At 39.6% G+C, this 57,671-nt stretch carries 64 protein-coding genes and 2 pseudogenes (2 of these 66 cut by a window edge); 59 read left to right on the forward strand and 7 right to left on the reverse strand.

Annotated features, from left to right (window positions below):
• From HXT56_RS01180 to HXT56_RS01200, 5 genes are all read left to right on the forward strand, one after another.
• Positions 1-370: the final stretch of a hypothetical protein gene (locus HXT56_RS01180; protein WP_415693787.1), read on the forward strand. It extends 383 nt beyond the left edge of the window; the window shows 370 of its 753 coding nt (coding positions 384-753); the start codon falls outside the window, past its left edge; it ends in the stop codon at positions 368-370.
• 632 nt (positions 371-1,002) lie between these two features.
• The gene (locus HXT56_RS01185) at positions 1,003-1,266 is read left to right on the forward strand and encodes a type II toxin-antitoxin system RelE/ParE family toxin (RefSeq protein WP_103014080.1); all 264 of its coding nucleotides are present in this window, start codon (positions 1,003-1,005) and stop codon (positions 1,264-1,266) included.
• The gene (locus tag HXT56_RS01190; RefSeq protein ID WP_004109873.1) at positions 1,260-1,547 is read left to right on the forward strand and encodes an addiction module antidote protein; all 288 of its coding nucleotides are present in this window, start codon (positions 1,260-1,262) and stop codon (positions 1,545-1,547) included. The genes HXT56_RS01185 and HXT56_RS01190 overlap by 7 nt, the downstream gene beginning before the upstream one ends.
• Before the next feature lie 382 nt (positions 1,548-1,929).
• Complete coding sequence (locus HXT56_RS01195; RefSeq protein ID WP_103014079.1) at positions 1,930-2,958, forward strand: amidase domain-containing protein; 1,029 nt, start codon at positions 1,930-1,932, stop codon at positions 2,956-2,958.
• Positions 2,959-3,302: 344 nt separating this feature from the next.
• On the forward strand, positions 3,303-3,938 hold the full coding sequence (locus HXT56_RS01200) for a hypothetical protein (RefSeq protein ID WP_146024633.1): 636 nt from the start codon (positions 3,303-3,305) through the stop codon (positions 3,936-3,938).
• Positions 3,939-3,981: 43 nt separating this feature from the next.
• On the opposite strand, the gene HXT56_RS01205 is transcribed toward HXT56_RS01200, so the two are convergent.
• The 4 genes from HXT56_RS01205 to HXT56_RS01220 form a co-directional block, all read right to left on the reverse strand.
• Complete coding sequence (locus tag HXT56_RS01205; RefSeq protein ID WP_103014077.1) at positions 3,982-4,554, reverse strand: FMN-binding protein; 573 nt, start codon at positions 4,552-4,554, stop codon at positions 3,982-3,984.
• A gap of 227 nt (positions 4,555-4,781) precedes the next feature.
• Positions 4,782-6,383: an ATP-binding cassette domain-containing protein gene (locus tag HXT56_RS01210; RefSeq protein ID WP_103014076.1), complete on the reverse strand. Its 1,602-nt coding sequence runs from the start codon at positions 6,381-6,383 to the stop codon at positions 4,782-4,784.
• Positions 6,384-6,416: 33 nt separating this feature from the next.
• Positions 6,417-6,755 (reverse strand): methyltransferase, encoded by a 339-nt coding sequence (locus HXT56_RS01215; protein ID WP_103014075.1) that lies wholly within the window; start codon positions 6,753-6,755, stop codon positions 6,417-6,419.
• Positions 6,756-6,810: 55 nt separating this feature from the next.
• Positions 6,811-7,401: a hypothetical protein gene (locus HXT56_RS01220; RefSeq protein WP_103014074.1), complete on the reverse strand. Its 591-nt coding sequence runs from the start codon at positions 7,399-7,401 to the stop codon at positions 6,811-6,813.
• Between the two features lie 602 nt (positions 7,402-8,003).
• Here HXT56_RS01220 and HXT56_RS01225 point away from each other — a divergent pair.
• From HXT56_RS01225 to HXT56_RS01240, 4 genes and pseudogenes are all read left to right on the forward strand, one after another.
• Positions 8,004-8,150 (forward strand): annotated as a pseudogene (locus tag HXT56_RS01225) (MFS transporter); the annotation flags it as partial.
• Positions 8,151-8,447: 297 nt separating this feature from the next.
• Positions 8,448-9,011 carry a hypothetical protein gene (locus HXT56_RS01230; RefSeq protein ID WP_103014073.1) on the forward strand — a complete coding sequence of 188 codons (564 nt, stop codon included), beginning with the start codon at positions 8,448-8,450 and terminating at the stop codon, positions 9,009-9,011.
• Positions 9,012-9,024: 13 nt separating this feature from the next.
• Positions 9,025-9,270 (forward strand): hypothetical protein, encoded by a 246-nt coding sequence (locus tag HXT56_RS01235; RefSeq protein ID WP_421775745.1) that lies wholly within the window; start codon positions 9,025-9,027, stop codon positions 9,268-9,270.
• 553 nt (positions 9,271-9,823) lie between these two features.
• Positions 9,824-10,834 (forward strand): amidase domain-containing protein, encoded by a 1,011-nt coding sequence (locus HXT56_RS01240; RefSeq protein ID WP_048730094.1) that lies wholly within the window; start codon positions 9,824-9,826, stop codon positions 10,832-10,834.
• 606 nt (positions 10,835-11,440) lie between these two features.
• On the opposite strand, the gene HXT56_RS01245 is transcribed toward HXT56_RS01240, so the two are convergent.
• Together HXT56_RS01245 and HXT56_RS01250 are read right to left on the reverse strand one after the other, a co-directional pair.
• A complete protein-coding gene (locus HXT56_RS01245; RefSeq protein WP_103084940.1) occupies positions 11,441-11,602 on the reverse strand; it encodes an IS3 family transposase in 162 nt (53 codons plus the stop codon).
• A gap of 33 nt (positions 11,603-11,635) precedes the next feature.
• Positions 11,636-12,217 (reverse strand): IS3 family transposase, encoded by a 582-nt coding sequence (locus tag HXT56_RS01250; protein WP_421778230.1) that lies wholly within the window; start codon positions 12,215-12,217, stop codon positions 11,636-11,638.
• Positions 12,218-12,872: 655 nt separating this feature from the next.
• Between HXT56_RS01250 and HXT56_RS01255 the strand changes: the two genes are divergently transcribed.
• The 14 genes from HXT56_RS01255 to HXT56_RS01320 all read left to right on the forward strand — a co-directional run bounded on the left by HXT56_RS01255 (position 12,873) and on the right by HXT56_RS01320 (position 26,914).
• Entirely contained in the window at positions 12,873-13,505 is a 633-nt protein-coding gene (locus HXT56_RS01255) for a sigma-70 family RNA polymerase sigma factor (protein WP_421778231.1), read from the forward strand.
• 99 nt (positions 13,506-13,604) lie between these two features.
• Positions 13,605-13,784: a hypothetical protein gene (locus HXT56_RS01260; RefSeq protein ID WP_004114712.1), complete on the forward strand. Its 180-nt coding sequence runs from the start codon at positions 13,605-13,607 to the stop codon at positions 13,782-13,784.
• Between the two features lie 11 nt (positions 13,785-13,795).
• Positions 13,796-14,104, forward strand: coding sequence for a hypothetical protein (locus tag HXT56_RS01265; protein ID WP_421778232.1), 309 nt, complete (start codon positions 13,796-13,798; stop codon positions 14,102-14,104).
• Complete coding sequence (locus tag HXT56_RS01270) at positions 14,097-15,227, forward strand: DUF2800 domain-containing protein (protein ID WP_421778233.1); 1,131 nt, start codon at positions 14,097-14,099, stop codon at positions 15,225-15,227. Before HXT56_RS01265 ends, HXT56_RS01270 begins: the two co-directional genes overlap by 8 nt.
• A gap of 4 nt (positions 15,228-15,231) precedes the next feature.
• Entirely contained in the window at positions 15,232-15,780 is a 549-nt protein-coding gene (locus tag HXT56_RS01275) for a DUF2815 family protein (RefSeq protein ID WP_004105030.1), read from the forward strand.
• Between the two features lie 226 nt (positions 15,781-16,006).
• Positions 16,007-18,910, forward strand: a complete 2,904-nt coding sequence (locus HXT56_RS01280) for a DNA polymerase (protein ID WP_421778234.1) — start codon at positions 16,007-16,009, stop codon at positions 18,908-18,910.
• Between the two features lie 153 nt (positions 18,911-19,063).
• Positions 19,064-19,432: a DUF4406 domain-containing protein gene (locus tag HXT56_RS01285; protein WP_018645381.1), complete on the forward strand. Its 369-nt coding sequence runs from the start codon at positions 19,064-19,066 to the stop codon at positions 19,430-19,432.
• Positions 19,433-19,728: 296 nt separating this feature from the next.
• A complete protein-coding gene (locus tag HXT56_RS01290) occupies positions 19,729-21,645 on the forward strand; it encodes a phage/plasmid primase, P4 family (RefSeq protein WP_421778235.1) in 1,917 nt (638 codons plus the stop codon).
• Positions 21,646-22,043: 398 nt separating this feature from the next.
• Positions 22,044-22,379 carry a hypothetical protein gene (locus tag HXT56_RS01295; RefSeq protein WP_421778236.1) on the forward strand — a complete coding sequence of 112 codons (336 nt, stop codon included), beginning with the start codon at positions 22,044-22,046 and terminating at the stop codon, positions 22,377-22,379.
• Positions 22,351-22,641: a VRR-NUC domain-containing protein gene (locus HXT56_RS01300; RefSeq protein WP_004105020.1), complete on the forward strand. Its 291-nt coding sequence runs from the start codon at positions 22,351-22,353 to the stop codon at positions 22,639-22,641. The genes HXT56_RS01295 and HXT56_RS01300 overlap by 29 nt, the downstream gene beginning before the upstream one ends.
• Positions 22,622-24,061, forward strand: coding sequence for an SNF2-related protein (locus HXT56_RS01305; protein WP_018645370.1), 1,440 nt, complete (start codon positions 22,622-22,624; stop codon positions 24,059-24,061). Before HXT56_RS01300 ends, HXT56_RS01305 begins: the two co-directional genes overlap by 20 nt.
• Positions 24,021-24,449, forward strand: a complete 429-nt coding sequence (locus tag HXT56_RS01310) for a sigma factor-like helix-turn-helix DNA-binding protein (RefSeq protein WP_004105016.1) — start codon at positions 24,021-24,023, stop codon at positions 24,447-24,449. The genes HXT56_RS01305 and HXT56_RS01310 overlap by 41 nt, the downstream gene beginning before the upstream one ends.
• Positions 24,450-24,592: 143 nt before the next feature.
• Positions 24,593-26,704, forward strand: a complete 2,112-nt coding sequence (locus tag HXT56_RS01315; protein WP_421778237.1) for a glycoside hydrolase domain-containing protein — start codon at positions 24,593-24,595, stop codon at positions 26,702-26,704.
• A 9-nt stretch (positions 26,705-26,713) separates the two neighbouring features.
• On the forward strand, positions 26,714-26,914 hold the full coding sequence (locus tag HXT56_RS01320) for a hypothetical protein (RefSeq protein ID WP_421778238.1): 201 nt from the start codon (positions 26,714-26,716) through the stop codon (positions 26,912-26,914).
• A gap of 72 nt (positions 26,915-26,986) precedes the next feature.
• Here the strand turns inward: HXT56_RS01320 and HXT56_RS01325 are convergent, their stop codons facing one another.
• A complete protein-coding gene (locus HXT56_RS01325) occupies positions 26,987-27,385 on the reverse strand; it encodes a hypothetical protein (RefSeq protein WP_032842297.1) in 399 nt (132 codons plus the stop codon).
• Positions 27,386-27,458: 73 nt separating this feature from the next.
• On the opposite strand from HXT56_RS01325, the gene HXT56_RS01330 reads away from it, so the two are divergent.
• The 36 genes and pseudogenes from HXT56_RS01330 to tet(M) form a co-directional block, all read left to right on the forward strand.
• Complete coding sequence (locus HXT56_RS01330) at positions 27,459-27,818, forward strand: HNH endonuclease (protein ID WP_032842295.1); 360 nt, start codon at positions 27,459-27,461, stop codon at positions 27,816-27,818.
• 159 nt (positions 27,819-27,977) lie between these two features.
• A complete protein-coding gene (locus HXT56_RS01335) occupies positions 27,978-28,529 on the forward strand; it encodes a P27 family phage terminase small subunit (RefSeq protein WP_415696794.1) in 552 nt (183 codons plus the stop codon).
• Positions 28,530-28,539: 10 nt separating this feature from the next.
• The gene (locus HXT56_RS01340; protein WP_421778239.1) at positions 28,540-29,325 is read left to right on the forward strand and encodes an S-adenosylmethionine synthetase N-terminal domain-containing protein; all 786 of its coding nucleotides are present in this window, start codon (positions 28,540-28,542) and stop codon (positions 29,323-29,325) included.
• A gap of 14 nt (positions 29,326-29,339) precedes the next feature.
• Entirely contained in the window at positions 29,340-30,575 is a 1,236-nt protein-coding gene (locus tag HXT56_RS01345; RefSeq protein WP_421778240.1) for a site-specific DNA-methyltransferase, read from the forward strand.
• A 98-nt stretch (positions 30,576-30,673) separates the two neighbouring features.
• Positions 30,674-31,324 carry a virulence protein gene (locus tag HXT56_RS01350; RefSeq protein ID WP_421778241.1) on the forward strand — a complete coding sequence of 217 codons (651 nt, stop codon included), beginning with the start codon at positions 30,674-30,676 and terminating at the stop codon, positions 31,322-31,324.
• Complete coding sequence (locus tag HXT56_RS01355) at positions 31,308-31,472, forward strand: hypothetical protein (protein ID WP_421778242.1); 165 nt, start codon at positions 31,308-31,310, stop codon at positions 31,470-31,472. The genes HXT56_RS01350 and HXT56_RS01355 overlap by 17 nt, the downstream gene beginning before the upstream one ends.
• Positions 31,473-31,635: 163 nt before the next feature.
• The gene (locus HXT56_RS01360) at positions 31,636-31,920 is read left to right on the forward strand and encodes a hypothetical protein (RefSeq protein ID WP_014554465.1); all 285 of its coding nucleotides are present in this window, start codon (positions 31,636-31,638) and stop codon (positions 31,918-31,920) included.
• A 152-nt stretch (positions 31,921-32,072) separates the two neighbouring features.
• Positions 32,073-32,297: a DUF7678 domain-containing protein gene (locus tag HXT56_RS01365; RefSeq protein ID WP_421778243.1), complete on the forward strand. Its 225-nt coding sequence runs from the start codon at positions 32,073-32,075 to the stop codon at positions 32,295-32,297.
• Between the two features lie 127 nt (positions 32,298-32,424).
• Complete coding sequence (locus tag HXT56_RS01370; RefSeq protein ID WP_421778244.1) at positions 32,425-34,017, forward strand: terminase large subunit; 1,593 nt, start codon at positions 32,425-32,427, stop codon at positions 34,015-34,017.
• A gap of 11 nt (positions 34,018-34,028) precedes the next feature.
• Positions 34,029-35,279: a phage portal protein gene (locus tag HXT56_RS01375; protein WP_421778245.1), complete on the forward strand. Its 1,251-nt coding sequence runs from the start codon at positions 34,029-34,031 to the stop codon at positions 35,277-35,279.
• Between the two features lie 248 nt (positions 35,280-35,527).
• A complete protein-coding gene (locus HXT56_RS01380) occupies positions 35,528-36,295 on the forward strand; it encodes a hypothetical protein (protein WP_004110901.1) in 768 nt (255 codons plus the stop codon).
• Positions 36,296-36,410: 115 nt separating this feature from the next.
• The gene (locus tag HXT56_RS01385) at positions 36,411-37,145 is read left to right on the forward strand and encodes a head maturation protease, ClpP-related (protein ID WP_421778246.1); all 735 of its coding nucleotides are present in this window, start codon (positions 36,411-36,413) and stop codon (positions 37,143-37,145) included.
• A gap of 2 nt (positions 37,146-37,147) precedes the next feature.
• The gene (locus HXT56_RS01390; protein WP_421778247.1) at positions 37,148-38,332 is read left to right on the forward strand and encodes a phage major capsid protein; all 1,185 of its coding nucleotides are present in this window, start codon (positions 37,148-37,150) and stop codon (positions 38,330-38,332) included.
• Between the two features lie 30 nt (positions 38,333-38,362).
• Positions 38,363-38,641, forward strand: coding sequence for a head-tail connector protein (locus HXT56_RS01395; protein ID WP_119522970.1), 279 nt, complete (start codon positions 38,363-38,365; stop codon positions 38,639-38,641).
• The gene (locus tag HXT56_RS01400; protein ID WP_421778248.1) at positions 38,642-38,974 is read left to right on the forward strand and encodes a phage head closure protein; all 333 of its coding nucleotides are present in this window, start codon (positions 38,642-38,644) and stop codon (positions 38,972-38,974) included. It begins immediately after the preceding gene.
• The gene (locus HXT56_RS01405; RefSeq protein WP_421778249.1) at positions 38,971-39,351 is read left to right on the forward strand and encodes an HK97 gp10 family phage protein; all 381 of its coding nucleotides are present in this window, start codon (positions 38,971-38,973) and stop codon (positions 39,349-39,351) included. The genes HXT56_RS01400 and HXT56_RS01405 overlap by 4 nt, the downstream gene beginning before the upstream one ends.
• Positions 39,344-39,682, forward strand: a complete 339-nt coding sequence (locus HXT56_RS01410) for a hypothetical protein (protein ID WP_421778250.1) — start codon at positions 39,344-39,346, stop codon at positions 39,680-39,682. The genes HXT56_RS01405 and HXT56_RS01410 overlap by 8 nt, the downstream gene beginning before the upstream one ends.
• A complete protein-coding gene (locus HXT56_RS01415; protein ID WP_016815974.1) occupies positions 39,666-40,238 on the forward strand; it encodes a major tail protein in 573 nt (190 codons plus the stop codon). Before HXT56_RS01410 ends, HXT56_RS01415 begins: the two co-directional genes overlap by 17 nt.
• Positions 40,239-40,255: 17 nt before the next feature.
• A complete protein-coding gene (locus tag HXT56_RS01420) occupies positions 40,256-40,621 on the forward strand; it encodes a hypothetical protein (protein WP_004104969.1) in 366 nt (121 codons plus the stop codon).
• Between the two features lie 243 nt (positions 40,622-40,864).
• Positions 40,865-43,432 carry a phage tail tape measure protein gene (locus tag HXT56_RS01425; RefSeq protein WP_421778251.1) on the forward strand — a complete coding sequence of 856 codons (2,568 nt, stop codon included), beginning with the start codon at positions 40,865-40,867 and terminating at the stop codon, positions 43,430-43,432.
• A 2-nt stretch (positions 43,433-43,434) separates the two neighbouring features.
• Positions 43,435-44,097 carry a hypothetical protein gene (locus tag HXT56_RS01430; RefSeq protein WP_421778519.1) on the forward strand — a complete coding sequence of 221 codons (663 nt, stop codon included), beginning with the start codon at positions 43,435-43,437 and terminating at the stop codon, positions 44,095-44,097.
• A gap of 12 nt (positions 44,098-44,109) precedes the next feature.
• Positions 44,110-46,917, forward strand: coding sequence for a phage tail spike protein (locus tag HXT56_RS01435; protein ID WP_421778520.1), 2,808 nt, complete (start codon positions 44,110-44,112; stop codon positions 46,915-46,917).
• Between the two features lie 10 nt (positions 46,918-46,927).
• Entirely contained in the window at positions 46,928-47,209 is a 282-nt protein-coding gene (locus HXT56_RS01440; protein ID WP_421778252.1) for a hypothetical protein, read from the forward strand.
• Positions 47,190-47,561: a toxin gene (locus HXT56_RS01445; protein WP_421778253.1), complete on the forward strand. Its 372-nt coding sequence runs from the start codon at positions 47,190-47,192 to the stop codon at positions 47,559-47,561. Before HXT56_RS01440 ends, HXT56_RS01445 begins: the two co-directional genes overlap by 20 nt.
• Before the next feature lie 160 nt (positions 47,562-47,721).
• Positions 47,722-48,141, forward strand: coding sequence for a phage holin family protein (locus HXT56_RS01450; RefSeq protein ID WP_004118368.1), 420 nt, complete (start codon positions 47,722-47,724; stop codon positions 48,139-48,141).
• Positions 48,134-49,054 carry a GH25 family lysozyme gene (locus HXT56_RS01455; protein WP_421778254.1) on the forward strand — a complete coding sequence of 307 codons (921 nt, stop codon included), beginning with the start codon at positions 48,134-48,136 and terminating at the stop codon, positions 49,052-49,054. The genes HXT56_RS01450 and HXT56_RS01455 overlap by 8 nt, the downstream gene beginning before the upstream one ends.
• A 146-nt stretch (positions 49,055-49,200) precedes the next feature.
• Positions 49,201-49,608, forward strand: a complete 408-nt coding sequence (locus tag HXT56_RS01460; RefSeq protein ID WP_421778255.1) for an RNA polymerase subunit sigma-70 — start codon at positions 49,201-49,203, stop codon at positions 49,606-49,608.
• On the forward strand, positions 49,595-49,807 hold the full coding sequence (locus HXT56_RS01465) for an SHOCT domain-containing protein (protein ID WP_004117908.1): 213 nt from the start codon (positions 49,595-49,597) through the stop codon (positions 49,805-49,807). Before HXT56_RS01460 ends, HXT56_RS01465 begins: the two co-directional genes overlap by 14 nt.
• Positions 49,808-49,868: 61 nt before the next feature.
• The gene (locus HXT56_RS01470) at positions 49,869-51,464 is read left to right on the forward strand and encodes a recombinase family protein (RefSeq protein ID WP_421778256.1); all 1,596 of its coding nucleotides are present in this window, start codon (positions 49,869-49,871) and stop codon (positions 51,462-51,464) included.
• Positions 51,434-51,844 carry a DNA recombinase gene (locus HXT56_RS01475; protein WP_421778257.1) on the forward strand — a complete coding sequence of 137 codons (411 nt, stop codon included), beginning with the start codon at positions 51,434-51,436 and terminating at the stop codon, positions 51,842-51,844. The genes HXT56_RS01470 and HXT56_RS01475 overlap by 31 nt, the downstream gene beginning before the upstream one ends.
• A 1-nt stretch (position 51,845) precedes the next feature.
• Positions 51,846-53,423, forward strand: coding sequence for a recombinase family protein (locus tag HXT56_RS01480; RefSeq protein ID WP_421778258.1), 1,578 nt, complete (start codon positions 51,846-51,848; stop codon positions 53,421-53,423).
• A 732-nt stretch (positions 53,424-54,155) separates the two neighbouring features.
• The gene (locus tag HXT56_RS01485; protein ID WP_004111719.1) at positions 54,156-54,626 is read left to right on the forward strand and encodes a GNAT family N-acetyltransferase; all 471 of its coding nucleotides are present in this window, start codon (positions 54,156-54,158) and stop codon (positions 54,624-54,626) included.
• A gap of 195 nt (positions 54,627-54,821) precedes the next feature.
• Positions 54,822-55,439, forward strand: a complete 618-nt coding sequence (locus HXT56_RS01490; protein WP_004574894.1) for an SAP domain-containing protein — start codon at positions 54,822-54,824, stop codon at positions 55,437-55,439.
• A 178-nt stretch (positions 55,440-55,617) separates the two neighbouring features.
• Positions 55,618-56,124: pseudogene (locus HXT56_RS01495) on the forward strand (conjugal transfer protein); the annotation flags it as partial.
• Positions 56,125-56,368: 244 nt separating this feature from the next.
• Positions 56,369-56,485, forward strand: coding sequence for a tetracycline resistance determinant leader peptide (locus HXT56_RS01500; RefSeq protein ID WP_001791010.1), 117 nt, complete (start codon positions 56,369-56,371; stop codon positions 56,483-56,485).
• Positions 56,486-56,500: 15 nt separating this feature from the next.
• On the forward strand, positions 56,501-57,671 hold the 5' portion of the coding sequence (tet(M), locus tag HXT56_RS01505; protein WP_000691736.1) for a tetracycline resistance ribosomal protection protein Tet(M). 749 nt of this gene lie beyond the right edge of the window; the window shows 1,171 of its 1,920 coding nt (coding positions 1-1,171); its start codon is at positions 56,501-56,503; its stop codon lies beyond the right edge, outside the window.

Genomic DNA, 57,671 nt, shown 5'->3' on the forward strand with positions numbered 1-57,671 from the left:
TATGTGCAAAAGTTTATCAGTAAAATCCACATATAGTAATAAACAAATTTCAGAGATGATACTGGATGATAGAAGTGAGTATAGATATTCCAAAGGTTGCTTTGGAAATAGAATAATAGAGGCTTGTATAGAGGGTAAAATTTACGATTCACAAAAGAAAGAGATATATTTAGTATCTCCTATAGCTAGCCATAAATATACCTTCATTTTGTCTTTTGATGATGAAGAGATGTATAAAACAATTCGAAATGAAGTGTACACTAATAAAAATAAAATTATAGTAGTCGCGGGTAAATGGGAATCATCAGGTACTTTTAACATTTTCAAAACCAATGTTTGTAGCAAAAAGCAAGTGTTAATCGTAAAATAGTGAACGATTAAAAATAGCCTAATTAAAGATAGAAAGAGCTAAATGAAACAGTCCCCTAATAATCGCAGTAATACAGGGAAAACAAGAATTTCGACCGATTTCCAAAATTAGCCTAACAATCTCACGTCGAGAGTGTTGTATTGATGTCAAAGGCTGATTAGGTGGGTGCAAGTTTGCCCTTGTGTAGCAGGGGTTAGCGAGGGCTATCGTTAAAAGGTTTAATGCGAAGCGGCTTTAAGCTGGGTTCTCGCGGTTTTTGAGTGTGTTTTGGCTGTATGAGGGAACATGTCTACGTTCTAGGGTCGAGTGCACAAGATGGATAACGTTAAAAAGTGCACCCACCTTGCACCCAGCTGGTGAAGTGGGGATATACAGTATTACAAGCATAATATAGTAAGAAATAATATGATGTTCTAAATCAAAGTTTCAGAGTACAGAGCAATAGTTTCAGAGTTCAAAAGCAAAGCTTCATTGTATACAACACGTAATGAAGCTAGATTTCAAATTATCATGTGAAGAATCATGGAAGATATTATCTGAAATCATAAAATCATCACCTTCAAACCTTGTATATTTTAAAACCCGCGCGACTAATCAGCTAAATCCGCTAATTTAGGAGACTTAGTAGGCTCATGGTCTTGCAATCTAAAGCTCGAATTAATGCGAGGCTGAGATTATGTGAAATTGCAGGTAAGCCAGTAGGTGATTTACATCCAGTTTGCAATGGTATTAGTGAACTGCGTTTCGCTTTTGGACCAGGATATCGTGTGTATTTTGCACAAAAAGGCTCAAAGTTAATGCTATTACTTGCTGGTGGGGATAAAAGTAGTCAAAGTAAAGATATTAAGCAAGCGAAGATACTTCTTGCACAGTTAATTGAGGAGAAGAAATGGTAAATATAAGTAAATGGGATGCGAGTGAGTATCTTGAGGACGATGATGATGTTATTGCATATCTCAATGCTGCAGCAGAACTTAACGATCCTCGCTTGTTGCAAGCTGCTATAGGTGATATTGCAAAAGCTCGAGGAATGAAAGAGATTGCTCAAAAAGCTGAGGTTGGTAGGGAAAGCCTTTATAAAAGCCTAAGACGAGATGGCAATCCTAGCTTTCAAACTATTGCGAAGGTTGTTCAAGCGTTAGGTGGACGCATTGCAATAGAACCAGCAAATGCGTGACACACACAGTTATCGTGGCAAAAATCGCAAATCTAGCAAAATCTGCCACGATAACGTGCGTCCTGTTTACAGCGTCATGCAACAATTACAATGACTGAATTGTAAGGCGTAAGACTAGAATTACATACATTTTTAATACATTTAGTATATTAAATATATTTAGTTGATATTTGAAACAAAATGGCACTTATAGCAACAGAACAACAATTCCATATACATAAAACATCGTTTTATGATTTTATTGACATCCATATAAATTCAATAGTAGAATTTCTAATGTGTTGTTTAGTTGCACCGTAAAGATGCATGCAACTAGCGCTTTGCTAGTTTCTTTTATCAGTACGGTTGCTGATCATCATGGTTAATTAGGAGAGAAGATAAGATGAAAATTTGTTATAAAATGATAGCTACATGCTTTGCCTGTCTACTGATTGCTAATGGATTAGTAAATGTAGCATATGCCGATAATAATTCTGGCGTTACAACTCAAGAAAGTAGTTTTGTAAAAGTACGAAATTATATAGCATTCCAAGGTGAGCGTTTCAGATTACTAGATACATTCCAAGACCCAAATTCAGCAAAGCAAAACTTTTTATCTAAACATTTTAGTGTTATCAACAAGGCTAAGAAAAGTTATTCATTGCCTGAATTAACTGAAAAAACAGCAACAATTTATAAAAGCATTCTTTCACAAGAGGATGAAAAAAATACATTGAGAACAGACGCGACAGAATCTGTTGAATTTTTAGATTGGTATGAAAATAGATCTGAGAATGATGCAATACTTGCTGAACTTGAAAAAATAAATAAACAAATTTCTAATGGATTTCTATCTAAAGAAGAAGGCATAGAAAACGCTTATCTACTTTTGCCAACATTACCAGAAAATCATAATGATAAACCATATTACGCAGACCGTAGTTTAGGGATTAATGTTTCTGCCGCGAAAAAATATGCTGCAAAATATGCTGTAAAACCTAATCCAAAATACGGTTATAAAAAAAGAGGCTGGTGGATTTGGGAACGCGATGAAGATTGCACAAATTTTGCTTCTCAAATTTTGTACGCCGGTGGCGTATCAATGGATATGTATAATAATCCATCTAAAGGTTGGTGGTGGAAGGCACAGAATGACACTTCTATCTCTTGGGTTAATGCTAATACTTTCAAAAATTATATGGGAAGTGGCTACAATACAAAGCATTGGAAACAGCTTGTTCATTCTGTTGCTGACGGTGATTTTATCGGCGTTGATTATAACCAAGATGGAGAAGTTGATCATATCGGTTTCGTGTATCAAAAAGGTCGCGATGGTTTGAAGATTGCACAACATTCCACGAATTATTTAGCGTGGGATGGTGGATGGCCAAAACATGACGGAAAAGCTATTTATTATAGAGTACGTCGATAAATAGTAAAATTTTGTAACATTTTCATTTAAGAAGAATGTAAATAATGAATTTGCTAAAGAATATTTGTAAACGCAAGTGTGCGTGGTTATTGTTTATTCCACTTGACACTATATGCCTACTTACTCTGGCATATAGATATTTTATTAACACATCGAATGGGTATGTTTTATATGACGGTCTTGCATGGACTAGTGTAGTAAGTCTTGTATTGTTGGTTTGCGTTATTGCATTTTGTCGCGAGCGCAAACGCTGGATAATGTCAATAACACTAGTAGCGCTTTTCGTTATATCTACGCTTATTTGCATGTATGCGCAATCATTAGCAGAGCTATTACAAGTTCCTATGGTAAATTATGCATATTATCCCGGCTCTGAAGTAAATACAGTTCTTATATGCCTGAATTTTTGCGTACATAGTGTATTGGTTATGCTTCTTGCATTTAATAGTTATAAGACTTTCATCGAGAAAGAACAATCAGAAAATAGTGCATCTTGCAATATTGTTCCCGAGGAGAAAAAATTTAAAAATATTCATTCTTTCTGTGCAAAATATTTGTGGATTATTTTAGTAGTGATTGATGCTATAAGTATTGTATTACTTCTTCGATTTTGGTTTACAGGATTGCATGATGCAGTTAATTCAACATTGTATAAGGCAGTACAATTGTCTGGATTTTATGTGCCAATTTGCTTTGCAATTGCTGTGTTATCTTTGCGCAAAGATTCAATGCGATGGAAAGCATTAATACCTATTGTAATTATTATTTTTGATACATTAGGTACATTGCTATGGTCAAGTGATACAGAACTATTGTATGGGTATTCAATCAATCCATACCCTGGACCTCATATTTTCACTCTTGTTACTACGTGGAATTTCTACCTAATCACTTGTACAGCTTTTGCTTTAATGTTGCACAAATATAAGGAAAATGTACGATTAAAATCAGTTGATAGCGTTCAAAATAAAAAAGATTAGATGCTGATTCAATCTGCGCAATAATCGCGATTGTGCCTTGCAATTATTGTGCGGATTGAATTGAAGCCTCTTGGCGAGCAACATCAAGCGCTTTATTGAATGCGTCGCTAGTCCAACTTGCTCCAGCAACAACTGAAATATGCAAATCTTTCAACGGCTTTCCAACTATTTTACCTGGAATAGCGCCAGCAAAAGCATTCATGTGCTTTTTTGAAATCGGCGTAAACGGATGAGGAGTCATTTGCACATCGCTAATATTCCCATTTGCGACGCTTAAGCGCACATCAAAACTATCTTCTGCAACCGGACCATACGTAGCTTTGATTTTGTAATCGCCATCTTTGTAATTGCCAGTATCGGTTTTAGACTGGTTTTTAGAATCCCCAGAATCTTCACTTTGCGCAGAAGACTGAGATTGCTGAGCGCCAGCATCGTACTTCCCTGAAGGATTACCGCCATCATCCGCGCTTTGACCAGAATTGTCAGCGAACTCATCGTTCATAGGAACAGCTTTTGGCTCTCCACAAGCGGACAACATAGCAGATGATGCAGCTATAACAGCAAGCGCAGCAACAGTTTTGCAACTTTTTTGGATTCGACATCCTTCAGGGTGGATGCCCTATATCTAGCGACTGGCTAGGATTTCGACTCCAATTTCCCTTTTTTCAAAGGTAAGATACAGAACAAGAGAATAGTTTGAACTTAGACCAGCTTTGGGCTCTTTTAGTTTCATCATGGTTTTGAGTGATGCAGACTCAACGACGTATTCTTTGATCGCAAGTGTATCGCTTACCTCACTTCGGTCACATAAATCTAATATTGTCAGAAAGACGGGTGCATATATTATGCGAGTTCAGATAATCCAGAACTGCTAAGTTCGAGCCATCTTGTGATTGAGAGGCTCTCTAAAAAGTCGCGATCATGACTTATTACTAGCAGAGCGCCTTCAAACTGCGACAGCAAATCTCTCACCTCACGGAGGCTTTGAATATCTAGACTATTAGTAGGTTCATCTAAAACAATGAGTTGTTTTGGTGGGGTAGCTAGTAGGAGCTTCGCGAGTGAAAGTCTAAACTGCTCGCCACCCGAGAGTTCAGATACAAGGCTGTCAGGCGTTGCGCTGCTAAAATCAAGCCGAGCAATGACAGCGAATACTCGTTGCCGTTCAAGGTTGGGTATCCCTTGCACAAGCTCGTCCCAGATCGTTTTTGAGTGATCAAGATGTAGTGAGTTCTGAGAGAGAATACCAATACTTTCAAGATCAGGGGTCAAAGGTTCTGCCCAAGCCGGACCAGAGCACCTCAAGGAGCTATTGTTAATGCTTGCTATGAGGCGCGACTTTCCAACACCGTTAGCACCAACAAGTGCAACGCGATCGTCACCACCGATAATGGTTTGCCAGCCAGTGCATGAAGACAAACATATAATCTGACGCCTACTGCCCTCTTGATCTGACAGCAAACCGTCGAGACGCATAGTATGTTCTTTTTCGATGTTATTTTTTGCGGCCAATTCGGTCTCAGCGGCATCTTGGCGTTTCTCTGTTAACTGTGATCGTTGTCTGCTTAAGGTACCCTCAGACTTACTTTTGAGACCGTTCATAGACATTTTAGAGCCGCGCTTCTGAATCGATGCACGTTGATTACCGTTCCTACGAATTGATTGCCGTTGCTCTAATTCTCTAAGAGAACTTTTCAGCCTTTTTACCTCTTTTCGCGCTTTGTTAAGCTCGTGAGTGGCCTCAGCTCGCCTATTCTTTACATGGTTCAAGTAATCAGCGAAGGATCCATCTATCTGAGTCAATCTACCATCACGGATTTCCCAAATCTTGTCAAAGCAATCCATGATATTTCGATCATGTGTTGCCACGATAAGGGTGTATTTAAAGTCGGCAATAAAGCGCACCAGCCGCTCTCTTCCAGCGAAATCAAGGTTATTCGATGGTTCATCAAGCAAACAGATTCTCGGCTTGGCAATCTGAGCTCGCGCTAACCCCAAGTTCGCGAACTCACCACCAGAGATTTCTGAGATCAACCGTGAATACTCTAGTTGTGGGAACCATTCTTCTTTAACAGACTCAAGCAGGCTCGCAAGTTCCCATTTATCACTTAAATACGCTAAGTCCTCCTCATTATAATTACCTTCCTCAAGTCTTTCGGAAGACCTCAAGAACCACTCAACACCAAGAAACTCGGCAACCGTGCGATTATCATCAGGGCTACGATTCTGTGCCATGAAATACGGTGCGGATCCTAGGACTACGGAGCCATGAGATGGAGAAATCGTGCCTGCGATGATACGCAAGAGCGTTGACTTGCCACTTCCATTATCACCGACAACTGCGATACGTGTATTAGAAACATGGCTTGAGATGTCGTTCAATACGAGCACATCTCCATCAAAACTGTGACTCACGCCATTCAAACGTACAGCACTCTGATCCATATTCTTACCTCACAGAGAAATAATAAAGATGAATTAAGGTCGTGCTATTAAGGAAAAGCGCATCGGACTTTCTGTAACATGCTCACAGTCTGTGAAACCCGCAGCTAGAACAAGTGACCGAACATCTTCAGGTTCTCTGACCCGTCCTTGAACAGCACAAGCTAGCGCCAGTTTGCCTATAGCATCAACATGTGATGAAGAAGAAAATCTGATCGCCTCGGAGATAACCAAGTTCGCCCTAGATTGGCGAATCGATCGAAGAATATTTCTTAGTATTTTTGTACAACAGTCATCATCCCAATCAGCTAAAATCGAATCCAACAGAACGACATCTACGCTCGGAAGACTGTCGTGGAAAAAGTCCAGTGGCATAAACTCAATGGTTTTATTGGCTTCAATTCCGTATATTTAGTTTTTACCTGTCTATTTAGTTTTTACTGTTTTTATCCGTTTCATTCTTACTTGAATGAGATTTTATGTGTGTTATTAAATCTCTTAGGAACGAAATTGCTGGTAATGCCAATGGCGTCCATGACCATTGGTTATTTGTAATAAGGAAAGCTATTAGTCCAGAAAGCAAGCATAAAACAAATAGTACAGCGCTTATCCATGTATTTCTTTTAGATGTTTCTATTTCTGCTTTAACAAGTTTGTCTTGTCGTTTAGACTCATCGACCGTAAAAGCATCTGCCTGATTAAGTATTCTTTCTTGTACATTCGTTGGGTACAAATTAAAACTTTCTGGATCTGGCAGTATTCCGCTCCATTCGTCGCTATAACCTAGAGTCTTGAGTGCAAATATAAGTGAAGCAGCTTGTTTTTCTTCAAAGGTAGTTGAATCTATTGTTTCGTTAATGTCATTTGACGTAATTCCGTCGACACTCCCAGCAGTATTCGAGTCATTCTTCGATTCATGATTTGTTTTTGAGCGTTCTTCATTGACGCCTGGCGATATTGTTCCAGCTTCTGAGTCTGATTCGCGCTCGGAATCGTCGGCATAATTGAAATCATTTTTCACAAACTCCTACCTTTTGCTAGTGCGGTTTGATTCTCAAATGAGAATTTAATAGTTTACGCAATATAAAACAGTCTACACAATATAATGAAACTATTTTACATTATTGTTTATTGCTTAGCTAGTGTATAACAAGATTGTTTTTGATTAAAGCAGTAATGTTTATTGAGTTATAAAAGTGATTGTGTTTTTGTTTTAACATTTTTATCTCTGGTTTGTGTTGGCGTTGGTTGCGTATGCGTGTGTGTTTTGAGTGTTGAGTGTGTTGCTTTCGGTTTTGTTTGCTACTAGGGACATTCAAAACCGAAAGCTTTTTGTTTTTCACTCTTTTTGTTTTGAACTGTTTTAGTCTATGATCCCTGTTTTTTTGTAGTGTTTTTGTTGTTTTGTATTATTATTTGTTGTTTTTTGGCCAAGGGTATAGTGTTATCAAATTTGTCAAATAAGCTATTGGATTTGTGTAGTTTGTAGTGAATTATTTAAGTTTGGTAGCGATTTGAAGGTAGTTATGTAAGTTTGCATGTAAGCCTGCGTGTAAGTAGTTATGTAGTCTTGCATGCAAGTTTGCATTGTTTGGAGAGAGTTTTAGGGGAGAGCTGGTTGCTGTGAAGTCAATATTTAGTAAGAATAATATTTTTATTCGCATGAGATCTATTAGTCCGGCATTGCGATGGGCTCTGGTTGGCTTATGTTTTTCTATGCTCGGCAATCAAGCGTATGAAGGATCGGTTTTGCCTATACTCGCGCTGATTTTTACCGCCGGTCTTCTTGTTGTTTTGCCGCAGCTACCAAACACGAGCTACGCTACAGACTAGGGATGTAGTTGTGATTTTGAGTATTCTAATTGTAGTCTATTTGCATAATTTAGTATTTGGGGGGGGGGATAACCCTATTCCTATTTGTTACAAGTAAAACTGAGAACACCTTATACATTTTATATATTATCAAAAATAACAACAACAATTGTATGGCAAAAAATTATGGAATAAGATGAGTACTAAACCTAATGATAGGTCTTTTATATATTGTAATTACAAAGGAGAATTTCTATGAAATGTCATATTTTTAAGTCTATTGCTGTAGTTGTTGCAGCATTATCAACCTGTATTTCTCTGGTATCAACTGCTCAAGCTAGTGAGATAGTGGATAATGGACCAAGTGTTGTAGAAAGTAATGTCAGTGATGCGAATATAGATAATTATGCTAAGCGTCTTGAAATTATTTTTTCAAGGTATCTCAAGTTTAATAAAATTAATAAAAAATGGACTATAACACAAGCAGGGGAGTTTTCTCATGTTCCGAAAGAAGTGCTTGAGAATTTAATTCATAAGCTCAATGCAAATGCATCTGTTGATAAGATTTCGTCTAATGATAATCATGCAGTGCGTTCGAAGGATTATGCTAAATGTGTACTTGAAACTACTGGTCTAAGCAGCCTTATTGGAATATTTCATGGTGCTTTAACAAAGTTACTTGAAAATCAGCTTTGGAAGCAAGCTGCTATGTATATTTTAAAGGCAGTTGGTCCAGCCGCATTTAGAGGTGGAGCTGTGGCCCTAGCTGCAAGTTTAGCAGCTTCTGCTATTTGGTGTGCGACTCCGTGGAGTAAGTGAGGAGGATATTCTTATGTACAAGGTTCTTATGTTCGTGCTGAAGTTGGTTATGTTTACAGCTGTGAATTTTATGTTCCTTTACTTGTCGATGGTGGTATTCGGCCATGATTTTGGTGTGATGTTCAAAACGTATGGAAATGCGCTCGGTCCGCTTATGTTTATGCTTGCTTTGATGACAACGATGTCGTTGCCTAATGAAGGAACTATTTTTGAGGGTAAGCGGCAAAAAAGTGTGTCTAAAAACCCGAGTTTTCGTTGAAATACCAAGGAAAACTTGCTGTAGTTAAGCTAAAAAAGCTTAACATTTAGTATTACTTGACATTGAAAACAAAAGGGGCTTAAAAGATAATCGTGCTATTACTGCATAAAATACTTAAGAAATTATCATAAGCCCCTTTTCGGCCTATAGACCTTCTTTTTAGTTTTAATGCAATAAATTTAATATTCCTAATTTTATTTTCAAAAATCACTAGATTGGTTTTATATATTTTTTGAAATAAAAACTATTCTATACAAAGCTTAAAATGCACTCATCTAATCATCCCTTGAATCATCTCACGTGCTACGAAGCATCATCAGAAGATGACTGGACGAACGAGTAGGTATTGAAGAAAGCCAACCAAGCTTGTGTTGGCTTCGCCTTGTCGCTGCCATCATTGCGTTGAACCGCACCATCAGATGCGGCAATTAACCAACCGAGCAAAGCGTCTAAAGCAGCAATGATCTACTAATACTGTGACATTTTGACATTCAAAGAAGTTTGTGTATAATATATAATTGTGTTGTTGTAATTAATTCAAAGGAGTAATATTATGAAACACAAATCCACAGTAAAAATGTGTGCATTTTGCCTATTGTTTACAATTGGAATATTTCCATCAATGGCATCCGCATCCCCGCCTCACAGTGAAGACTTTCTTGCCAATCAAGAAACTGCAACTAATACTGTTAAGTTCCAAGGGAAGACTTTATATTTATTAGATACCTATGTCAATGGCGATGCTGCCAAGGCTAAATATGTTGCTCTCTACGCGAGTGACCTCAGAGCTGCTCAAACCAAATATTCTCTACCAGAACTAACCGTCGACACAGCATCTATGTACAAACAGATTATTATTACTGAAGTTTTGGATGGCCGTCCAGATTTACAACCATTGGTTCAATTTCTTGATGTTTATGAAAACCCTAAAGAGAACTCACAAATTATCGAACAGTTAGATGCGTTCAATCTTAAGATTTCCGAAGGTGAGCTTTCTAAAGACGATGGTATTGCTCTCGCAAAAATGTGGATTCCAACCAAGCCTAAAAATGGGAATGATAGACCAGTTTATGCTTTGCGAAATTCCGGTATCGACCTTAGTAAGGCTCGCGCTTATGCCGAGAAGTGGGCAACAGGGATTAATGGCAAATATGGTGAGGAAAAGAAATGGTATGGTGCCCCTGTTGACTGCACTAATTTTGCTTCGCAGATCCTACACGCCGGTGGTGTACCAATGGATACCTATAATGATCAAAATAAAGGATGGTGGTGGAAATCGAAGGGAGATCGCTCTACATCATGGGTGAATGCCAATGTTTTCAAAAACTACATGGGGTCTGGTTATAGCACAAAGCACTGGGATAGTTTCGTGTCTAATGTGCGTAGTGGAGATTTCATTGCTGTAGACTTCACAAGTGATGGGACTGTAGATCATGTGGGCTTCGTCCACACCAAGAGCGGTAGAAAGTTGCGGATTGCACAACATACCAACAACTACCTTAAATGGAATGGCGGATGGCCAGATTCAAATGGCAGAGGAACGTACTATCGTGTCCGCCGCTAAAGGTAATAGGCTACAGCTAATACCCCTAATAGCTGTGCTAGCAGGCCTAGGAATACTAGTTTATCGCTTCTGGTTGAACACCTCTGCTCTGTACGCTCCATTCTACGCTCTCATGGCGTGCGGGGTTGTTGGTGCGTTGATTCAGTTATTGGTTGCAATAACAACTACTTGTTTGTACCGCAGAAAAGTTATAGCTATCGTGGATGTGACAGTGATTATAATTACATTGTTGATTATTCTATTTGGCGATTATATAGCATGCAGTGTGCTGAAATTGCCTGTTGTTAGCTATGCTTGGAGCCCTGGAACGCAGATTAACACCGTTGCTACAATCTTGTCCGGTGCTGTGGTGACATTCCTAGCATTCTGGGAACAACGCAAAATAAAGTGACAGTAAAACCATATGAAAAATCTACAGTTAGGTATATTCTTGCGCATTCGATGACTAGTTTTTCTCATAAGGGAATGTAGTACCGATTGCTATATACCTGCCAGATTCTAGGCGAATAACCTTTGTGCTATTCGCCTAGATTTTTATATATTCTCATCACTGCGAGTGCTATTGCGTCTCATGAGCTATAGGCCAAAAGGGGCTTAGGACAGTTTTTAGACATTTTGTGCAACTATAGCACGATGTTCCGTAATTGTCTTTCCATTAAGACCTGTTTTAATTCTGTGGTTGTTGTAAAAATCAATGTAAGTATGAATAGCTTTACGTAATTCTTCTGTACTATCCCAGTTAAGTGGATAATACATTTCTGTTTTCATTCGTCCAAAAAAGCCTTCACAGGCAGCATTATCTCAACTGTTTCCTTTTCTTGACATGGAGCGTGTAATACCAAGACCTTCTAATCTCTCAATCCACCCGCCACCTCTATAGTGATTTCCTCTATCGGTATGAATAGCTAAGCTTTTACATTCTGTAGTGTCGAGGGTAGATAAAGACCCTTCTAACATTTCATCTTCAAGACACTGATATGGGTGGTTTGAAAGAGCGTAAGAGACCACTTTACCATCAAAACAGTCAATCATAGGGCTTAAATAGAGTTTTGACTCTTTTGCTGAAAACTCAGTAATGTCTGTAAGCCAAATCTTATTAGGTGAATTTGCATGAAAATTATTATTAACGATGTTACTGCATGCGGGAGTAATTTCTCCTATGTAACTTGAATAGCGTCTTTTACGCCTGGCATATCTAATCTCAATTAACTCTTCTTTCATGAGCCGTCTTACTACTTTTTCAGATACTTTAATACCTTTAGTTCTCAACACTAACCATATTCTAGGAGAGTCATAAGTAAAGAAGTTTTCTTCTGCAATCTTGTGTATGCAACCTCGTATATGTGCGTATTTGTCAGTTTTTTTGAAGAGCATTTTTAGCATAGTAATAACTTGAACGTTTTATCTGAAGTGTTTTAATCAGAAGCTCTAACGGTAATACTAAAAGTAGTTAGGCCTATAACACTTTTTGCGGAGTGAGGCTTTCTGATATTAATACGGTTGGGATTATATTAGATTTGTTGGGATTGTATTAAATACAGTTGGGACTTTATTAGCTACGGTTGGGACTCTATTAGAGCGTGGCTAATGCTCGTTTTGTTTTCTAAAACGGGTGTTGTTTAACGAGAAGGGGGGTGAAAACATTGTTAACGCTTAAACCTCAAAGCACGTAGCTTTCAAGGCAAGTGTGGTTTTTACATGTCAAACTGTTATAAAAACGAGATTATTCCACTCTTTTTTACACTCATGATACGGGTTTTAAGAAAGAGCGGGTAAATGTTATAAGAATTTTTGGAACAATTAACAAGATTGTGGTTAATGATTAATCAATAAGACACTACTAATAAACAGTTAAAGCCTGATTAGCTATAGGGCGATGAGATACGTCAATAGGATCCTCATGGTTTTTTCATGACTCCTATGAAGTACCTCTATTCTACTATGGCTGTTTTTCAGGTATTAGAGTCGGTACTTCATAAAGTATCGGCTCTTTTTTGTATGTGTCTTCACCCTACCGCTGCAGGCGGGAAGGGTGAGCATGAGGACTCGCAAAACTAATAGCAACGATCGAGCAACATATAAGTATACAAGTTGTGTTCGTAATGAAGATAGTAGTTATAGTGAAGAAACTATCGAAATCAAGCCAGGCGAAAATGGTGTCACTCAAGCGGATATTAAGATGCTTCACTCAATGGATGACAGTGAGGTTTACTACAACAATAAGAACCTGCGTCCAGGTAGAACTGCTGAAGAAAAAGCTGAGATTAGGGCGTGGAAAGAAGAATATATCCGGCGTTTTAATCTTAAGCACGGTTATGAGCCTAACAAGGATGATGTTGAGTATGCTGCTGAAGAGCATTTTCCACGTAACTATAATCTTTCGCTTGACTTCGATGCAGATGGTGAGCTTGAAGTAGATAAAAGTCATCTTGCTGAAGCTCTCAGTACTACTGATGATTATGGTTTTATTACCAACGATTATGGTTTTGAAATGTCAGAAGAAATGGAGAATGCGTTTTCAACGCTTACTGACAAGCAGCGTCAGGTTATTCGTTTGATGTTTATTGAAGGATACACTCAGTCAGAGATTGCAAGCATGCTTGGTATCTCGTCTGCCGGCGTGAAAAAGCATCTGGATAAGGCTCTCGAAAAGCTTAGAAAAACGCGTTAAAAAATTCTAGAAATTTTTTTAGGAGGAGGTTAAAAACTCCTCCTTTTTCTTTGCCTGTGATGTGTAAGGAAGAAACCCCTTATAGAAAGGAGGCAAACCATGAAACACAAGATCGTTATTAACGTCACCGGTGAAAACGGTGAGAAGAAACAGGTTCTACGTGGAGCTGTGATGCGATTACCTCAACGGTTTATCCGCTGGCTGTTTGGTGATTACTCGCAAGTCTATCTATTAGATCCTGGAAAGAGTGTTCAGTCAGTTGATGTCAAAGAAGTTTAAGGAGGAAAACCGTGAACAAGGAAATATTGAGAGAAGTCATCAAAGACTTGGAAAACTTAACAGTTCATCTTAAAACGCTGTTTGATGATGCCGGTGCTTCTGGTGTTGGTTGTAAAGAAACAGCTTCTAATAATAAGGAGTCTGTTAAAAAGGTGAGTTTAGAGGATGTGCGGGCGGTTTTAGCAAAACTTAGCCAACATGGTAAAACCGCGGAAGTAAAAGCGCTTATCGTCAAGTTCGGAGCTAACAAGCTTTCAGAACTTGACGAAAGTAAGTACGCTGAGCTTCTTGAAGAGGCGAAAGGTATGACAAGTGACTAAGCATGCTTTACTTTCACCGTCTTCTGCTCACAGGTGGATTAAGTGTACTCCTAGTGCTGTTTTAGAAGAAAAGTTTGAAAACACTACTTCTGCTGCAGCAAAGGAAGGAACGGCAGCACACGCGTGGTGTGAGTACAAGCTGAATAAGTTTCTTAACCGTCCGTGTGAAAAACCGTTAACCGAGTATGACTCAAGTGAGATGCAGGAATGCTCGGATGCTTACGTGGATTTCGTGTTGGAAAAATACGAGCAGGCAAAACTTAACTGTCAAGATCCTATTATTCTCATCGAGCAGAAAGTTGATTTTTCAGCTTACGTGCCGGACGGGTTTGGTACAGCGGACTGCATTATTGTAGGCGAAAAAACTCTGCAGGTTATCGACTTTAAGTATGGTCAAGGCGTGCTGGTTGATGCTTACGAGAATCCGCAGATGAAATGCTACGCGCTTGGAGCTTTAACGCTTTTCGACAGCTTGTATGAGATTCAAACTGTTGAGATGAGTATTTTTCAGCCACGGCGTGACAACGTATCAACTTTCACACTACCTGTCGCGGAGCTTATTTCTTGGGCTGAAAGCGTGCTTAAACCTAAAGCCGAGCTTGCAGGCGCAGGCGAAGGCGAATTTGAAGCCGGTGACTGGTGCAGGTTTTGCAGGGCAAAAGCCACGTGCCGTAAACGTGCGGAAGAAAACCTTAAACTTGCAGAATTTGAGTTCAAACCGCCTTCTGTTTTAACGGATAGTGAGATTGAAGAAGTACTCACGCTTATACCTAAGCTCACGAAGTGGGCTGATGATGTTTTAGCGTACGCCACAGATTCCGCTATTAACCATGGTAAAGAGTGGTCTGGTTTCAAGCTCGTGGAAGGCAGATCAGTTCGCAAGTTTAAGGATGAGACAGCTGTTATTGAGAAAGCAAAAGCCGCAGGCTTTACTGACATTTTCAAAACTAGTCTTATTGGTTTAACGGAAATGCAAAAGCTGATGGGCAAGAAAAAATTTGAGGATATTCTGGGCGACCTCGTTATAAAACCGTCCGGGAAACTTACGCTCGTACCAGACTCGGATAAGCGGGCAAAAGTTAATGTTTCAAACGCAAATAACGAATTCAAAAAGGAGAATTAGTATTATGTCTAAATTAAATAACACGAAGGTTATTACAGGTAAGAACACGCGTCTTTCCTATTTTAATGGTTGGGAGCCAAAGTCTATTAACGGCGGTCCTGAAAAATATAGTGTTTCACTGCTTATCCCTAAAAGTGATGTTGAAACAGTAAACGCTATTGAGAAAGCTATTGATGCTGCTATTGAGGAAGGTGTCGGTAAGTTTGGTGGTAAGAAACCAAATAAGGCTGCTCTTAAAACACCACTCAGGGACGGGGATATTGAGCGTGATGATGAAGCGTATAAAGGACATTACTTTATTAACGCGAACTCAACCACGGCTCCGCAGATTGTAGACAAGCAGGTAAAACCAATCATGGACCGTAGTGAAGTGTATTCAGGCTGCTATGCGAGAGTTTCCATCAACTTTTACGCGTTTAACTCTAACGGTAATAAGGGAGTTGCTTGCGGTCTTGGCAATATTCAAAAGATTCGAGACGGTGAGCCACTCGGCGGACGTAGCCTCGCAACCGATGATTTTACGACTTTAGAAGATGATGACTTTCTAGCATAAGGAGCGTGAGTTAATTATGGAAATTGTTATAGCGGTTTTTATTTCAGTGTTTATAGGAGTATTACTTCTTGATTTCACGGTAAAGAAACTCGTGAGTCTTTACGTTGATATTAAACACATTCTAAATAGGAATTAGAAGATTCCTGAAAAACAGGATTTAGAAGATTCTATAAGTGGGGTGGCAGGTTTTCTGTCACCTCTTTTATAAGCTTGGAGGTGATGTAATTTGGAAAATTTGAGTGTGGATTTGGAAACGTTTTCGAGTGTAAATCTTGGTAAATGTGGTGTTTACAAGTACGCAGAATCAGAGGATTTTGAAATACTGCTTTTTGGCTACAGTGTGGACGGTAGTGAGGTTAAAGTCGTTGACTTAGCGCAAGGTGAAACCATACCCGAGGTTGTGCTTTCTGCTTTAACGGATGAAACTGTGACCAAGTGGGCGTTTAATGCTCAGTTTGAAAGAGTCTGCTTATCACGCTACCTGCGAGATAAAGGCATCAATGTTAACCACGGTCAGACAGTGAAAAGTGAAGGCTTGTTTTTAAACCCCTGCTCCTGGCATTGCACAATGATCTGGTCAGCCACCCTGGGACTTCCCATGTCTTTGGAAAACGTGGGAACAGTATTGGGGCTTGATAAGCAGAAACTCACTGAAGGTAAGAATCTTATTAAATACTTCTGCCTACCGTGTAATCCTACGAAAGTAAACGGTGGAAGAACAAGAAACAAGTATTTTCACGATAAGGAAAAGTGGGAGCTGTTTAAATCGTATAACAAGCGTGATGTGGAAGTTGAGATGAGTATTCAAGAAAAGCTCTCACGCTTTCCCGTGCCAGACTTTTTATGGCAGGAGTTTTATCTCGACCAAACTATTAACGATCGTGGGATAGGAATAGATTCTCTTTTCGTTGATTCAGCTATAAAACTCGACCAGGAGGTGAAAACGCATCTCATGAGTGAGCTTAAGCATATTACGGGTTTAGAAAACCCGAACTCAGTGTTACAAATGCGCTCTTGGCTTAAAAAGCATGGTCTTGAAATGGAGTCGCTTGGTAAAAAAGAAGTCGCTAAAGAACTTAAGACAGTGGGTAAAGAGTTGGCGGAAGTGTTGCGGCTTCGTCAGCAGCTTGCTAAATCATCGGTGAAAAAGTATACGGTGATGAAAAACGCTGCATGCATGGATTATCGGGAGCGTGGCATGTTTCGCTTCTATGGTGCAAACCGTACAGGAAGGTTTGCGGGAAGGCTCGTGCAATTACAAAACCTGCCACAAAACCATTTGCCTGATCTAGCGGAGGCTAGAAGTCTTGTTAAACAAGGAAATGTTGAAGCTTTGGAAATGCTTTATGAGGATATTCCGGATACTTTATCCCAGCTTATTCGCACTGCTTTTATTCCACGCACGGGATTGAAGTTTATTGTCGCGGACTTTTCAGCGATCGAAGCGAGAGTCTTGGCTTGGCTTGCAGGTGAAAAATGGCGTATGCGAGTATTCGAGGAAGGTAAAGACATTTACTGCTCGTCAGCATCTCAAATGTTTAGCGTGCCTGTTGAAAAGCATGGAGTAAACGGGCATTTGCGGCAGAAAGGTAAGATAGCGGAACTTGCTTGTATTGCTGAAGGTGAACTTGTACTCACAGATGAAGGGCTTGTTCCAATTGAAGAAGTCACTACAAAACAAAAAGTGTGGGACGGAGAAAACTGGGTCAACCATAACGGAGTTGTTTTTAAGGGTGTAAAGGAGGTAATCGAGTATGAAGGACTTAGAGCAACACCAGACCATCTCGTCTGGGTTAAAGGGAAACCGAAGCCAATACGGTTTATTGAATCCGCCATCTGCAAAACACATCTCATACAAACCGGAGATGGTCGGAGAACAATACGGCTGGGTGAAAATCATAAGTGCAGAGAAACACTGGAATCAAAAGCAAAACCACTGTTATGTATTGACACAATGCGTAGGGTGCGGAAGCGTTCAATGGCAGGACTTAAACAGTCTAAAGTCGGGCAAATCAAAAGGGTGTCAAGCTTGCTCGCAGCCGAAACAAATACCAATATGGCTAGAAAAGCGGCTAAGTGCTGCGAAACAGCGATGCATCAATCCAAGAGATCCAAATTACAAAAACTATGGTGCAAGAGGGATAAAGTGGTGCTTCCATTCTGTTTTAGAAGCAGGCTTGTGGATTTTACAAGAGGTAGACAATGTGCAAAAAGACTGGGAATTAGATCGGATAAATACAAACGGCAACTACGAAAAAGGAAATATCCGCTTTGTTCCAAGAATAGTCAATCAAAACAACAAGCAGAACGCTATCCTAACACGGTGGGAGCAACAATATTGGCCATACGCAAGATCGGTAGTTACAAGAATGTTATCGAAAGGAATAGGCAGAGAAGAAATCATATCAAGAGCAAATACAGCTGTAGTGCAACACAGAAAAAACTGGCGTTTAATCGAAGCAAGGCTCGAGTTTATGACATACGAAATGCCGGACCAAATCATCGTTTTACCGTATCGGGAAAGCTCGTGCATAACTGTGGCTACGGTGGTGCAGTAGGAGCATTAAAGGCAATGGGTGCTCTTGATATGGGTTTACATGAAGATGATTTGCAACAGTTAGTTAATGATTGGAGATCTGCTAATCCACATATTGTTTCATTGTGGTGGGATGTGGACAGAGCTGTAAAACAGTGTGTACACGAACGCATTTCTGTTCGAACACACAATATAGTGTTCACTTACAAGAGTGGGTTTCTTATCATCAAACTGCCTTCGAAAAGATGCCTTTACTATGTGAAGCCACGCGTGGAAGAAAACAAGTATGGTGGCGAATCAGTCACCTATGAGGGTGTGGGGTCTACTAAAAAATGGGAGCGGCTGGAAAGCTACGGGCCTAAATTTGTGGAAAACATTACGCAAGCTATAGCTCGTGACATTCTACTTTACGCTATGCAAACGCTGAAAGAATATCGTATCGTCGCTCACGTGCATGATGAAGCCATTATCGAAACCGATAAGAATGTGAGTGTTCAAAGCGTGTGTGAGCTAATGGGAAGAACACCACCCTGGGCGGAAGGGCTTGTTTTACGCGCTGACGGCTACGAGTGCGAGTTTTACAAAAAAGATTAAAAAAATTTTAGGAGCAGGGTTAAAAACCTGCTCTTTTTCTTTGCCTGTGATTTAGAAGGCAATACCGCCTTCAGAAAGAACGTAAAAGGATACGCGAATGACTATTAAAAACAATATTAGTAAGCAAAAACGTGGTGTTAAAGGAGACTAAAAGTGGGTAAGTCTTATAAAAAGCATTTAGAAACGACACCGAATTTTAAGCCTATCGTCTACATTTGTGCTCCCTACCGTGGAGATAAAGAAAGAAACGTGAACCACGCTATCCGGTGTGCGGCTTACGCGTATTCACGCGGAGCAATCCCTATCACTCCACACCTGCTTTTCCCGTTCATGGATGATGAGAATCAAAAGCATAGAGGGGATGCGATGTTTATGGACATTATCCTCTTAGGCAAGTGCAACGAGCTGTGGGTGTTCGGGGAGAAAATCACAGGCGGCATGCAAGTAGAAATCAATCTTGCAGAAAAACGCAGGCAGCCGATTAAGTATTTTACAGATAAGGATTTAGGGGGTGAATATTGATGCTTGAATGCAAAATTTATACAGCTTCCTGTGTGGGAAACAGTAGTAACTGCTTGTATCCTGACGAAATAAAAGTCTGTGATCGAGATAGTTTTAATAAGGCTATCTCTTTTGACCATGTCACAGCACAGTTTACTAACAGTTATAGGTCTAAAGATAATTTCATTTCATCTACCTGTATTCCGATGGACTGTGATAACGATCATTCTGATGTTGGTAAAGACTGGGTGACACCTTTTGATGTTGCTTTAGCGTTTCCGAACGTGTGCTTTTACGCGTCTTATAGTAGAAACCACATGAAAGACAAGCATGGGAAGTGTGCAAGACCACGTTTTCACGTGTATTTTCCAATTGAAGAAGTAAGCGATGCTAAAGCTTATGTGGAGCTTAAAACAAGGATTCAATCAGTATTCCCGTATTTTGACAGTAACGCTCTTGATGCTGCACGTTTTCTCTACGGTGTTAAAACTCCGCAGGTAGAACTTTACGAGGGTGAAAAAACAGTCACTGATTTTCTTTCGGAAGAAGATTTTGGTGAATTTGATGCAGGAACAGAAGAAATACCATCAGGGCAGAGAAACTCTAGGCTTAGTCATATTGCAGGAAAACTCATCAAACGTTATGGGGCGACAGATGAAACTCATGAGAAGTTTTTGAGTGAAGCAGAACGGTGTAATCCTCCTTTGCCTGACGCAGAATTATCTAAAATCTGGTATTCGGCTAAAAAGTTCGGGCTTAAAGTAGCAAGTCAAGAAGGTTATATTCCGCCTAGCGAGTATGGCAAAAGCTATGAGGAGTATAAGCCGGATGATTTAACAGATATTGCGATGGCTGAGGTTTTTGCCAAACATAACAAGAATAAGGCTGTTTATACGATGTCTGCCGGCTGGCTTTACTGGACGGGCAAGAAGTGGGAAGCGTCTGAGCTTAAAGTTATGAAACTTTACATGCTTATTGCTAAAAAGGTTTTGAAGAATGCCGGTGTTGAGTTTAAGACAGCTTACGAACAGTTCATTCAAGCTGAATCATCAGGTGATAAAGAGCAGGCGGATAAAGCAAAGAGTGAAGTGAATCAGGCAAAACAGTATCTTTCGTTTGCTAAGAAGATGAATGATCACAGCAAAGTGTCCGGAATATTAAAGCTTGCTAAATCCATGCTGGAAGTTGCAAACGAAGAACTGGACCGTGATGCTTTCATTCTAAACACGCCTTGCGGAATCGTGGATTTAAAGACAGGCATGCTAAAAGCACATGATCCGTGTTTGTACTGTACGAAAATGACCGCTGTTTGCCCTTCATGGGACAACGTGGGATTGTGGCAGACAACGCTTGATATGGTTACCGCAGGTGATAAAGAGTTTCAGACATTTCTTCAAAGCCATGCGGGTAGTACGCTTATAGGTCAAGTGTTTGAAGAATCGCTTTTGCTGGTGTACGGGTCAGGTGGCAACGGTAAGTCGACCGTGTTTAACGCGGAAGCACATGTGCTTGGAGATTATGCGGGGAAAATACCTGCGGAGTCTTTAACCACTCGGGCTAAAAACGTGAAAGTGGATTTAGCGGAGCTTTGCGGTAAAAGGTTTATTCTTGCCTCGGAAACTGAGGAAGGGCAAAGGCTTTCTATTTCCATGCTGAAACAGATAGCAAGCGTGGATGATATTTCAGCTGAGAGGAAATATTATGCTCCTTTTACGTTTACGCCAAGCCACTCAACTATTCTCTACACGAACCATCTGCCGAAAGTTGGTTCGAACGATAAGGGAACGTGGCGGAGGATCTTTGTCGCACCGTTTACGAAAGAAATCAAGAATCCGAAAACAGACTATGTTGATGAACTTTTGCAAAAAGCAGGTGGGGCAATACTTCAATGGATGATTGAAGGAGCCAAGATTTATATCCAAAACAGTTATAAATTCCCTACTTGTAAGGTGGTAGAGCAGGCTAAGGACGCTTATCGGGCTGAAAACGACTGGATAGGTCATTTCATTACTGATTATTGCATTAAGGGCGTGAATGAAACGGAGATGAGTAGGAGTCTTTACTTGTCTTACCGCCAGTGGGCAAACCTTAACGGTGAATATGTTAGAAACGATAGGGATTTTTCTAAGGCTTTACTGTTAGCGGGTTATAGCAAAAAACGGACGGGTAAGGGCTACCAGTGGTGTGGGCTTTCCATTAATCCGAATTTGCAGGCACAGGAGGATTTTCTTTGATGTAAAGCACGGTAAAACTTAAAGATACTTCCTGAAAAATGTATTGGCGTGTAGGCAAATGTTTTACATGGTAAAAACCGGGTTCAGAGAAAAATGTTCTATAGGATTTTTTCATACACGAAAATAGTCTTTGCCTACACGCTACCATGCACGTTTTCAAGAAAGAAAAGCCTGATAAATAGGGGTTTTGTATTGTAGTGTACCCTTTTTCTTTACTTTTTATATAAGAGAAAAAAATAAAAGAAATATAAGTGTATATAGAGAAAAGTAAAAGATGGGTCTGAAGCATACATGGCTACACAAATAACATTCGCCTGATGTAAACGGGGCAAAACCAACGAGTGAAACAACTCTATTCAATAAATGAAAAATAAGATTTGAGAAAGGTGGAATAAACCATGATTAACAAAAATGAGAGAACAGTAGAAACCTACAAGCAAGCAGGAGCAGCAATGCGACTGACTAAGAGTCTGATTAGCCAATTAGTGGTCGATATTAGCCCGGTGCTTTTAGTGAAAGATCAAGACAGACTGTTAAAAGCCATGAACATGATTGATGAAGTATCTTCGCATGCTGAGGACAATATGTTCAAAGATCACCCACAGTTAAGCAATCACTATATTGACGTGTTTTATGGCGATGTTTCTGATGAGCCGAGAAACGAAGTTGATAAGAAAATCATTGAGATGGCAAAAGAGGTATCTGATGGGCTTTTTAAGAGAAAAGGAAACTGAGCGAAAACTCGTCCGTGATGTTAAAGCTGCTGGAGGCATGGCTATAAAGCTTACGAGTCCTTCTGTTGACGGGCTTCCTGACAGGCTGGTTTTACTTAACGGCGGGAAGATTGGTTTTGTCGAGCTTAAAGCACCAGGTAAAAAGCCTAGAGTCTTACAGGTGAAACGGATGAAAGACTTACAGGCTTTAGGTTTTAAGGTTTTCGTGGTTGATGAGAAGAGTCAGATTGGAGGTGTGATTGATGCTATACGAGCCACATGAGTATCAAAAGTATGCGACTGATTTTATTATCACACATCCGGTTTCAGCGGTTTTGCTTGAAATGGGACTTGGTAAGAGTGTTATAAGTCTTACGGCGATTAACGACCTGATGCTTGACTCTTTTGATGTTTCCAGAACTCTTGTTATCGCTCCTCTTAGGGTTGCAAACACTACGTGGCCTTTAGAGTTAGAAAAGTGGGAGCATTTAAAACACCTAACTTATTCTATTGTGACGGGTAGTGAGAAGGAGCGGATTCAAGCACTAAAAACGCCTGCTCACGTTTATATTATTAACCGTGAAAACGTGGAGTGGCTGATAATGAAAAGCGGCCTGCCGTTTAATTTTGACATGGTTGTGATAGATGAGCTTTCAAGTTTTAAATCGTATCAGGCGAAACGTTTTAAAGCATTACTGAAGGCTAGGCCGAAAGTTAGAAGGATTGTTGGTCTTACAGGAACTCCTTCTTCTAACGGGCTTATGGATTTGTGGGCTGAGTTTAGGCTGCTTGATATGGGTCAAAGGTTAGGCCGCTATATTACGTATTATCGGCAGAACTTTTTTAATCCTGATAAGCGTAACCAGCACATGATTTTTTCCTATAAGCCTAAAGATGGTGCTGAGAGTTTAATCTATAAGCAGATAGCTGATATTACGATTTCGATGAAGTCGAAAGACTATTTGAAAATGCCTGCGTGTGTGATAAACGAGGTGAAAGTAGAGTTATCCGGTAAGGAGCGAAAACTCTATGATGAGCTGAAACAGGATATGGTGGTGTCGTTGGAGGGTAAAGAGATTGATGCGATTAACGCAGCGTCTCTTTCAAATAAGCTTCTTCAAATGGCATGCGGCGCGGTTTATAACGAGAAAAAAGAAAGCGTTCATATTCACGATCGTAAGCTGGACGTGTTAGAGGATTTAATCGAGGCTGCTAACGGTAAACCGGTGCTTGTAGCTTACTGGTTTAAGCATGATCTTGAGCGGATTAAGAATCGTTTTAACGTGCGTGAGATTAAAACGAGTGCTGATATTGCTGACTGGAATGCCGGCATGATTCCTGTAGCGTTGATTCACCCGGCTTCCGCGGGTCATGGTCTTAACCTACAGGCTGGCGGCTCTACTCTTATCTGGTTTTCTCTGACTTGGAGTTTGGAACTTTACCAGCAGACGAACGCCAGGCTTAACCGTCAGGGTCAAACCAGCACGGTTGTAATCCATCACATTATCACTAAGAACACGATTGATGAGGATGTGATGAGGGCTTTAAGCATGAAGGCTAAAGTGCAGGATGCTTTAATCGAGTCGGTTAAGGCAAGACTATCAATTAACGAAGTGAGGGAAAGGGGTTCTAGAGAGAACTTACCTCAAAATGGAGGTAAGAATGAACAAAAAAGAATACTTACGGCAAGCCTATCTTCTTGATAAACGAATTAAGGCTGACATGGATGAAGTAGTAAGACTGCGTGAGCTTGCTACAAGTGTTTCTTCATTAAGATACGACAGAGAGTATGTGCAGACGACTCGAAGTATAGAAGCTCCGTTTGTGAAAGCTCTTATAAGGGTTATGGATTTAGAAGCCAAGATTAACATGGAGATTACGATGCTTATCAGTTTGAAAGAGCAGATTTTGGATGTGATTTCTAAACTTGAAAGCGTGGATGAGCAGATGATTTTACGCTACCGCTACATGAGTAACATGACGTGGGAGGATATTGGTAACGAACTCCATGCTAGCAGAATGACGATTATAAGAGGGCATGGGAAAGCGTTAGAGCACATAGTTTTACCAGATAATCTAATCCAAATCTGAAAAAATGGTACGGTTTGGTACGCTCTGATACGAGATGTTACAGCCTTCTATATGGTAGTATATAGTTAGCAAAAACTGTAAATACTAAGCCTTGAAAGAGTAATCTTTCAGGGCTTTTTTCATGCCTAAAAGGAGGGCACAACATGGATCAGATGGTATTGCAAACACAGCAATGGTTAAACAAAACCTATGGTGATAAGCCTGGGTTTGGTTCAGTTATTACTGATGGGAATACTGGTTGGGATACAATTAATGGGCTTATTCGTGCTTTGCAGATTGAGCTTGGTATAACAGCAACAGCAAATAATTTTGGTGCTGGTACAACACGGAAATTTAACGAACGTTATCCGCACGGTGTTAAACAACAAGATGATAGTGATGAGTCGAAAAGTAATGTTTACTCTATTATTCAGGGTGCTTTATGGTGTAAGGGTTATTCGACAAGTAATAATATTACGCAACACTTTTATAGTGGAACGGGGCGTGCTGTTAAAGAGTTGAAGAATGATATGGGTATTGGTGGTGATTCTACAGTCACAATTGATGTAATGAAAGCTCTTCTTTCTATGCAACAGTTTGTTTTACTAAATCGTTACGGTGGTACTGGCGTTGTTAGAATTATTCAACAAACTGTTAATCGAACCTATAAGGATTATACTGGTATCATTCCTTGTGACGGCTTGTATGGTCGAGAAATGAACACTGCACTTATTCAGATTTTACAGTCGTTAGAGGGTTATTCGCCTGATGATGCCACGGGCAATTTTGGACATGGTACACGACGTAATTTGAAAACTATTAGCAGGCAAAACGCTTCTTCCTATGGTAAGTGGGTGTGGTTAGCAAAAGCTGTACTTAATTGTATTAGATATGATTGTCTTCAAAATGAGAATTGGGATGATGATTTTGCTGAGCAACTCACCAAATTCCAGAAAGACTATAAGCTTCCAGTCAGCGGAGCACTTGATGTTAACACGTGGATGTCATTGTTAACTAGTAAAGGCAATCCAGACAGAAAAGCAAAAGCATGCGACACACGTTTTGAAATTACTTCGGAATTACTCAATACTCTTAAACGTGATGGATATGAAATTGTTGGACGTTATTTAACAGGTGGCTCGTTTAAAGAAATCCGTGAAGGTGAGCTGAAACGTATTGTTGACGGAGGCTTGAAATATTTCCCTATTTTCCAAGAAAATGGTCGTAACCTTAGCGACTTTACGTATCAAAAAGGTCTTGAACACGGTAAGAAAGCTAGTGAAGCAGCATTATCTAAAGGCGTACCAGCAACAGTAATCTATTTTGCGGTAGACATGGATATTTATGATTATCAGATTGATAGTAACATTATTCCTTATTTTAAAGGTATTAATGAAACTATTGATTCTCGTTACTCAGTGGGCATTTATGCGTCACGTAATGTGTGTACAAGGATATCTAATGTAGGGTTGTCTGTTTCTAGTTTCGTATCAGATATGTCTACTGGTTTTAGTGGCAATCTGGGATTCCCAATTCCTAAAAACTGGAACTATGATCAATTCCATGAAATCTCAGGATATGGCGGTAAATGGGACTTAGACAAAGTTGCTTACAATGGGAAAATACCAGCCTGTAATAGTGTGCTATCATCTCAGAAATATCAGCAAGACGAAACTCAATTTATTAAATGGGTGACTACAACAGAAAAAGAGTGTTTGAAAGCGTTTGAAGGTATTTTTAACCCATTGATTGCATATCGATTTGCGGTTGGCCAATATATTCTTGAATACCTGCGAAAACCAGAATATTGGGGTGACAAATACTTTGGATTGTGGAGGCTTTACACTCCAGAACCTAATATCGACAAAAACGATATGGAGTCTCGGTCTGTATGTCATGCTGTATGTTCAAAACAGCCTTCTATTAAGGACAAAGTATCAACTATAGATATTGCTCATATGGCTGCTACTGCCTTAGGCTATATTTGCTGGGGAATACCAGAAAATAAAGGTGATTACAGCTTAGGTGATTTAGGTGGATGGTCGTTAGATTTACTACAAATGTTTGGAAATTATAGGAGGGTTGCCAAAGATCAAGATTTATCGGAGTGGTTAAAGGAGCATTTGGGTAGCAAAACTGATGGACAAGGATTTGGTTACGATGACGTGGTTGCAGACGCAGATGCCTATCTCATTGTTTCTTCCATGAAGAAAGATAATAGTGATACAAGGTTTTCAAAATCTATATCACAGCTATATCAGCATAGTAAGCGTTAAAGAATCAAGATGTTTTATCAAGAACGATTTAATTCGTCTAAAGATAATGTCATTAGTGCCTTCAAGAAACTAGCTGATGGTATAGATTTTGGCCCGTTAAAAAATGTAAATAAAGACCTTTTGAAACAAGCTGCTAAAACTGATGTTTTGCCTACGGTGACGGAAGCCAAGATATTAGGTCAAATGTATGCGGAGTTTATGGCAAGCTAATTATCATATTTCTATAGGCAGAAGGAGTTCATAGCATTTTAATGCTGTGAACTCCTTCTTATTTTGAGTTACTTATTGCGGAGTATTAAAATCAACAACTAAAACTAGGAAGGAAAAGAAAGCAAATAATAAGGAGAAGGCAATTATGAGCAGTGTGAAAATGACTGCTACTACTTTTAATGAGATAAGTATGATCTTTATATATATTGGCTTGTTAGTTTGAGGCAGTTTCTTTGTTGATGTAGCGGTAACGATTTTAAGAACTAGTGATATGCCTAAAAGAAGATAGCCTATACAGCAAATGGATAGCGTTAGCGTATTGGATAGGTTAATTTGCTCTGTAGTTGTAGGCTTATGGACTGAGTATATGGGAAGAAAATGCGTAATGTTTCTTTCTTCTAAAATCACTAAAAGTAATGAGAAAACGCCTAATGCCCAAAGGATATTTGCTACGGTTTTACATTTTTTCATAACAACTACCTGTAAACTATTTTATTTTAACAATTGTATCACAAGTGTAAGCTTCCCGAAGGGAGGATGAGTCTTGCCAAGAAAACCTAAAAGACCGTGTTCTTATCAAGGCTGTCCGAACCTAACTGACGGCAGGTTTTGTGAGAAACACTTAAAACAAGAGAACCGGCGCTACGAAAAATACGAGCGTCCTTATGATGCTCACAAGCGTTACGGCAGAGCATGGCAGAAAATAAGGGACTCTTATGTGAAAGAGCATCCTTTCTGTGAGCTTTGCTTTAAGAACCATATGCTTGTTCCTGTTGAACAGGTTCATCATATTAAACCGATTGCTGAAGGCGGAACGCATGAGAGGAATAATCTTATTTCTCTATGCAAATCCTGTCACTCTAAAATTCACGCTAAGCGTGGAGATCGCTGGCATAACAAATAACCCACCCCCTAGGGGGGTTTAAATCTCTACGAGCCTACCCCATGGGGAACGGGCGCAGGGTATTTTGCGTAAAAACAGCGTATTCAAAAGGGTAATAGGCAAAATCAAACACAAAAATTTTTTAATAGTTAAAACTCGCGTGGGAAGGAGGCGGAAAGTTTGCCTACAAAATCAAATAATATTGGCGGTCGTGGCGGCAGACGCGTGGGTGCCGGGCGTAAAAAGAAAGCGGTTGTTGAAAAAGCTAGTGAAGGAAACCCTGGTGGCAGGCCTTTAAGCGTTCTTGATATTCCGGAGCTTGAAGGTGCTGAAATGCCTGTTCCTCACGAGTTTTTATCTGCCACGCAAAAAGACGGTACTCAGCTTCAGGCTAAAGAAATTTTCGCTGAAACATGGAAGTGGCTAAAAGACATTGGTGTTAGCAGTAAAGTCCCATCTCCTCTTATTGAACGGTATGCGATGAGTTGTGCTCGTTGGATTCAATGCGAGGAAGTAACCAGTAAACTCGGGTTTCTTTCCAAGCATCCGACTACGGGTAAACCGATACCTTCGCCTTTTATAAATATTGGTATTAACTACATGAATCAGGCGGTCAGGCTTTGGAATGAGATTTTCCAGATTGTGAAAGAAAACTGTTCGACTGAGTTTGATGGTGTTTCACCTCAAAACGATTTAATGGAACGCCTGCTTATTACACGTAAAAACATTTAGGAGAAAAATTATGATAGAAAAAGTAAACCCGTCGCATGTTGACAAGATTGCGGATCGTATTGCTGGAGCAATTGTTGATCTGGCTTACAAGCTGGATGAGAATCCGAAGATTGCTGTTGAAGTGATGCTCGGGCATGGTAAGTGTGCCGTGTGTATTGAAAGCACGGTGATGTTTAAGTTTAAGGATATTAAAAATATTATCCACCGTTTAAGCCCTGGGAAAGTAAAGATTGATATTACGGTTGTGCCGCAGGATAAGCATTTAAGCCGAAACCAGGATGGTATGGTTCGTTGCGCTGATAACGGGATTTTTAAAGGCGTGCCACTAACAGGCGAGCAGAAGAAGCTTTCTACTATTGCTCGAAAGGTTTATGAAAAGTATCCGTATGATGGCAAGTATGTTCTTGATGGTGAAAAGCTTATCATCTGCCAGTCTCACGCTAAACGAGAAGACTTATTGAAAGAGTATCCGAGTGCGTTTGTTAATCCTTTAGGCGACTGGACTGGTGGTATCAGCGTGGATACGGGAGCGGTTAACCGAAAACTCGGGTCAGACATGGCTGATGCTGTTACGGGCGGCGGTCTTCATGGTAAGGATCTTACGAAAGCTGACGTGTCGGTTAACATTTACGCGTTTTTGAAAGCGCAGGAAACCGGTCGGGTGGTTGAGTTTTCTTGTGCTATCGGGGATGAAATGGTTGATGGTAAACCGTATGCGCAGATTGTGGAAATTGCGAAAGATTATATTGACTCGGTGGGTGGTTTTGAAAAGCTGGCTTGCTGGGGTCTTTTCTAACGGGAGGAAAGCTTATGGAAAAAGAAATGCAGTATTATTTGGCTGACGTAAGTGAGCTTATCCCGTATGTGAGAAACGCTCGCACGCACTCTGAGGCGCAGGTAGCTCAGATAGCGGCAAGTATTCGTGAGTTTGGTTTTCTTTCCCCAATTCTAGTGGCGGAGGATAATACGATTCTCGCGGGGCATGGCAGGATTGCCGCGGCATTAAAACTGGGTCTTAAAAAAGTTCCGTGCGTGAAAGAAAATCATTTAACTGAAACACAAAAGCGTGCTTATATTATTGCGGATAATAAGCTTTCACTTAACGCAGGCTGGGACAATGAGCTATTGGCTGTTGAATTGTCGGAGCTTGAAGGCGCGGATTTTAATCTTGATCTTCTCGGGTTTGATGAGGCGGAGCTTTCCAGTATTTTTGATGCTGATAAAGACGTGAGTGATGATGATTTTGATGTTGAAAAAGAGCTGGAAGAACCGTGTTTTTCTAAAACGGGTGACATGTGGACGCTTGGTAAGCATCATGTTATTTGCGGTGATGCTACTAAGTTAGAAACATATAAGACGCTTCTTGAGAATACTAAAGTGAATCTGGTGGTTACTGATCCGCCTTATAACGTGAACTATGAGGGTGCTGCTGGGAAAATTAAAAACGATAATATGGAGAATGATAAGTTTTACCAGTTTCTTTTCAACTCGTTCGTGAACATGGAGCAGGCGATGGCAGATGATGCGTCTATCTACGTGTTTCATGCTGACACGGAGGGTTTGAATTTTAGAAAAGCATTCCAGGACGCGGGGTTTTATCTTTCAGGTTGTTGTATTTGGAAGAAACCGTCGCTGGTGTTGGGTAGAAGCCCTTACCAGTGGCAGCATGAACCGTGTTTGTATGGGTGGAAGAAAAAAGGTAAACACAAGTGGTATGCGGGTAGGAAAGAAACTTCAGTTTGGGAGTTTGAAAAGTCTAAGAAAAACGCTGATCATCCAACCATGAAACCAATAGCTCTTTTAGCGTATCCGATTAAAAACTCGAGTATGACGAACTCGCTTGTGTTAGATCCGTTTGCTGGAAGTGGTAGCACGCTTATAGCCTGCGAGCAGACTGGTAGAATCTGCTACGCTATCGAGCTTGACGAGAAATATTGTGACGTGATTGTGAAACGTTATATTGAGCAGGTTGGAAATGATAAGAGTGTGAAAGTTTTAAGAGGCGGTAAAGAATACTCGTTTACTGAAGTATTTACTAACAAGTAAGACTCGTATTTTATATGAAAAATAGTTTGCGACCGCTTGCTATAAACCTTCTTTAGAGTGATTTATATATGTACCCGAAAAAATCTAAAGGAGGCAAAATGGAATTAAAATACGGGTTAAAAGGAAAAGATAGGCAGCCGCTTATTAAAGCTATAGAGGATTCTACGGGAGTAAAGGCTGTTTACTTAAAAACTCCGAGTATGTCTTACAGGATAGGTGTTTTCAACATTAGTAAAGATGGTACGGTCACGTGTAGTAGTGAAGAGAACTTAGATGATTTGAAAAACATGTTAGACGCTGACTATGGTATAAGTCTTCCAGTCTGCGCGTGTGATGGTACGCAATGTTTTAGTGTTGAGTTTCCTAAAGATAAGGCTGATGTGGTAAAGCTTAGGAAAATTCTTGATAATAAGGGTGATCTTATTAAAAAAGCGTTAGGAGTGAACAGTCTTAATATTAAGGAAGAAGATGATAAGCTTATTTTTCCTTGGTTTGAGCAGGCTAACCAACCAGGCTTGGCCTCCTATGCGAAGTTTATAAACAGTCTTTGTAAAATGAGCGTGGAAATTAAACGCGTAAATAATAGTAAGCATAAGCCGGTTAACGATAAGTATGCTTTCAGATGTTTTCTTCTTAGACTCGGGTTTATAGGAGACGAGTTTAAACAAGACAGGAAAATTATGCTTTCCCGTTTAGAAGGGTCCTGTTCTTTTAGAAACGGGGGTGAGCGTAATGCTGTATTCGAGTGAAGACCAGGCGTACGTGTTGAGTGAAGACTGTCCTACAGGTTCTTTGGTTGAAGAAATTTTTGCGAATTTAGAGCAAGAGAACGAGGTTTTTGTAAAAGCATGTTTGACTGTAGTAGATGATTTTTGGGTGATGATTATTTCCGCATGATTTTAGAAACATTTTAACGGTTTTTAAGAGTAAAAAAATTAGCGAAAACTGGTGGGGAAAAACGTGTAAATACCCGGTGTTTCTTGGCTTAAAAGCTTGCTATTGCGCGCTTTTAGAGTGATATATAGTACTAGCAAAAAGCACAGAAACAAAGGAGAAACCTGTGAAAAAAGAAATTTTACAAAACCTTACAAACGAAGTTAAAACATGCAGACGCTACACATTAAACGCAATCAAAAAAGCTGAAGAAGGGAAAATTAGTTCGGCTATCAGCATGCTCGACATCGCGCAAACAGCAAAAACCTGCGCCAGTAAAGCTCACGAGGAGCTTTGGAAGGTAAGCGGAGGAAAACTAAACGATACGGAGTTTGAACTGTTTGCGGATGCTGAAACCTTGGACAAGGATATTCAAAAAGCGTATCAAGCGATTCAACAAGCAAGAAGCTAAAAGAAAGGGGGATAGTCAGCCATAGGGGTTGGAAGGCTGGAGAAAAATCGTGGAATTATCCGCGATTTTTTCTCGTTTACGGCTTGCTATTCTGCTCTCTTAGAGTGATATATAGTACTAGCAAAAAACACAGAGATAAAGGAGAAAAAATCATGTGGGAACAAGATACGCTTAAAGTAGAAGATCAGGTTGTAAGCTACAGTATGAAGGTTTTTGAAGAGCCAAGCGAATATGGGATTAACCAGGGAAGAATTTCCAAGCTTACTTTGAAAAACAATAACAAGGTTATCGCAAACTACGATAGAGGCTGGGACATTATGCCAACCAGCAAGCTTGCAAACGAGGCTTTAGAAAAGATCCTCGACGCTAGAAACTAAAGAACTGAAATTTTATTAAAAGCAGCAGGGCTTTTAAGGCCCTGTTTCTCGTAAAAAAGAAAAACTAAGAAATGATGTGGACGCTGAAGGCGTCTTTTTTTATGCCTAAAGAAAGGAGGAGCTTAAGTTGGAAAAATACGAGGTTACTAAGTTTAAAAAAGAAGATTCAACATATAGTAAAGAGCTTGCGGATTATGCCGTGAGTTTTATCGAATGTTTAACACACACGAAGGGAACGTGGGCTGGTAAGCCTTTTAAGCTCCTTGACTGGCAGGAGCAGATTATTAGAGACTTGTTTGGCGTGGTGAAACCGAATGGTTACCGTCAGTTTAATACCGCGTATATTGAAATACCTAAGAAAATGGGTAAAAGTGAGCTTGCCGCTGCAGTAGCCTTGCTTTTATGCTGTGGGGATAATGAGGAGCGAGCCGAGGTTTATGGTTGTGCGGCGGACCGTCAGCAGGCAACGATCGTGTTTGATGTGGCGGCGGACATGGTTAGAATGTGTCCGGCTCTTAATCGTAGGGTTAAAATTTTAGCTTCGCAAAAACGTATTATTTTCCTACCAACTAACAGTTTCTACCAAGTATTGTCGGCTGAAGCGTACTCTAAACACGGGTTTAACATTCACGGTGTTGTGTTTGATGAGCTTCACACGCAGCCAAACCGTAAACTTTTTGACGTGATGACTAAAGGCTCCGGGGATGCTCGCATGCAGCCACTGTATTTTCTGATTACCACAGCCGGTACGGATACACATTCGATCTGCTATGAGACGCATCAGAAAGCAGTTGATATTCTCGAGGGCAGGAAAATTGATCCAACTTTCTACCCAGTGATTTATGGTGCAAAAGATTCGGATGATTGGACGGATCCTACGGTGTGGAAGAAAGCTAATCCTTCTCTTGGGGTTACGGTTCAAATGGAGAAAGTTAAAGCTGCTTTCGAGTCAGCCCGGCAAAATCCTGGTGAAGAGAATGCTTTCCGTCAGCTTCGTCTTAACCAGTGGGTGAAACAGTCTATTCGTTGGATGCCGATGGAAAAATGGGATGCTTGCGGTTTTCAGGTGAACGAAGAAGAACTCGAGGGCAGGGTCTGCTACGGGGGTCTTGACCTTTCAAGCACCACCGACCTTACCTCCTTTGTTTTGGTCTTTCCACCAGAAGATGAGTCGGATAAGTTTCGTATCCTACCTTATTTTTGGGTGCCTGAAGAAACCTTGAGTTTGCGCGTGAAACGAGATCACGTGCCTTATGACGTGTGGGAAAAACAAGGGTTTATTAAAACTACGGAAGGAAACGTTGTCCACTATGGGTTTATTGAAAAATTCATCGAAACATTAGGTGAACGTTTCAATATTCGTGAGATTGCTTTCGACCGTTGGGGCGCGGTGCAAATGGTGCAAAACCTTGAAAACATGGGGTTTACCGTGGTTCCGTTCGGACAAGGATTCAAGGATATGAGTCCGCCTACCAAGGAGCTTATGAAGCTTACACTCGAACAGAAAATAGCACACTCCGCTCATCCGGTGCTTCGCTGGAATATGGACAACATATTTATTAGGACAGATCCTGCAGGAAACATTAAATGCGATAAGGAAAAATCAACCGAGAAAATCGACGGTGCTATAGCCACCATCATGGCGCTTGACCGTGCTATCAGATGCGGTAACGCGAACACTCAAAGCGTGTATGACAGTCGAGGAATCCTATTCATGTAAAAGGGAGGGTCATGAACATTTTCAGTAAGATTTTTAAGAGCAGAGATAAGCCGGAGAATCGTTTCAACTTGAATACTCAAAGGTTTATTAGTGGCATGTCTTCTTCGGGTAAGAGGGTGAATGAGCGTTCAGCGATGCAGATGACGGCTGTCTACTCGTGTGTGCGTATCCTGTCTGAGGCTGTGGCGAGCCTACCGCTTCACGTGTATGAGCACACGAGTACAGGTACGGCTAAAGCGGTTAAACATCCTTTGTATAAGGTGCTTCACGATGAGCCGAATCTTGAAATGACAAGCTTCGTGTTTAGAGAAACCTTGATGACGCATCTACTGTTATGGGGTAATGCTTACGCGCAGATTATTCGAAACGGTAAAGGCGAGGTTTTAGGCTTATACCCTTTAATGCCTGATCGTATGAGAGTTGACCGGGATGAGAGTGGTCAAATTTTTTACGAGTATACGTTAAATGATAGTGATGTTTTAACGGGTAAAGAAACGAGTGTGAAACTTAAACCCTTTGACGTGCTTCATATTCCCGGTCTTGGTTTTGACGGTCTTGTTGGCTATTCGCCTATTGCTATGGCAAAAAACGCTATAGGCATGGCGATAGCTACGGAAGAGTATGGTGCATCGTTTTTCGCTAACGGTGCTACACCAAGCGGCATCTTGGAATACCCCGGAACAGTAAAAGATCCGTCTGGTATGAGGGATAGTTGGAATAAGGGGTTCTCGGGTTCTAACTCGCATAAGATAGCGATTTTAGAAGAAGGCATGAAGTATACGCCTATTTCTATTTCGCCTAACGAAGCACAGTTTCTTGAAACTCGTAAGTTTCAGATTAACGAGATCGCTCGTATTTTTAGAGTCCCACCACACATGGTTGGTGATTTAGAAAAATCAAGTTTTTCTAATATTGAGCAGCAGTCGCTGGAGTTTGTGAAATACACGTTGGATCCTTGGGTGGCGCGGTTTGAACAGTCTATTACGAGGCGGCTTTTTACTGATAAGGAGAAAGAAACCTATTATGTGAAGTTTAACGTGGATGGTCTTCTTCGAGGAGACTATCAGAGTCGTATGAATGGTTATGCTACCGCTCGTCAAAACGGTTGGATGAGCGCAAACGATATTAGACAGTTAGAAAATTTGGATAAGATTCCCGCCTGTGAGGGTGGTGACTTGTATTTGATTAACGGTAACATGCTCCCACTTAACCGTGCGGGAGCGTTCGTTGGAATGGGTAGAAATAACGATTCTAAAATATAGAAATAAATTAGCTAATTAAGTTGAATTTGTGTCTTGATAATATTAATATAACATGTTATATTAATATTATTGTATTATAACTGTTTAGACAGTGAATGAATCATTTAGGCAACGAAGACATAACGAATTATCTTGACGTTAAGCGAAAAATAGAATTTGATCTCTATGGATACTTAACTAAGATAATATCCTACACTATGAGAGTATATAGCGAATTAAGAATATAGAATTCTAGGAGGCGTAATACTATGTCTAAGAAAAAAATGTATATTTCGCTAGGAACTTTACTTTTATTGGTTCTATTTGTATCTACTGGAATTTTTATTATTGGAAATAATCAAGCATCAAAGAATAGTGGGAATATAGCTCATAAATTGATGCCAGTAAACGTAGCTTATGCTGAAACGTTAGATGATATAAAGGGATCCATGAATAAGTTGATGGTGGAATTAGAAACTGAGACGAAGACTAATCCACAAGTGGCTATGCAGGCACATCCCGGAAAGTTTATTAGGAATTCTAAAAACTATCAAAGAATATTGAAACTGGGACTGAAGGCAATTAAACCTCTTTACGATGCTATTTATGATAGTAGAGATGCTGGATGCTATGAGTATATTCTAGCTATGGCTATTGAAGACATAACTGGTGAAAAGTTTGTTTACAATTCTGACTATGGTTGGAAAAATTCGTTAGAGTTTAGGATGGCTTATGACGAAAAAGTAAACAATACAAGGTTTAATGTTGAAAGAATCAGTAATAATGAAACTTTGAATGATCATGACCGAACTCAGAAATTTAAGGAATTAGGGATTTTTGCAGTTTCTGATTTAATTAAAGAGTATAGGAAAAGTGATTCCAAAGTTTCTAAACCATCGATATTAGAAGCTGTTAAGGGAATTACTAGTAAGTATAAAGAACTTGCAATAACGGAAAGAACTCCAACTGAGAGTATTCTAGATGAAACACAATTATTTGATTCTCTAGTTTCCTTAAATGGAAGAGCATACAAGTAAGGTGGATTATCTAACTGTAAAGCTAGTTCTTTAGGTATTATATGAGTGTTATACAAACATGAAGCGACCAAGAAAATCTTGGTCGCTTCTTTATATAAGAGAGGAGGAAAAGGTAATGAGGAAGTTTTGGCAGTGGAAAAACCAGAAGGTCAACAGTGAGAATAATGAGATTTTGGAGAGGACACTGTTTCTTAACGGTACGATTGCTGAAGAATCATGGTTTGATGATGATATTACACCACAACTTTTTAAAGACGAGTTAAACGCTGGTAGTGGAAATATTACCGTGTGGATTAACTCGCCTGGCGGCGATTGTGTGGCTGCGGCACAAATCTATAACATGCTCATGGATTACAAGGGTTGTGTGACGGTAAAGATTGACGGGATTGCTGCGTCGGCGGCATCGGTTATTGCGATGGCTGGCACAAAGGTTTATATGAGCCCGGTGTCAATGCTTATGATTCATAATCCTATGACGGTTGCTTTTGGCAACAGAAACGAAATGGAAAAAGCAATATCAATGCTTGATGAGGTCAAAGAGTCCATTATTAACGCTTACGAGATTAAAACAGGGCTTAACCGTGTGAAACTGTCGCATTTAATGGATTCGGAAACATGGATGGATGCTAACAAGGCGGTAGAACTCGGGTTCGCGGACGGTGTTTTAACTAGAGGTGAAACCGCTGATATTGGCATACCACAGGTTTCAACATTGTATTCGAAAGCAAGCGTGCAAAACACGCTGTTGGAAAAAATATGTAAAGCCTGCCGGATAAGCGGTAAGGAAACAAACAATATTAGTGCAGACGATCTTATGGATCGTCTTTTTTTAATCAAAAATTGGAGGTAAATATGATGAACACTATTTCAAACATGGTTGAGAAACGTAATAAGGCTTGGCAGGGTGCGAAAGCTTTCCTTGAGTCTAAACGTGACAAGGACGGGCTTATTTCAGAAGAAGACGCGAAAACCTATGATGAGATGGAAGCGAAAGTGAAAGCTTACAGTATGGAAATTGAGCGCTTGGAGCAGATGGAAGTAATGGATAAGGAGCTTTCAAAACCAACATCTGAGGCGATTGTTGCAAAACCTATGAAAACAGGTGTGAACTCTGAAAAGCAAGGTCGTGCGCGTGACGAGTATAAGCAGGCGATGCTTACAGCTCTTAGAAGTAATTTTAAACGAGTCGATAACGTGTTGCAGGAAGGCGTGGACGCTGACGGCGGGTATCTTGTGCCGGAAGAATACGATAATCGTCTGATTGAAACGTTGAAAGAAGAAAACATTATTCGCTCTCTTGCTACCACGATTACTACTAGTGGAGAGCATAAGATTAATGTTGCGATGAGTGATCCTGCTGCAGCTTGGATTGAAGAAGGCGCAAGCCTTAACTTTGGGGATTCCAAGTTCGCGCAAATCCTGCTTGACGCTCATAAGCTTCACGTTGCGGTAAAAGTTACTGAAGAACTCTTGTATGATAATGCGTTTAACCTCGAGAATCATCTTCTTGCATCCTTCGGCATGGCGTTGGCTAACGCTGAGGAAGACGCTTTTCTTAACGGGGATGGTGTTGGAAAACCGACTGGTATTTTCAACAAGAAAGACGGTGGCACGTTCCTTAAAGAAACTACCAGTATTAAAACTGATGATCTGATTGATCTTGTTCACGCTTTGAGGCGACCATACCGTAAAAACGCGAGTTTTATTATGAACGATAAAACAGTCGCGAGCATACGAAAACTTAAAGACAATAATGGCGCGTACGTTTGGCAGCCTTCATACCAGGATGATGAGCCGAACAGGATTCTCGGATACCCGGTATACACGTCTGCTTACGCGCCTGAAAACATGGTGGCTTTTGGCGACTACTCGTACTACAACATTGGTGACCGTGGTTCACGCTCGTTTAAAGAGCTTACCGAGCTTTTCGCTGGAAACGGCATGATAGGTTTCGTTGCTAAAGAGCGTGTAGACGGCAAACTCGTGCTTAAAGAAGCAGTACAGATTCTGCCTGTTAAAACAAGCGTAGCAGCTTAAAAGACGGTTAAAAGTTAAGGAGGGGTGTTGATGATAGTTACAGTTGAGGAAGCAAAAAACTATCTTAGGGTGGATAGTAAAGAAGATGATGAGCTTATCAACACCCTTATTCGTTCTGCTGAAAAACTCTGCCAGGGAGTAGCTCGTAAAAACGATACTAGTTTGATTAGTGAAAACTTTGACGAGTATCGGCTCGCAGTCTTATACGCTACAGGCTACTTGTATGAGCATAGGGAAGAAGCCGACCACCACGCGCTTATGCTCACTTTACGTTCGATGCTTTTTACTGTTAGAAAAACGGGGTTTTAAATGAGAATAGGCTTATTAAACGAGCGTATTGTGCTGCTTAAAAACAGTGTTGAAATTGATGATGTTGGTAACCATAAGATTAAGTGGAGTAAATATTACGAGTGTTACGCTACGGTGAGTGCTGAAAGTCCAATGGAGCAGACTTCGGCGGGAAACGTGTGGGATGAGTCAAAAATAGATTTTACTATCCGCTATTCGAAAGAAACAGCCGTAGTCTCATCGCTTGGTTACAGGATTATTTTCCATGATACGGTTTATGAGATTTTAGGTGTTGACCACATGAATTATAAGAAGAAAAGCCTGAAACTTCACTGTAAGAGGTGTAAAAAGTGAGCAAAGTAAGTATTGGCGGCCTCTCTAAAGAAGTTATTAGAGAGCTTAAAACTTACGCGAAAGTTACAACCGGGAAAGTAAAAGAAGCAGTAAAAAACGCTGGTAAAACAGCAAAAGAAGAAATTAACATGACAGCTCCTAAACGAACTGGAGCGTATGCGAAAAGTTGGGCTGTTAAAACATTAAACGAAACAGGCAGCAGGCTAGTTCTCGTAGTGCATTCTAGAAACAAGTATCAGCTTACACACTTGTTAGAGTACGGTCATGCTAAACGAGGCGGCGGACGCGTGGAAGCTAGAACACACATTGCTGAGGCTGAAAGTAAAGCAGTACGAAGTTTTGAAAAAGAAATAGAGGAGGCGGTTAAAAATGGGTAATCTTTTAAACATTATGAGAGAGATAGGTTTTCCTTTCGCCTATCACCATTTTGCTGAAGGAGAATCCCCTAATCCGCCTTTCCTCCTGTTTCTTACGCCTGCGAGCAGTAATTTTGCGGCAGACGGGAAAACGTATTTTAAAGCAAACGAAGTCCATATTGAACTATACACGGACTATAAGAACCCCGTGCTGGAAGAACAAGTTGAAGCCGTGCTTGATAGGCACGGCATTTTTTATAACAAAACAGAAGCGTTCATAGAGTCGGAACAGCTTTATGAAACACTCTACATTTTTGAAATGGAGGTAACAATAAATGGGAAACAAGGTTAAATACAATCTGAAAAACGTGTACGCGGCAAAACTTAAAAAAGATTCGAGTGGTTTCTCCTACGATGAGCCTAAGCCGATTCCGGGGGCGGTGAGTATAAGCCTTGAGGCTGAGGGTGAATCCTCACCGTTTTACGCTGACGGGATTGTTTACTTCAGGTCGACTGCTAACAACGGTTACAGTGGCGACTTGGAAATTGCTCTTATACCTGAATGGTTTAGGACGGAAATACTACGAGAAGAACTAGATAAAAACGGTGTGCTGGTTGAAAACGCGAAGATTAGTGAAACAGAAAAATTCGCGCTCCTGTTTGAGTTTGATGGTGACGTGAACGCGATCAGACACGTTTTATATAACTGTTCAGCAACACGACCGTCTATTGAGTCAGAAACTAAGGAAGACACTATAGAACCTGGGACGGAAACTTTGTCGCTTACGGCTGATCCTAGAGAAGATGGTTTAGTGAAATCCCGTAGCGGTGACACTACTTCAAAAGAAACCTATGAGAACTGGTATAAGAGCGTGTACGTTCCGCAAGTTAACACGGAAATCAAATAAGTTCTAAAGGAGTAAACGTGTTAGAAAAAACAGTAAAAGTAAATGGTAAAGACGTGAAGTTTCGCTCTTCAGCCACTATTCCAAGATTGTATCGTATTAAATTCAAGCGTGATATTTTCAAAGACCTGTCAAAATTAGAGCAGTCTTTCAAAATCAACGAGGGTGTTTTTGAAATATCGGATCTTGAAATTTTTGAAAACGTAGCCTATATCATGGCTTACCATGCGGATAATAGTATTCCAGCAAGTATTGATGAGTGGCTTGACGAGTTTGAAATGTTTTCTATCTACGAGATTCTTCCTGAAATTCTAGAACTTTGGGGAGCAAACTTGGAAACTGAAGTAAAATCTAAAAAAAATTTAAAACAACAACACGGCAAATGACAACCGCGTTGTTTCTTCTTAGATGCACCGAAATTGGGATTAGTATTGGCGAACTGGATCTTTTAACCATCGGCATGGTTTTAGACATGTGGACGGAGAAAGCAAACGATAGTGTGAAATACGATAAGCTCGCAAGCCAAACAGAATTTGATAGGTTCTAAACGAGAACCAAACGTTCTTATACCTGACGTTAAAATATCTATTTTTTCACGCGTAAATTAAGAGAAAAAGGGAGGTGAAGTTATGGCAAACAGGATTAAAGGTATTACTGTTGAAATTGGTGGGGATACTACAGGCTTAGATAAGTCTTTACAACAGGTGAATTCGACTATTCGCTCAACCGAGCAGTCGCTTCGTGATGTTAATAGGCTTTTGAAACTTGATCCGACTAGCACGCAGCTTTTAAGCCAAAAGCAGGCTTTTTTGCAGAAAGAAATCCAAGAAACGTCTAATAAGCTTAACGTTTTGAAACAGGCGGATAAGCAGGCTAAAGTACAGTTGGAAAACGGGGAGCTTGGTAAAGACAAGTATGATGCGTTGCAGCGTGAGATTGTTGAGACAGAAAATAATCTTGATAGTTTAAAAGAAAAATTAAAACAGGTAGGTAGTGTTAGTTTAACCAAGCTTAGTAGCCAGTTTGATAGTACGAGTAAAAAGATAAAGAAACTAGGAGATGGTATGTCATCTCTTGGTCAAAGTTTAAGCACGAAAGTTACGCTGCCGATTGCTGCTATTGGTACTGCTGGTTTTACTGCTGCAGCAGACTTACAGGATGCTATGGGGGCTACAGAGCAGATTTACGGTAAGTCTGCTAACAGAATGCTTAAATGGTCAGGAAGTTTGAAATCCTATTATGGTATTGCTCAAGGTCAAGCTTTAGAGTATGCGAATACTATGGGCGCGATGTTGAAAAATATTGGTGGGAAAAGTGATGCTGAAGCAGCCGAGATGAGTCAGAAGCTGGTTGCTCTTGCAGGCGACTTGTCTGCTATGTTTGGTGGCACAACCGAGTCTGCTGTTCTTGCTTTAACAGGCGCGCTTAAAGGTAATAATGCGATGCTTGACAATTATGGTATGGGTGTTAACGAGGCGACTATTAAAGCTAAAGCTCTTGCCATGGGTTTGCATGATGGTAGAGGCGCGATGAGCTTGCAAGCGAAACAGGCTGCTACTTTGGCTCTTATTATGGAGCAGACTGCTGACGCTCAAGGGCAGGCTGGGCGTGAAGCTGCGGGCGCTTCGGGTTCTATGAAGATTCTAAAAACAGAGTTGCAGAATATTGCTGCGACTATTGGTAATGTTTTACTTCCCGTCATAACACCATTAATGCAGAAAATATCAGCATGGCTTTCTAAATTTAAACAGCTTTCTCCAGAAAGCCAAAAACTTATAGTGACACTTGGGCTGATTGCTGCGGCAGTCGGCCCTTTTTTAGTGGTTCTTGGAACGTGTATTTCTAAAATAGGTGTTGCTATACAAGGGTTTTCTAAACTAGCTTTGTTTATAGGTAAAATGTTCGCAAGTTTTACTTCCGGCTCTAGTATTCTTGAAGGGTTAGGTGCTGTTTTAGGTGGAGTATCTGCGCCAATACTCGCGGTTGTTGCGGTTATTGGTGTTCTGGTAGCAGCTTTTGTAACCTTATGGAACACTAACGAAGAGTTTAGAAACAGTGTTATTGCTGTTTGGGAGAAAATTAAGGAAACTTTCACCGGTTTTGTTAATGGTGTTAAAGAAAAACTGTCAAGCCTTGGTATTGATTTTACGAGTATTGTTGAAGGGCTTAAAACAGTGTGGAATGGTTTGTGTGCTATTCTAGCTCCACTGTTTGAAGGCGCTTTAAATTTAAGTTTTACTAGTTTCAAAACCGTTCTTGATTTAATCACAGGCGTTTTAGACGTTTTTATAGGATTGTTCACCGGTAACTGGTCTCAGCTTTGCAATGGTGTAAAAGAAATTTTTACCGCTGTTTGGAACGCGGTTAAAAACACGTTCATAACGGTATTTAACACGTTAAAAAACGTTTTTAACGTGTTTTTGTCTTTCTTTGGCACTAGTTGGAACAAACTGTGGTCGAGTGTGAAAAACTTTTTCATGAACGTTTGGAATAGTATCGTATCGTTTTTCACTAACGTTTTAAACGGTATTAAAAACACTGCAACAAGTGTTTGGAATGGTATTAAAACTGCGATCATGAGCGTAGTAAACGGTATTAAAACAAGCATTTCAACAGTGTTTAATTCAGTAGCAAACATGGTTAAGTCTGTGTTTAACGGTATTAAAAACACGGTTGTGTCAGTTTGGAATGGTATTAAAAACGCTATCATCACTCCGATTGAAGCGGCGAAAAACAAGGTTAAAGCAGTAATCGACGCTATAACAGGGTTTTTCTCTGGCATAAAACTTAGTCTTCCTCATATTAAACTGCCTCATTTTAGTATTAAAGGACAATTCTCTCTTACGCCACCGTCTGTACCGTATCTTGCTATCGACTGGTATAAGAAAGCAATGAACAAGCCAATGCTGTTAAACGGGGCGACTATTTTCGGTGAGAAAAACGGGCGTATGCTTGGCGGCGGAGAGAAAGGCCCGGAAGTGATTATGGGGTTGAATAGTTTAGAAAACATGACCGTTGGAGCAAACATGCAAATGCTTAGTGTTATGAACCAGATTCTAGCGATTATGGACGCGTATTTCCCACAGTTTTCCAACCAGAGTATTGTGCTCGACACTGGTGAACTAGTGGGTGGTATCGCGCACAGGATGGACAGTGAGCTTTTTAAGCTTCAAACAAGAAAAGCAAGGGGGTGGTAAAAGTGTATGGGATGCTAATAAACGGGTTGCATAGTTTTAACGATCTAGGGCTGGTTGCTACAAGCCGTCCACGCATTCAACTTCCAGAACCTAAATTAGAGTATTTGCAAATACCAGGCAGACAGGAAAGTATTGATATTAGTGAAAGTCTTGCCGGTGAAGTGTTATACGAGATGCGTGAAGGCTGTTTTGAATTCATTGTCGCAAACAAAAACAAGTGGAATGAAACATGCCATAGTGTTAAAACGTTAATCCACGGCAAGAGTGTGAAACTGTCTCTTGATGATGAACCATTGTTCTACTATCAGGGTCGAATGTGGGTTAGTGATTTTAAATCGGATAAAAACTATTCAACTCTCACACTCAACTATAAGCTGCAACCATATAAGTATAGTGTAGATGATTCGGATGGGGTTCACACAATATGGGGTATGCAAGTAGATGATAAGCGTGAAATAACACTCGTTCACGATTTTGACATGACGCTGATTCCAGAATTTAACAACCTGTCGTCTAACAGTATGCTACTGGATTCTAATGGTAAAAACTATGAGATTAAAACAGGTGTTAACCGTTTCCCACAGCTTCGTTCAAAAATAAACATGAGTTTAACATTCGTTGGAAACGGGATGGTAAATATTTCCTATAAAAGGGGGTGGTTGTGAGTGTACAGGATCATGCTTGACGGTAATACGATTTACTATCCGAATGATGACAAAGCGGTACTTGATGATATCACGTTAAACTTGGAGCTTAACACTGCTGGAACGTTAACGTTTACTTGCCCGAGTCAAAACCCTTGCTATGAGCTTATTAAAAACCGGAAATCAATAGTAAGCGTGTGGCGTGACGATGAGGAGATTTTCTTCGGCGAGGTTAGAGAACAAGTAAAAGACTTGTATGGTAGTAAGAAAGTAACTTGCGTAGGGTTGTTAACTTACTTAGCGGATAGTATTCAACCTCAGAAAGAATACCATGATCAGAGTTCCTACCAGCTTTTAGAAAAACTTTTACAAGCTCATAACAGTCAGGTAGATGATTATAAGAAAATAAGAATTGGTTTCGTCACAGTATCTGACTCGAATGATTCACTCTACAGGTTTACTAATTTTGAAACCACGCTTGAAGCGATCATGAGTAAAATGGTTGAAAAACTTGGCGGATATTTACGTCTTAGAAAAGAAGACGGGAAACTTTACTTAGACTACCTACGTTTAGAAGAAATAGGTAAAGCTACAAGCCAGCATATTAGTTTCGGCTTGAACCTGCTTGAATACGCGGAAAACCTTTCAGCAGAGGATGTTACTACAGCGGTTATTCCTCTCGGCAAAGAGTTGGAAAACGAGAATGGTGAAAACGAGGTTCTTAAAAAGCATGTTGATATTACTTCAATAAACAATGGGAAAAACTATATAGTATCTCGCGAAGCGCAAAAAACATTCGGCTGGGTTTGTAAAGTTATTAATTTTAATAATGTGACAGTCCCAACTAATCTTATGCGCAAAGCTACTAAATGGTTACAGGATAACCAGTTTGAAAGGGTAGAAATAAGCCTTAGCGCGGTTGACTTATCCGCGTTAGGTTTACATTATGCGACGATTAAGTGTGGGGATAGGGTTCGTTGCCTCGCTCCACAATTTGGCATGGACCGAGTGTTTCCTGTAGTAAAAAAGACTATACCGATTCAAAAACCAGGCGAAATGAGAATCGTGCTTGCGAGCAGGATTTCTAAAGGGTATGTGCAAAACGTGTCGCATGCTGTTCAAACGTTAAAAGAAGAAACGGTTGAAGCTAGAAAAATTGATAACGAGCGTGTTAAAGCTGCGATCGATAATATTAAAGCGCAAATGGGTAATTCTCAAAGCGGCTATAAGATAAGCGAATACGATAGTAAAGGCATGTGGGTTCGTGACCTTTACATGGATACACCTGATAAAAACACTGCTACAAAAGTTTTACAGGTTAACATGAATGGTATTGCTGGAAGCCATAACGGTTTTTCAGGGCCTTACAATACTGCGATGACTCTTGACGGCATGGTGTATGGTGACAGGATTATCGGACATTCGATTGACGCGGAAAAACTTTCAGTTTCTTACACTTCCCAGGTAGAAAAGCAGATTAGTAAAGCAAAAAACGAGGCTATAAAAGACACTGGTAGGAGGCTTGAAAACTATTACACGATAAGTGAAATCAACACGAAACTCAACGTTACAGACGGTAAGATTGAGGCTGGTGTTGAAAGCGTTAACCATAGTCTTAAACAGAAAAACGGTAACTATTACGGCTCGTATACTCCAAGCCAGTTTAACGCTCCTATGAGCTTGTGGCTGACTGATAGTGAAAAAATGCAGCATGTTGGTGATTTTTTCTACGACACGTCAACCGGCTACGCTTACAGGCTTATTGTTAAGCAGGAAAGTTTAGCCGTAAAATTTAATGAGAAGTCGCACACGGAATCAGCTTTTGACGATTTTGTAGACATTTTTTACAAGTATGAGGATAAAATTTACGCTATACCGGGTTTAACTGGTGAAAAAATTTCTGGCGCAACAGTGTTTGTTCCATCAAACGAGTTTTGGCTACATTTTAGAACTAACTGGTCTCCGTTTGACAATTATGGTTTTAAGATTGATAGCATTAAAAAAGAGTATTCAGGAGAAATTTCAGGATACGTGTCTAAACTGCCTGAAGATATTAACATTATTGAGGTTGAAGGTGAAAATTATCCTGAGTCTGAACACCCGTATAAAGCTGGGACAAGCAAACTATGGCATTACGTTTCCGCTGACAGTATAAGTAGTTTTAGAACGTTCGATTGGCTGAGAGTTAAAGATAAAGACATTGAGGCTGCTAAATTCACGGCTGATAAGGCTATTTCTAAACTAACCATAGTAGAAGATTCCATATCTTCAATGGTTAAAAAAGGTGATTTTGGTAGTTTCATGCAGCAAAACTATAACAGTTTCCTTCTCGGGTTTAACCATTCGAGTAAATACGTGCAAATAACACCCGGGCAGATAGAGCTTTACGATGGTGAAGTTGATGAGGATCATAAAAGAGCTGTTTTTGATAAAAATGGGAACAACTTCTACCGTAACGGCGTGTATATTGGCTATGTTGGAACTGGCGAGTGGGAAGAAGATAATTCTCACAAGGGTCTAGTTTTTCATCTTACTAGCGATGGAAAGTATATGGCTTTCGCGCAGCGTAAATCAGCTGATGAAGAAACATACGCTACTATGCTGTGTTTTTCACGTTCGCAAAGCATTTATAAAGAGTATGGTATTCACGCTGGATGTAACTTTTACATGCATGGTAACAAGATTATAGATCCTGTTTGGCAAGACGGTGCAGGAGTAGACGCGGATATTAACTATGTGCAGATTATTGAAATGAATCAGGATGGGAAAGTTTCAAAATGGGGTTCTAATGCTCACATGGTGTTTAAAAACGGGATACTCATGAAAGTTAAATACTATTAAAAACGCGGAAGTGAAGCGTGGAAGTGAACGTGGTGGAAGCGTTGATGGAAGCGTGGAAGTGAACGTTGGCGGAGAATTTGTTATAGGGAGAATAAAGGGAGAATTTGTTATGGAGAAACTCATTATTCCCACAAACAAAATAGTGGCTAATAAGGGTACGCGCTTAAAAGATGTGACAGAAAGTATTACAACACCTGTAGTTGATAATACGAAAATTTTATGCGAAATCAGCCACAAGCTGGATATTATTCTAAAAAGATTGGAGGAGAGTAGTGGTGAAACCGACAATTAGCTACGCGGTAGCTGTGCAAAAATATAAGGCTGAGTTAAACGAAAAAATAGTCGAGTTGAATAAGCAAATACCAATACCTACTTACATGATAGAAGGCATTGTTGCAAGCGTATTATCTGATATGCGTTCGGCAGTGATTGCGGAAAACTCGATGGAATATGAAGCGTATGTGAAACAGTTAGAAGACTATTTTAATTCTAGAGAACGCGAACTTAACGACGAAATTTTGAAAATAAAAGCCGAAAAAGACGAAAAAGACGAAAAAGATGAAAAAGATGAAAAAGATGAAGCGGCTGGGAAAAGTGTAAAAGATGAAATGGTTGATGAAGGTGAAAAAGATGGTAAGGAGTAGTCATGTGTTGAAAAATAATATCAGTTGAAATGCTGAAATGTTGAAATGTTAGGGCAGGTGTGGTTTAAACCATGCCTGTCCTTTTTTATTACTTTCTACTTTTTGTTTTTTGTTTTTATAAGAGTACTGGCAAATGTTAGGAAAACTTGTAAGGAGAATTATGAGAGGATTTTGGAATATTGCTCAACTGGCTTTCACACTGGTAGGCGGCTGGCTGGGATACTTTTTAGGCGGGTGCGACGGGCTTATCCTCGCACTCGTTTTATTTGTGGTTGCGGATTATATTACAGGCGTGATGTGTGCTGTTACGGATAAGAAACTGTCTAGCAGCATTGGTTTTAAGGGCATTTTTAGAAAGGTGCTCATTTTTATGCTTGTTGGTATAGCAAACATTATAGATTTTCATGTTTTGAAGCAAGGAAGCGTGATTAGAACCGCGGTAATTTTCTTCTACCTATCTAACGAAGGATTATCTTTAACCGAAAACGCGGCTCACCTGGGGCTTCCCGTGCCTGAGAAATTAAAAAACGTTTTAGAACAATTACATGACAAGAATAGGAAGGACAATACTCATGAGTAAAAAAGGAATAGACGTATCAGTTTGGCAGGGTGACATTGATTTCAACGCGGTGAAAGCATCCGGTGTTGAGTTTGTGATCATTCGAGCAGGATACGGTATCGGATGCAAAGACAAGTGGTTTGAACAGAACTATCGTAAAGCAAAAACATGCGGTCTTGATGTTGGAGCCTACTGGTATTCGTACGCAAACTCTGGTTTTGAGGCGGCTGAGGAAGCTCAAAGCTGTGTGAACATGCTTTCAGGTAAGAGTTTTGAGTATCCTGTTTACTTTGATTTGGAAGAGAAAAGCCAGCTTAACCGTGGGCGAGCTTTCTGCGATTCGCTGATTACCAGTTTTTGCAATAAGCTGGAAGCTTGCGGGTATTATGCAGGTTTTTACACTTCGCTTTCAACTGCTAATAATCTTGTGTCCGCTCATGTTAGAGACCGTTACGCTTTGTGGATTGCACAGTGGAACACGCACTGCAGTTATCAGGGTTCGTATGGTCTTTGGCAATACTCGTCAAGTGGCAGTGTGCCTGGAGTAGCTGGCAGAGTTGATATGGATTATGCTTACGTGGATTATCCAAGCGTGATTAAAAACGCTGGGTTAAACGGGTGTAAAAACGGTGGCTCTGACCAAGCTACGCGCACGTCAAGTATTGATGAGGTGGCGCGAGAAGTTATTAACGGCGCTTGGGGTAACGGAAATGAGCGTAAACAGCGTTTAACTTCAGCCGGATACGATTATGCGAGCGTGCAAAATAAGGTTAATAAGCTTCTTGGTGTTAAGACTCGTAGAAAGTCAGTTGATGAGCTTGCACGTGAAGTAATCCGAGGCGCTTGGGGTAACGGTAGCACGCGTAAACAGCGTCTAACTCAAGCCGGATACGATTATGATACGGTACAAAAACGAGTAAACGAACTCTTGTAAAACAGTTTGAAACATGTAAAGCCCGAGGCTTGTTCCTACATTGGAGCAATCCTCGGGCTTTTTTTATTTTTAAGGTTAAATTATCAAATCAAGAGGTTAAAAAACACTGTTTTTTCTTTGCCTGTGATGTAAGGAGGCACAGGCAAATGAATGTGGAAGAAAAAAGTAAGATTGGAAAACTAAGAAACATGGGGTTTGGCTATACGAAAATAGCTAAACAGTTAAATCTTTCAGTTGATACGGTTAAAAGCTACTGTAAGCGCAACAATCTTGGCGGCGTAAATGTTGGCAATAGCGTTCAATTATGTGATTTATGCGCTAAGCCTGTTAAACAGAATGCTGGTCGTAAAGTTAAACGTTTCTGCTCTGACGCGTGTAGAAACACGTGGTGGAACAAGCATACACAGTTGGTAAAAAGACAGGCAAACTATGAGTGTGTCTGTTGTAACTGTGGTGAAAGTTTTACATCCTACGGTAATAAGACTCGAAAATACTGCTGCCACGCCTGCTATATAGAACATCGTTTTGAAGGTGGACGTCATGCAAATAAGTAATGATGCTCACGGGCTAAAGGATGTTAAAGCTAGAGCTTGGACAAAAGAGAGTATGCAGGCGGATTTTCGTTTTGAAATAGCCGAAAAACTTACCGTTTCACTCTTTAAAAAAGGGCTTATCAGCGAGCAAGAAAAAGAAAAAATAAGCCGTCTTAACAGGGAAAAATTTCACCCGTTTTACAAGGAATTATTGGGCTAAAAGCTTGATAAACACTGCTTTTAGAGTGATGAATAGTATTAGCTGAAAGTGAGGGGAAATAGTGAAAGAAATAATAAAAATAGACTCTACAATGCGAAAAACTGGTTTTGAGAAAAAGACGCGGGTTGCAGCGTATGCGAGAGTTTCTAGTGATAGTGATGAGCAGCTTCTCAGCCTAGAAGTGCAGAAGGAGCATTACGAAAACTATATTAAGTCTAATCCATGCTGGGAGTATGCGGGACTTTACTTTGACGAGGGTATTAGCGGCGCGAAAATCGATAAGCGTGAAAGTCTTAAACAACTGCTTAAAGACTGTCAGAGCGGTCAAATAGACAGGATTATTACAAAGTCTATTAGTAGGCTTGCAAGAAACACGGTTGACTGTCTTGAAATAGTTAGAAAACTTACCGGTCTTGGTATTTATTTGTATTTTGAGAAAGAAAACATTGATACCGAGCATATGAGTTCGGAGCTTATGCTTTCTATCCTGAGTTCTATTGCGCAAAGCGAGTCAAGATCCATCTCGGAAAACAGCATGTGGTCAATTCAAAAACGGTTCGAAAATGGAAGCTTCGTCATTTCCTGCCCTGCGTATGGGTATAAAAACGAGAATAAGAAAATGATTATAGTTCCCGAGCAAGCCAGGGTAGTAAAAGAAATTTTCAACATGGCTCTTTCCGGCATGGGTGGAGAAGCAATAGCACGAGTATTGACCGATAAAAAGATTCCAACTAAAAAGGGCGGAAGTTGGACTTCAAGTACCGTGAATGCTATTTTGAACAATAAAACATACACAGGGGATGTCATATTTCAGAAAACATACACGGATGATAGTTTTAACCGTCATAAAAACTGTGGCGAGAAAAAACAGTATGTTATTGAAAACCATCACGAGGCTATCATCAGTCATGAAACTTTTAATCTTGTAAAAGAGATTATCGCGTGGAGAAGAAGTGAAAATAATATAGTATGTGGTAGTGGTAAGTACAATAAGCTTTATGCGTTTTCAGGTAAAATTCGTTGTGGTGAGTGTGGAAGCAAGTGTAAAAGACGAATAATTTATCAACATAATAAGGCGTATGGCATATGGGTTTGTATAACGCATCTTGAAGATATTCATGCTTGTTCACAAAAGTCTGTTATGGAAAGTTATCTTAAAATTTCCTTCCTGCAAATGTTAAACAAGTTAAAAGCAGGATACGTTCAAATGTTGACTCCTCTCGTAGAAAGTTTGAGAGGTGTGAATAATAAAGACGGTTTGAACAAGGTTATCGAACTCGAAGAAAAAATAGCTAAATTGCAAGAACAAGAGCAAGTACTCAGTAAGCTTTTAGCCGGTGGCTACATTGAGATGGATTCCTACTATCTGGAAAGCAATCAGCTTAAAACGGAAATAGATACTTGTCTTAAGGAAAAACTTCAGCTTTCCAACAGTTTAAACGGTAACTTAACGCACTTAAACGAGGCGCAAAAACTTCAACGGTTCGTAAGCGTCACAGAAGTATTTAGCGAGTTTAAGGATGAGGATTTTCTAGATTTTGTAGACGATGTCGTAGTTAAAAGCAGAACAAGATTTCTTTTTATTTTGAAATGCGGATTGGAATTAGAAGAAGAGGTGAAAGAAACATGGCACGCATCCCATATGGTTACAGAATAGTAGACGGTAAAGCGGTTATAGATGAAGTAAAAGCTCAAGAAGTAAGAGAGTTTTTTCGTTTCTATCTTGAATTTAAAAATATTTCTCAAGCTGCTAAAAAATCAGGTATAAAAAGGGATTGGCCAGTCACGGGCAAAATTCTTAGCAAGAAATTGTATTTAGGAACAGAGTTTTATCCTCAGATTATCGATGAGGATATGTTTAGACAAGTGCAACAAATAAGGCATGAGAATGCTATCAGGAATCATCGTTATAAAGAGCCTAAGCCAATAAAGGAAATTCGGTTTATTACAAGCTACCAGTTAGAAAAGGTAGAAAAGAAATACGATGATCCTTATCGTCAAGCAGCATACGCGTACAGTCAAATCAAGGAGGTGTAAAATGAATGCCAACGTTACAATTATTCCACCAAGAAAAATAGCGGGGAATACGGTAGATAAGCATAAAGATAAGCCGAAGTTAAGAGTAGTAGCGTATTGTCGTGTCAGTACTGACAGTGAAGAACAGGCAACAAGTTATGACACGCAAGTTCAGCATTATACGGATTATATTTCAAGAAATCCTCTCTGGGAGTTTGCTGGCATTTACGCTGATGACGGTATTTCAGGAACTAGCACGAAAAAACGTGTCGGTTTCAATGACATGATCCACGATTGCATGAGTGGCAAAGTAGACATGGTTATCACTAAGTCGATTAGCCGTTTTGCGAGAAACACTATCGACTGTTTAAAGTTTGTTAGACAGTTGAAAGACAAAAACATTCCGATCATTTTTGAAAAAGAAAACATCAACACCATGGAAGCAAGCGGAGAACTATTGCTTACTATCATGGCTTCTTTAGCTCAACAGGAATCCGCGTCGCTTTCTCAGAATGTGAAGCTTGGACTTAAGTTCCGCTACCAGGAAGGCAAAGTGCAAATCAACCATAACTGGTTTTTAGGATACACAAAAGACGATGAAGGGAATCTTGTAATTCTTGAACAGGAAGCAAAAGTCGTAAGAAGAATCTATAGAGAATATTTAGAAGGAGCAAGTCTTAGAGATATAGCGGAGGGTCTTGAAAAAGACGGTATTAAAAACGGTGCCGGGCATTTAAAATGGAATTTATCTAATATTAAAGGCATCTTGCAAAACGAAAAATATATTGGTGATGCACTTTTACAAAAAACCATCACGACAGATTTTATCAACCATGTTCGTATAAAAAATGATGGAACAGAACCACAGTATTATGTAAAAGATAGCCACACGCCTATTATTCCAAGAGATATTTTCTTTAAAGTTCAAGAAGAAATGGTAAGACGAGCCAACATGTTTAGCGGTGAGGAGAACAAAAAAAGGAGAGTTTATTCCAGCAAGTACGCTTTATCCAGCCTGTGTGTTTGTGCTAAATGCGGGGATATTTACAGAAGAATTGCTTGGAACAATCGAGGAGTGCATTCTGTTGTCTGGCGTTGTTGCACCAGAGTGAAAAACGGTCCTAGTGCTTGCGATGCTCCGACAGTACAAGAGAACGAACTGCAGTCTGCTACAGTGAAAGCCATAAACAAGGTGTTTAGTATACCGGATGAAGTATTGGATACGTTGAATAACAATATTAGAGAAATTATCGCGGGCAACAACTTAAGTGAGATTGAAACGGTTGATAAAAAAATTGCAGACAAACAAGCTACACTACTAACCTTGCTAAAAGCTAAAAAAGACTACACGAAAATAGCTGATGAGATTGATGAACTGAAAGGTAAGAAACAGCAGCTTCTTATAGAAAAAGCAGGTCAAGAAGATGCTAAAAGACGAATCAGAGAAATGGAAGATTTTCTGAAAAATGAACGTCACGATATTAGTGAATATGACGAGAAGCTGGTAAGAAAGTACATCAAGAAAATAAAAGTTTACGAGGACAAGTTCAGCGTAACTTTTAAATCAGAGATTAGTGTTGATGTTGAAAGGGCATCGTAAAAGCCAAAAGAATGTGAGCATTTGAAATGTTACAAAACTCAGCCTAGGGGGGAATCCTCTCTAGGCTGTTTTTATGCTAAACTCAAGCTATTAAGCAAACGTAAACCTTTTAACGATAGCCTTTTCCTATCGTTAAAAAGTGCACCCACTATCAATAGTGTGCACTCAAAAAAGTGTAGATATACTACCCGTTCTCTCAATCCACGTCGAGAGTGTTGTATTGATGTCAAAGGCTGATTAGGTGGGTGCAAGTTTGCCCTTGTGTAGCAGGGGTTAGCGAGGGCTATCGTTAAAAGGTTTAATGCGAAGCGGCTTTAAGCTGGGTTCTCGCGGTTTTTGAGCGTGATTTTGCTGTATGAGGGAACATGTCGACGCTTTAGGGTCGAGTGCACAGGATGTTAACGTACTTCGCTTGCGTTGAAAGCACACTGTGCTTTCAACTCTGAGCAAGCTCAGCGAATCGAAGTGCATTCGCGAATTATATTTAATCGCTCATGCAAGTCGATTCGCCACTTTGCACCCAGCTGGTGAAGTGGGGAATGTCAATCAACGTTGAAGCTCTAACCCTGCTATCGCGCGATTAGCAAAGCTAATCGATGCGAAGCAGAGGTAGGTCTCATGTCAAGAATCTCCAAGAGAAGCGACCGAATAGGAAGCTTCGATTGGAAAGATTCGACGGCGGAGGCTCTAGTATTGATGACAAGAATAAATTAGAGTTTGTGGAGGACTGGATTGAATATAAAAGTAAAAGAAATTGAGAATAAACTAGAAAAGGAATCTGTATCGAGAGAAGTATTGTATGATCTTCAAGAATGGTTTGGAATGCCAGAAAGTACAGAAGAATATATTCAAGATTCACAGGAAAAGCCTTTTCTTGCTTGTTATATTAATGATAAACTTGTTGGGTTTATTGTGTTAAACGCAACCAGCAAGGATTGTGCAGAGATTTTTGTGATGGGTATAAAAAAGAAATTCCATAGAATGGGAGTTGGCTCGGTACTTAACAAAGCATACGAAGCTATGGCAAGGAAGATGGGTTACACATACTCACAGGTAAAAACTGTTCAGATGGGACACTACAAAGAATATGATATTACAAATCATTTTTATATCGCGATGGGATATAAAGAATTGGAATGTTTTCCAACTTTATGGGATGAGTGGAATCCGTGTCAAATATATATTAAATATCTAGGAGTGTGAGAACTCTAAGTTTATTTGCTTGAAACCTTTTAACGATAGGCAGAGATAATTGTTAAAAGGTTCATGGATATGTTTCTGCATACGAACATGTCGATAAGACATACCTAGTGTTTACTCGTTTAATGTGAAAGCTGCGGCGGAGGCTCTAGTATTGATGACAAACGAATAGAAAAAAAGAGAATTGAGGGAAAGTGTATGTTAGAAAGTAGACCTGAATTTAAAGATATAAAATCATTTGAAGAATTCAACAAATATTATTGGTATCGAGAGGAGTTATCAAAAGTTTGTAAGTCTCTTGGATTAGAATATAGAGGAACAAAAAAGGAACTGAATTATATTATAGAAGAATATTTTAAGGGAAATAAAATAAAAAAATCTTCAAGGAATAAAAATAAAAAGATAACTGATAATATAACATTAAATACTCCATTACTAGAATGTGGATTTTCATTCAATCAAAAATTTAGAGACTATTTTTCAGAGCAAACTGGAATTAAGCCATTTAAATTTAATGCGAATATGGCAGAAGCTTGGCGAAAAGTAAAAAGAAAGAACGACAAAAATTTTACAATTAAAAATATGCTTGATGTATATAATGGAGACTCTGATTACGCAAAATATGATAATACTACTAACCAATGGAACCAGTTTGTAAAAGATTTTAACTTAGATGAACGTAGTGATAAATTTTCTAATAAGATGAAAGTTGCTGCAATTCTTTGGAACGAAGTGAGAGAATCTAACCAAAGTAAAGTATATTCAAAAGAGCTTTTAAGCAAATATGCAGATAAAATAAAAGGATATTGTAAATGAGTAAATTCTACATTATATAATGTGCATTATATATCAAAAATATAAAACTAGATATGTTTCCAAATACGTACTAGTATAAAAAACCTATGATATGTTTACCAATACGAGGAAAACATTAAAAAAAGTCAATGATATGTTCGCGAAAACGAAAAAATGAACTTTTTATCCATAGTGTTGACTCCAGGCAACTGGCGACAATGAGTTTAATGTAACCTACAGTGTAGACCAGCTCATTACAGAGGGAGAAAATACAAAGACCGTCCACTCTGCTTATATAGTGAGTGTCTATGTAGATGGTTCTGGAAATATGGTACTGGTTAAGAATCCGACCATTACCAACATACCTAAGAAATCAAGTTATAAACCAAAAGCCATTGAAAGTGAGGGGACGGTTGATTCCATTACAACCAATGAAATCAATGAGTTTTTAACGACGTTCTTCAAGCTCTATCCTACAGCGACAGCCAGTGAACTTTCCTACTATGTGAATGACGGGATATTAAAACCAATCGGAAAAGAGTACATCTTTCAAGAACTGGTAAATCCTATTCACAATCGTAAGGATAATCAAGTCACGGTATCGCTGACAGTGGAGTATATCGACCAGCAGACCAAAGCAACGCAGGTATCTCAATTTGATTTGGTACTTGAAAAGAACGGGAGTAATTGGAAGATTATAGAATAACAAATATTGGTACATTATTACAGCTATTTTGTAATCACGTACTCTCTTTGATAAAAAATTGGAGATTCCTTTACAAATATGCTCTTACGTGCTATTATTTAAGTATCTATTTAAAAGGAGTTAATAAATATGCGGCAAGGTATTCTTAAATAAACTGTCAATTTGATAGTGGGAACAAATAATTGGATGTCCTTTTTTAGGAGGGCTTAGTTTTTTGTGCCCAGTTTAAGAATACCTTTATCATGTGATTCTAAAGTATCCAGAGAATATCTGTATGCTTTGTATACCTATGGTTATGCATAAAAATCCCAGTGATAAAAGTATTTATCACTGGGATTTTTATGCCCTTTTGGGTTTTTGAATGGAGGAAAATCACATGAAAATTATTAATATTGGAGTTTTAGCTCATGTTGATGCAGGAAAAACTACCTTAACAGAAAGCTTATTATATAACAGTGGAGCGATTACAGAATTAGGAAGCGTGGACAAAGGTACAACGAGGACGGATAATACGCTTTTAGAACGTCAGAGAGGAATTACAATTCAGACAGGAATAACCTCTTTTCAGTGGGAAAATACGAAGGTGAACATCATAGACACGCCAGGACATATGGATTTCTTAGCAGAAGTATATCGTTCATTATCAGTTTTAGATGGGGCAATTCTACTGATTTCTGCAAAAGATGGCGTACAAGCACAAACTCGTATATTATTTCATGCACTTAGGAAAATGGGGATTCCCACAATCTTTTTTATCAATAAGATTGACCAAAATGGAATTGATTTATCAACGGTTTATCAGGATATTAAAGAGAAACTTTCTGCCGAAATTGTAATCAAACAGAAGGTAGAACTGTATCCTAATATGTGTGTGACGAACTTTACCGAATCTGAACAATGGGATACGGTAATAGAGGGAAACGATGACCTTTTAGAGAAATATATGTCCGGTAAATCATTAGAAGCATTGGAACTCGAACAAGAGGAAAGCATAAGATTTCAGAATTGTTCTCTGTTCCCTCTTTATCATGGAAGTGCAAAAAGTAATATAGGGATTGATAACCTTATAGAAGTGATTACGAATAAATTTTATTCATCAACACATCGAGGTCCGTCTGAACTTTGCGGAAATGTTTTCAAAATTGAATATACAAAAAAAAGACAACGTCTTGCATATATACGCCTTTATAGTGGAGTACTACATTTACGAGATTCGGTTAGAGTATCAGAAAAAGAAAAAATAAAAGTTACAGAAATGTATACTTCAATAAATGGTGAATTATGTAAGATTGATAGAGCTTATTCTGGAGAAATTGTTATTTTGCAAAATGAGTTTTTGAAGTTAAATAGTGTTCTTGGAGATACAAAACTATTGCCACAGAGAAAAAAGATTGAAAATCCGCACCCTCTACTACAAACAACTGTTGAACCGAGTAAACCTGAACAGAGAGAAATGTTGCTTGATGCCCTTTTGGAAATCTCAGATAGTGATCCGCTTCTACGATATTACGTGGATTCTACGACACATGAAATTATACTTTCTTTCT

The organism is Gardnerella nova (genome assembly GCF_049244055.1).
In the GTDB taxonomy this organism is placed as follows: domain Bacteria; phylum Actinomycetota; class Actinomycetes; order Actinomycetales; family Bifidobacteriaceae; genus Bifidobacterium; species Bifidobacterium vaginale_H.

Bases quoted from the DNA above. Each gene is read 5' to 3' on its own strand.
- HXT56_RS01185 (WP_103014080.1), top strand. From the start codon at position 1,003: ATGGTCTTGCAATCTAAAGCTCGAATTAATGCGAGGCTGAGATTATGT.
- HXT56_RS01190 (WP_004109873.1), top strand. From the start codon at position 1,260: ATGGTAAATATAAGTAAATGGGATGCGAGTGAGTATCTTGAGGACGAT.
- HXT56_RS01195 (WP_103014079.1), top strand. From the start codon at position 1,930: ATGAAAATTTGTTATAAAATGATAGCTACATGCTTTGCCTGTCTACTG.
- HXT56_RS01200 (WP_146024633.1), top strand. From the start codon at position 3,303: ATGGTAAATTATGCATATTATCCCGGCTCTGAAGTAAATACAGTTCTT.
- HXT56_RS01210 (WP_103014076.1), bottom strand. From the start codon at position 6,383: ATGGATCAGAGTGCTGTACGTTTGAATGGCGTGAGTCACAGTTTTGAT.
- HXT56_RS01215 (WP_103014075.1), bottom strand. From the start codon at position 6,755: ATGCCACTGGACTTTTTCCACGACAGTCTTCCGAGCGTAGATGTCGTT.
- HXT56_RS01230 (WP_103014073.1), top strand. From the start codon at position 8,448: ATGAAATGTCATATTTTTAAGTCTATTGCTGTAGTTGTTGCAGCATTA.
- HXT56_RS01235 (WP_421775745.1), top strand. From the start codon at position 9,025: ATGTACAAGGTTCTTATGTTCGTGCTGAAGTTGGTTATGTTTACAGCT.
- HXT56_RS01240 (WP_048730094.1), top strand. From the start codon at position 9,824: ATGAAACACAAATCCACAGTAAAAATGTGTGCATTTTGCCTATTGTTT.
- HXT56_RS01245 (WP_103084940.1), bottom strand. From the start codon at position 11,602: ATGAAAACAGAAATGTATTATCCACTTAACTGGGATAGTACAGAAGAA.
- HXT56_RS01250 (WP_421778230.1), bottom strand. From the start codon at position 12,217: ATGCTAAAAATGCTCTTCAAAAAAACTGACAAATACGCACATATACGA.
- HXT56_RS01255 (WP_421778231.1), top strand. From the start codon at position 12,873: ATGAGGACTCGCAAAACTAATAGCAACGATCGAGCAACATATAAGTAT.
- HXT56_RS01260 (WP_004114712.1), top strand. From the start codon at position 13,605: ATGAAACACAAGATCGTTATTAACGTCACCGGTGAAAACGGTGAGAAG.
- HXT56_RS01275 (WP_004105030.1), top strand. From the start codon at position 15,232: ATGTCTAAATTAAATAACACGAAGGTTATTACAGGTAAGAACACGCGT.
- HXT56_RS01290 (WP_421778235.1), top strand. From the start codon at position 19,729: ATGAAAGACAAGCATGGGAAGTGTGCAAGACCACGTTTTCACGTGTAT.
- HXT56_RS01295 (WP_421778236.1), top strand. From the start codon at position 22,044: ATGATTAACAAAAATGAGAGAACAGTAGAAACCTACAAGCAAGCAGGA.
- HXT56_RS01300 (WP_004105020.1), top strand. From the start codon at position 22,351: ATGGGCTTTTTAAGAGAAAAGGAAACTGAGCGAAAACTCGTCCGTGAT.
- HXT56_RS01305 (WP_018645370.1), top strand. From the start codon at position 22,622: ATGCTATACGAGCCACATGAGTATCAAAAGTATGCGACTGATTTTATT.
- HXT56_RS01310 (WP_004105016.1), top strand. From the start codon at position 24,021: ATGAACAAAAAAGAATACTTACGGCAAGCCTATCTTCTTGATAAACGA.
- HXT56_RS01315 (WP_421778237.1), top strand. From the start codon at position 24,593: ATGGATCAGATGGTATTGCAAACACAGCAATGGTTAAACAAAACCTAT.
- HXT56_RS01320 (WP_421778238.1), top strand. From the start codon at position 26,714: ATGTTTTATCAAGAACGATTTAATTCGTCTAAAGATAATGTCATTAGT.
- HXT56_RS01325 (WP_032842297.1), bottom strand. From the start codon at position 27,385: ATGAAAAAATGTAAAACCGTAGCAAATATCCTTTGGGCATTAGGCGTT.
- HXT56_RS01340 (WP_421778239.1), top strand. From the start codon at position 28,540: ATGATAGAAAAAGTAAACCCGTCGCATGTTGACAAGATTGCGGATCGT.
- HXT56_RS01345 (WP_421778240.1), top strand. From the start codon at position 29,340: ATGGAAAAAGAAATGCAGTATTATTTGGCTGACGTAAGTGAGCTTATC.
- HXT56_RS01350 (WP_421778241.1), top strand. From the start codon at position 30,674: ATGGAATTAAAATACGGGTTAAAAGGAAAAGATAGGCAGCCGCTTATT.
- HXT56_RS01355 (WP_421778242.1), top strand. From the start codon at position 31,308: ATGCTGTATTCGAGTGAAGACCAGGCGTACGTGTTGAGTGAAGACTGT.
- HXT56_RS01365 (WP_421778243.1), top strand. From the start codon at position 32,073: ATGTGGGAACAAGATACGCTTAAAGTAGAAGATCAGGTTGTAAGCTAC.
- HXT56_RS01375 (WP_421778245.1), top strand. From the start codon at position 34,029: ATGAACATTTTCAGTAAGATTTTTAAGAGCAGAGATAAGCCGGAGAAT.
- HXT56_RS01380 (WP_004110901.1), top strand. From the start codon at position 35,528: ATGTCTAAGAAAAAAATGTATATTTCGCTAGGAACTTTACTTTTATTG.
- HXT56_RS01385 (WP_421778246.1), top strand. From the start codon at position 36,411: ATGAGGAAGTTTTGGCAGTGGAAAAACCAGAAGGTCAACAGTGAGAAT.
- HXT56_RS01390 (WP_421778247.1), top strand. From the start codon at position 37,148: ATGATGAACACTATTTCAAACATGGTTGAGAAACGTAATAAGGCTTGG.
- HXT56_RS01395 (WP_119522970.1), top strand. From the start codon at position 38,363: ATGATAGTTACAGTTGAGGAAGCAAAAAACTATCTTAGGGTGGATAGT.
- HXT56_RS01400 (WP_421778248.1), top strand. From the start codon at position 38,642: ATGAGAATAGGCTTATTAAACGAGCGTATTGTGCTGCTTAAAAACAGT.
- HXT56_RS01410 (WP_421778250.1), top strand. From the start codon at position 39,344: ATGGGTAATCTTTTAAACATTATGAGAGAGATAGGTTTTCCTTTCGCC.
- HXT56_RS01415 (WP_016815974.1), top strand. From the start codon at position 39,666: ATGGGAAACAAGGTTAAATACAATCTGAAAAACGTGTACGCGGCAAAA.
- HXT56_RS01425 (WP_421778251.1), top strand. From the start codon at position 40,865: ATGGCAAACAGGATTAAAGGTATTACTGTTGAAATTGGTGGGGATACT.
- HXT56_RS01435 (WP_421778520.1), top strand. From the start codon at position 44,110: ATGCTTGACGGTAATACGATTTACTATCCGAATGATGACAAAGCGGTA.
- HXT56_RS01450 (WP_004118368.1), top strand. From the start codon at position 47,722: ATGAGAGGATTTTGGAATATTGCTCAACTGGCTTTCACACTGGTAGGC.
- HXT56_RS01455 (WP_421778254.1), top strand. From the start codon at position 48,134: ATGAGTAAAAAAGGAATAGACGTATCAGTTTGGCAGGGTGACATTGAT.
- HXT56_RS01460 (WP_421778255.1), top strand. From the start codon at position 49,201: ATGAATGTGGAAGAAAAAAGTAAGATTGGAAAACTAAGAAACATGGGG.
- HXT56_RS01465 (WP_004117908.1), top strand. From the start codon at position 49,595: ATGCAAATAAGTAATGATGCTCACGGGCTAAAGGATGTTAAAGCTAGA.
- HXT56_RS01475 (WP_421778257.1), top strand. From the start codon at position 51,434: ATGGCACGCATCCCATATGGTTACAGAATAGTAGACGGTAAAGCGGTT.
- HXT56_RS01480 (WP_421778258.1), top strand. From the start codon at position 51,846: ATGAATGCCAACGTTACAATTATTCCACCAAGAAAAATAGCGGGGAAT.
- HXT56_RS01490 (WP_004574894.1), top strand. From the start codon at position 54,822: ATGTTAGAAAGTAGACCTGAATTTAAAGATATAAAATCATTTGAAGAA.